At 64.8% G+C, this 56,478-nt stretch carries 53 protein-coding genes, 1 tRNA gene, 2 rRNA genes and 1 pseudogene (2 of these 57 running past the window's edge); 22 read left to right on the forward strand and 35 right to left on the reverse strand.

Annotation, left to right across the window (positions count from 1 at the left end; all coding sequences use genetic code 11):
• The 4 genes from JHW45_RS03590 to JHW45_RS03605 form a co-directional block, all read left to right on the forward strand.
• Positions 1–2,092 (forward strand): 23S ribosomal RNA (locus JHW45_RS03590); it begins 743 nt to the left of the window's first position.
• Between the two features lie 83 nt (positions 2,093–2,175).
• A 5S ribosomal RNA gene (gene rrf / locus JHW45_RS03595) occupies positions 2,176–2,290 on the forward strand.
• 66 nt (positions 2,291–2,356) lie between these two features.
• Positions 2,357–2,433 (forward strand) — tRNA-Met (locus JHW45_RS03600).
• Between the two features lie 223 nt (positions 2,434–2,656).
• Positions 2,657–3,391, forward strand: a complete 735-nt coding sequence (locus tag JHW45_RS03605; RefSeq protein WP_272859589.1) for a BglII/BstYI family type II restriction endonuclease — start codon at positions 2,657–2,659, stop codon at positions 3,389–3,391.
• A 1-nt stretch (position 3,392) separates the two neighbouring features.
• Here JHW45_RS03605 and JHW45_RS03610 read toward each other — a convergent pair whose 3' ends face one another.
• The 12 genes from JHW45_RS03610 to JHW45_RS03670 all read right to left on the reverse strand — a co-directional run bounded on the left by JHW45_RS03610 (position 3,393) and on the right by JHW45_RS03670 (position 16,702).
• Positions 3,393–3,860, reverse strand: a complete 468-nt coding sequence (locus JHW45_RS03610) for a type II toxin-antitoxin system VapC family toxin (RefSeq protein WP_272859590.1) — start codon at positions 3,858–3,860, stop codon at positions 3,393–3,395.
• Positions 3,857–4,948: a hypothetical protein gene (locus JHW45_RS03615; RefSeq protein ID WP_272859591.1), complete on the reverse strand. Its 1,092-nt coding sequence runs from the start codon at positions 4,946–4,948 to the stop codon at positions 3,857–3,859. The genes JHW45_RS03610 and JHW45_RS03615 overlap by 4 nt, the downstream gene beginning before the upstream one ends.
• Positions 4,949–5,028: 80 nt before the next feature.
• Complete coding sequence (locus JHW45_RS03620; RefSeq protein ID WP_272860527.1) at positions 5,029–5,733, reverse strand: MT-A70 family methyltransferase; 705 nt, start codon at positions 5,731–5,733, stop codon at positions 5,029–5,031.
• 448 nt (positions 5,734–6,181) lie between these two features.
• A complete protein-coding gene (locus JHW45_RS03630; protein WP_272859593.1) occupies positions 6,182–6,433 on the reverse strand; it encodes a hypothetical protein in 252 nt (83 codons plus the stop codon).
• The gene (locus JHW45_RS03635; RefSeq protein WP_272859594.1) at positions 6,433–7,107 is read right to left on the reverse strand and encodes a YcbK family protein; all 675 of its coding nucleotides are present in this window, start codon (positions 7,105–7,107) and stop codon (positions 6,433–6,435) included. Before JHW45_RS03635 ends, JHW45_RS03630 begins: the two co-directional genes overlap by 1 nt.
• Positions 7,108–7,204: 97 nt before the next feature.
• Complete coding sequence (locus JHW45_RS03640) at positions 7,205–7,492, reverse strand: DUF6127 family protein (protein ID WP_272859595.1); 288 nt, start codon at positions 7,490–7,492, stop codon at positions 7,205–7,207.
• Entirely contained in the window at positions 7,489–8,565 is a 1,077-nt protein-coding gene (locus JHW45_RS03645; RefSeq protein WP_272859596.1) for a DUF2793 domain-containing protein, read from the reverse strand. Before JHW45_RS03645 ends, JHW45_RS03640 begins: the two co-directional genes overlap by 4 nt.
• Positions 8,566–8,583: 18 nt before the next feature.
• Positions 8,584–12,549: a baseplate multidomain protein megatron gene (locus tag JHW45_RS03650; RefSeq protein WP_272859597.1), complete on the reverse strand. Its 3,966-nt coding sequence runs from the start codon at positions 12,547–12,549 to the stop codon at positions 8,584–8,586.
• Positions 12,550–12,561: 12 nt separating this feature from the next.
• The gene (locus tag JHW45_RS03655; protein WP_272859598.1) at positions 12,562–12,996 is read right to left on the reverse strand and encodes an NlpC/P60 family protein; all 435 of its coding nucleotides are present in this window, start codon (positions 12,994–12,996) and stop codon (positions 12,562–12,564) included.
• Entirely contained in the window at positions 12,993–13,877 is an 885-nt protein-coding gene (locus JHW45_RS03660) for a DUF2163 domain-containing protein (protein ID WP_272859599.1), read from the reverse strand. Before JHW45_RS03660 ends, JHW45_RS03655 begins: the two co-directional genes overlap by 4 nt.
• Positions 13,874–14,500 carry a DUF2460 domain-containing protein gene (locus JHW45_RS03665; protein WP_272859600.1) on the reverse strand — a complete coding sequence of 209 codons (627 nt, stop codon included), beginning with the start codon at positions 14,498–14,500 and terminating at the stop codon, positions 13,874–13,876. The genes JHW45_RS03660 and JHW45_RS03665 overlap by 4 nt, the downstream gene beginning before the upstream one ends.
• 18 nt (positions 14,501–14,518) lie before the next feature.
• Positions 14,519–16,702: a phage tail tape measure C-terminal domain-containing protein gene (locus tag JHW45_RS03670; protein ID WP_272859601.1), complete on the reverse strand. Its 2,184-nt coding sequence runs from the start codon at positions 16,700–16,702 to the stop codon at positions 14,519–14,521.
• Between the two features lie 69 nt (positions 16,703–16,771).
• On the opposite strand from JHW45_RS03670, the gene JHW45_RS03675 reads away from it, so the two are divergent.
• The gene (locus JHW45_RS03675; RefSeq protein ID WP_166331314.1) at positions 16,772–16,984 is read left to right on the forward strand and encodes an AbrB/MazE/SpoVT family DNA-binding domain-containing protein; all 213 of its coding nucleotides are present in this window, start codon (positions 16,772–16,774) and stop codon (positions 16,982–16,984) included.
• Positions 16,985–17,365, forward strand: a complete 381-nt coding sequence (locus JHW45_RS03680; RefSeq protein ID WP_272859602.1) for a type II toxin-antitoxin system VapC family toxin — start codon at positions 16,985–16,987, stop codon at positions 17,363–17,365.
• Here the strand turns inward: JHW45_RS03680 and JHW45_RS03685 are convergent.
• From JHW45_RS03685 to JHW45_RS03695, 3 genes are read right to left on the reverse strand one after another with little or no spacing between them, the layout of a single operon-like run.
• Complete coding sequence (locus JHW45_RS03685) at positions 17,355–17,528, reverse strand: DUF7697 family protein (RefSeq protein ID WP_272859603.1); 174 nt, start codon at positions 17,526–17,528, stop codon at positions 17,355–17,357. The genes JHW45_RS03680 and JHW45_RS03685 overlap by 11 nt on opposite strands.
• A gap of 56 nt (positions 17,529–17,584) precedes the next feature.
• On the reverse strand, positions 17,585–18,034 hold the full coding sequence (locus JHW45_RS03690; RefSeq protein ID WP_272859604.1) for a hypothetical protein: 450 nt from the start codon (positions 18,032–18,034) through the stop codon (positions 17,585–17,587).
• A gap of 4 nt (positions 18,035–18,038) precedes the next feature.
• Entirely contained in the window at positions 18,039–18,977 is a 939-nt protein-coding gene (locus JHW45_RS03695; RefSeq protein ID WP_272859605.1) for a phage tail tube protein, read from the reverse strand.
• A 230-nt stretch (positions 18,978–19,207) separates the two neighbouring features.
• Between JHW45_RS03695 and JHW45_RS03700 the strand changes: the two genes are divergently transcribed.
• On the forward strand, positions 19,208–19,540 hold the full coding sequence (locus JHW45_RS03700) for a thermonuclease family protein (RefSeq protein ID WP_272859606.1): 333 nt from the start codon (positions 19,208–19,210) through the stop codon (positions 19,538–19,540).
• Positions 19,541–19,547: 7 nt separating this feature from the next.
• On the opposite strand, the pseudogene JHW45_RS03705 reads toward JHW45_RS03700, so the two are convergent.
• Positions 19,548–19,652, reverse strand: a pseudogene (locus tag JHW45_RS03705) (acyl-CoA transferase); the annotation flags it as partial.
• 99 nt (positions 19,653–19,751) lie between these two features.
• Here JHW45_RS03705 and JHW45_RS03710 point away from each other — a divergent pair.
• Positions 19,752–20,684, forward strand: coding sequence for an IS5 family transposase (locus JHW45_RS03710; protein ID WP_119136892.1), 933 nt, complete (start codon positions 19,752–19,754; stop codon positions 20,682–20,684).
• Positions 20,685–20,711: 27 nt separating this feature from the next.
• Here JHW45_RS03710 and JHW45_RS03715 read toward each other — a convergent pair whose 3' ends face one another.
• The 14 genes from JHW45_RS03715 to JHW45_RS03780 form a co-directional block, all read right to left on the reverse strand.
• Positions 20,712–21,029, reverse strand: coding sequence for a DUF1801 domain-containing protein (locus JHW45_RS03715; RefSeq protein WP_272859607.1), 318 nt, complete (start codon positions 21,027–21,029; stop codon positions 20,712–20,714).
• Positions 21,030–21,113: 84 nt separating this feature from the next.
• Positions 21,114–21,809 (reverse strand): RraA family protein, encoded by a 696-nt coding sequence (locus tag JHW45_RS03720; RefSeq protein ID WP_272859608.1) that lies wholly within the window; start codon positions 21,807–21,809, stop codon positions 21,114–21,116.
• Positions 21,806–22,501 (reverse strand): alpha/beta fold hydrolase, encoded by a 696-nt coding sequence (locus JHW45_RS03725; protein ID WP_272859609.1) that lies wholly within the window; start codon positions 22,499–22,501, stop codon positions 21,806–21,808. Before JHW45_RS03725 ends, JHW45_RS03720 begins: the two co-directional genes overlap by 4 nt.
• A gap of 1 nt (position 22,502) precedes the next feature.
• Positions 22,503–23,477: a nuclear transport factor 2 family protein gene (locus tag JHW45_RS03730; protein ID WP_272859610.1), complete on the reverse strand. Its 975-nt coding sequence runs from the start codon at positions 23,475–23,477 to the stop codon at positions 22,503–22,505.
• 4 nt (positions 23,478–23,481) lie between these two features.
• Entirely contained in the window at positions 23,482–24,492 is a 1,011-nt protein-coding gene (locus tag JHW45_RS03735) for a LacI family DNA-binding transcriptional regulator (RefSeq protein WP_272859611.1), read from the reverse strand.
• Positions 24,489–25,253 (reverse strand): SDR family NAD(P)-dependent oxidoreductase, encoded by a 765-nt coding sequence (locus JHW45_RS03740; RefSeq protein WP_272859612.1) that lies wholly within the window; start codon positions 25,251–25,253, stop codon positions 24,489–24,491. The genes JHW45_RS03735 and JHW45_RS03740 overlap by 4 nt, the downstream gene beginning before the upstream one ends.
• Positions 25,250–26,314, reverse strand: a complete 1,065-nt coding sequence (locus JHW45_RS03745; RefSeq protein ID WP_272859613.1) for an ester cyclase — start codon at positions 26,312–26,314, stop codon at positions 25,250–25,252. The genes JHW45_RS03740 and JHW45_RS03745 overlap by 4 nt, the downstream gene beginning before the upstream one ends.
• The gene (locus JHW45_RS03750; RefSeq protein WP_272859614.1) at positions 26,311–26,850 is read right to left on the reverse strand and encodes an ester cyclase; all 540 of its coding nucleotides are present in this window, start codon (positions 26,848–26,850) and stop codon (positions 26,311–26,313) included. The genes JHW45_RS03745 and JHW45_RS03750 overlap by 4 nt, the downstream gene beginning before the upstream one ends.
• 127 nt (positions 26,851–26,977) lie before the next feature.
• On the reverse strand, positions 26,978–28,135 hold the full coding sequence (locus JHW45_RS03755; RefSeq protein WP_272859615.1) for a carbohydrate ABC transporter permease: 1,158 nt from the start codon (positions 28,133–28,135) through the stop codon (positions 26,978–26,980).
• Between the two features lies 1 nt (position 28,136).
• A complete protein-coding gene (locus tag JHW45_RS03760; RefSeq protein WP_272859616.1) occupies positions 28,137–29,159 on the reverse strand; it encodes a carbohydrate ABC transporter permease in 1,023 nt (340 codons plus the stop codon).
• Between the two features lie 70 nt (positions 29,160–29,229).
• Entirely contained in the window at positions 29,230–30,447 is a 1,218-nt protein-coding gene (locus JHW45_RS03765) for an ABC transporter substrate-binding protein (RefSeq protein WP_272859617.1), read from the reverse strand.
• A gap of 76 nt (positions 30,448–30,523) precedes the next feature.
• A complete protein-coding gene (locus tag JHW45_RS03770; protein ID WP_272859618.1) occupies positions 30,524–31,570 on the reverse strand; it encodes an ABC transporter ATP-binding protein in 1,047 nt (348 codons plus the stop codon).
• Between the two features lie 221 nt (positions 31,571–31,791).
• A complete protein-coding gene (locus JHW45_RS03775; protein WP_272859619.1) occupies positions 31,792–32,823 on the reverse strand; it encodes a nuclear transport factor 2 family protein in 1,032 nt (343 codons plus the stop codon).
• Between the two features lie 421 nt (positions 32,824–33,244).
• On the reverse strand, positions 33,245–34,114 hold the full coding sequence (locus JHW45_RS03780) for a LysR family transcriptional regulator (RefSeq protein ID WP_272859620.1): 870 nt from the start codon (positions 34,112–34,114) through the stop codon (positions 33,245–33,247).
• A gap of 90 nt (positions 34,115–34,204) precedes the next feature.
• On the opposite strand from JHW45_RS03780, the gene JHW45_RS03785 reads away from it, so the two are divergent.
• The 12 genes from JHW45_RS03785 (at position 34,205) to JHW45_RS03840 (ending at position 46,621) form a co-directional block, all read left to right on the forward strand.
• Positions 34,205–35,656: an aldehyde dehydrogenase family protein gene (locus JHW45_RS03785; protein ID WP_272859621.1), complete on the forward strand. Its 1,452-nt coding sequence runs from the start codon at positions 34,205–34,207 to the stop codon at positions 35,654–35,656.
• On the forward strand, positions 35,653–36,666 hold the full coding sequence (locus JHW45_RS03790) for a membrane dipeptidase (RefSeq protein WP_272859622.1): 1,014 nt from the start codon (positions 35,653–35,655) through the stop codon (positions 36,664–36,666). The genes JHW45_RS03785 and JHW45_RS03790 overlap by 4 nt, the downstream gene beginning before the upstream one ends.
• A 34-nt stretch (positions 36,667–36,700) precedes the next feature.
• Positions 36,701–38,263: a BCCT family transporter gene (locus JHW45_RS03795; RefSeq protein WP_272859623.1), complete on the forward strand. Its 1,563-nt coding sequence runs from the start codon at positions 36,701–36,703 to the stop codon at positions 38,261–38,263.
• A gap of 38 nt (positions 38,264–38,301) precedes the next feature.
• A complete protein-coding gene (locus JHW45_RS03800; RefSeq protein ID WP_272859624.1) occupies positions 38,302–39,978 on the forward strand; it encodes a hypothetical protein in 1,677 nt (558 codons plus the stop codon).
• A complete protein-coding gene (locus tag JHW45_RS03805; protein ID WP_272859625.1) occupies positions 39,975–40,700 on the forward strand; it encodes a DUF3726 domain-containing protein in 726 nt (241 codons plus the stop codon). Before JHW45_RS03800 ends, JHW45_RS03805 begins: the two co-directional genes overlap by 4 nt.
• A 16-nt stretch (positions 40,701–40,716) precedes the next feature.
• Positions 40,717–41,076: a RidA family protein gene (locus tag JHW45_RS03810; RefSeq protein WP_272859626.1), complete on the forward strand. Its 360-nt coding sequence runs from the start codon at positions 40,717–40,719 to the stop codon at positions 41,074–41,076.
• A 100-nt stretch (positions 41,077–41,176) separates the two neighbouring features.
• Positions 41,177–42,082, forward strand: a complete 906-nt coding sequence (locus JHW45_RS03815) for a bestrophin family protein (protein ID WP_272859627.1) — start codon at positions 41,177–41,179, stop codon at positions 42,080–42,082.
• Positions 42,083–42,273: 191 nt separating this feature from the next.
• Positions 42,274–42,528: a hypothetical protein gene (locus JHW45_RS03820; protein ID WP_272859628.1), complete on the forward strand. Its 255-nt coding sequence runs from the start codon at positions 42,274–42,276 to the stop codon at positions 42,526–42,528.
• 136 nt (positions 42,529–42,664) lie between these two features.
• Entirely contained in the window at positions 42,665–43,594 is a 930-nt protein-coding gene (locus JHW45_RS03825) for a LysR family transcriptional regulator (protein WP_272859629.1), read from the forward strand.
• A gap of 523 nt (positions 43,595–44,117) precedes the next feature.
• The gene (locus JHW45_RS03830; RefSeq protein ID WP_272859630.1) at positions 44,118–45,167 is read left to right on the forward strand and encodes a methionine ABC transporter ATP-binding protein; all 1,050 of its coding nucleotides are present in this window, start codon (positions 44,118–44,120) and stop codon (positions 45,165–45,167) included.
• Positions 45,157–45,831 carry a methionine ABC transporter permease gene (locus tag JHW45_RS03835; RefSeq protein WP_272859631.1) on the forward strand — a complete coding sequence of 225 codons (675 nt, stop codon included), beginning with the start codon at positions 45,157–45,159 and terminating at the stop codon, positions 45,829–45,831. Before JHW45_RS03830 ends, JHW45_RS03835 begins: the two co-directional genes overlap by 11 nt.
• Positions 45,832–45,850: 19 nt before the next feature.
• The gene (locus tag JHW45_RS03840; protein ID WP_272859632.1) at positions 45,851–46,621 is read left to right on the forward strand and encodes a MetQ/NlpA family ABC transporter substrate-binding protein; all 771 of its coding nucleotides are present in this window, start codon (positions 45,851–45,853) and stop codon (positions 46,619–46,621) included.
• Between the two features lie 270 nt (positions 46,622–46,891).
• Here JHW45_RS03840 and JHW45_RS03845 read toward each other — a convergent pair whose 3' ends face one another.
• From JHW45_RS03845 to JHW45_RS03860, 4 genes are read right to left on the reverse strand one after another with little or no spacing between them, the layout of a single operon-like run.
• On the reverse strand, positions 46,892–47,503 hold the full coding sequence (locus tag JHW45_RS03845; protein ID WP_272859633.1) for an ABC-type transport auxiliary lipoprotein family protein: 612 nt from the start codon (positions 47,501–47,503) through the stop codon (positions 46,892–46,894).
• A 4-nt stretch (positions 47,504–47,507) separates the two neighbouring features.
• Positions 47,508–49,223 (reverse strand): MlaD family protein, encoded by a 1,716-nt coding sequence (locus JHW45_RS03850; protein ID WP_272859634.1) that lies wholly within the window; start codon positions 49,221–49,223, stop codon positions 47,508–47,510.
• Positions 49,223–50,011, reverse strand: a complete 789-nt coding sequence (locus tag JHW45_RS03855; protein ID WP_272859635.1) for an ABC transporter ATP-binding protein — start codon at positions 50,009–50,011, stop codon at positions 49,223–49,225. The genes JHW45_RS03850 and JHW45_RS03855 overlap by 1 nt, the downstream gene beginning before the upstream one ends.
• Positions 50,011–51,159 carry an ABC transporter permease gene (locus JHW45_RS03860; protein WP_272859636.1) on the reverse strand — a complete coding sequence of 383 codons (1,149 nt, stop codon included), beginning with the start codon at positions 51,157–51,159 and terminating at the stop codon, positions 50,011–50,013. The genes JHW45_RS03855 and JHW45_RS03860 overlap by 1 nt, the downstream gene beginning before the upstream one ends.
• A gap of 274 nt (positions 51,160–51,433) precedes the next feature.
• Between JHW45_RS03860 and JHW45_RS03865 the strand changes: the two genes are divergently transcribed.
• Positions 51,434–52,603: an efflux RND transporter periplasmic adaptor subunit gene (locus tag JHW45_RS03865; RefSeq protein WP_272859637.1), complete on the forward strand. Its 1,170-nt coding sequence runs from the start codon at positions 51,434–51,436 to the stop codon at positions 52,601–52,603.
• 5 nt (positions 52,604–52,608) lie between these two features.
• Positions 52,609–55,695, forward strand: a complete 3,087-nt coding sequence (locus JHW45_RS03870; RefSeq protein ID WP_272860528.1) for an efflux RND transporter permease subunit — start codon at positions 52,609–52,611, stop codon at positions 55,693–55,695.
• A gap of 103 nt (positions 55,696–55,798) precedes the next feature.
• On the opposite strand, the gene JHW45_RS03875 is transcribed toward JHW45_RS03870, so the two are convergent.
• A protein-coding gene (locus JHW45_RS03875; protein WP_272859638.1) for a TRAP transporter large permease crosses the window boundary here: on the reverse strand, positions 55,799–56,478 show its 3' portion. The gene runs 583 nt beyond the window's last position; 680 of the gene's 1,263 nt are visible here — the last part of the coding sequence; its start codon lies beyond the right edge, outside the window; it ends in the stop codon at positions 55,799–55,801.

Here is a 56,478-nt window from a genome sequence, read left to right on the forward strand (position 1 = left end):
CCAACTGGAGGGCCGAACCCACTCCTGTTGAAAAAGGACGGGATGACTTGTGCCTAGGGGTGAAAGGCCAATCAAACTCGGAGATAGCTGGTTCTCCGCGAAAGCTATTTAGGTAGCGCCTCGGACGTATCCTCTCGGGGGTAGAGCACTGCATGGATGATGGGGGCCCACAGCCTTACTGAGTCTAAGCAAACTCCGAATACCGAGAAGGACTATCCGGGAGACACACGGCGGGTGCTAACGTCCGTCGTGGAGAGGGAAACAACCCTGACCAACAGCTAAGGCCCCCAATTCGTGGCTAAGTGGGAAAGCATGTGAGACTTCCAAAACAACCAGGAGGTTGGCTTAGAAGCAGCCATCCTTTAAAGATAGCGTAACAGCTCACTGGTCTAATCAAGAGGTCTTGCGGCGAAGATGTAACGGGGCTCAAGCCACGAGCCGAAGCTTTGGATGCATCCTTCGGGATGCGTGGTAGCGGAGCGTTCTGTGATATAGGACGCTGCCTCTTCTGTCCTTCGGGCCAGCGGAGGCAATGTTCTGACTGTGAAGCCGGGCCGTGAGGCAGCCGGTGGAGTGATCAGAAGTGAGAATGTTGACATGAGTAGCGACAAACAGGGTGAGAGACCCTGTCGCCGAAAGTCCAAGGGTTCCTGCTTAAAGCTAATCTGAGCAGGGTAAGCCGGCCCCTAAGGCGAGGCCGAAAGGCGTAGTCGATGGGAACCAGGTTAATATTCCTGGGCCAGGAGATGGTGACGGATCGCAGGGGTAGTTCTTCCTTATCGGATTGGAAGGGCTGCTGAGCGGTTCCTGGAAATAGCCCTCCACAAGACCGTACCCTAAACCGACACAGGTGGACTGGTAGAGAATACCAAGGCGCTTGAGAGAACCACATTTAAGGAACTCGGCAAAATACCTCCGTAAGTTCGCGAGAAGGAGGCCCCGTTGGCAGGCAACTGTCGGCGGGGGGCACAAACCAGGGGGTGGCGACTGTTTACTAAAAACACAGGGCTCTGCGAAGTCGCAAGACGACGTATAGGGTCTGACGCCTGCCCGGTGCCGGAAGGTTAAAAGGAGAGGTGCAAGCCTTGAATTGAAGCCCCGGTAAACGGCGGCCGTAACTATAACGGTCCTAAGGTAGCGAAATTCCTTGTCGGGTAAGTTCCGACCTGCACGAATGGCGTAACGACTTCCCCGCTGTCTCAAATGTGGACTCAGCGAAATTGAATTGTCTGTGAAGATGCAGACTTCCCGCGGTTAGACGGAAAGACCCCATGCACCTTTACTACAGCTTCGCACTGGCATCAGGATTGCGATGTGCAGGATAGGCGGTAGGCTTTGAAGCGGGGACGCCAGTTCCCGTGGAGCCATCCTTGAGATACCGCCCTTCGCACTCTTGATGTCTAACCGCGGTCCGTCATCCGGATCCGGGACCCTGCGTGGCGGGTAGTTTGACTGGGGCGGTCGCCTCCCAAACAGTAACGGAGGCGCGCGAAGGTTGGCTCAGAGCGGTCGGAAATCGCTCGTTGAGTGCAATGGCAGAAGCCAGCCTGACTGCGAGACTGACAAGTCGAGCAGAGTCGAAAGACGGCCATAGTGATCCGGTGGTCCCGAGTGGAAGGGCCATCGCTCAACGGATAAAAGGTACGCTGGGGATAACAGGCTGATGATGCCCAAGAGTCCATATCGACGGCATCGTTTGGCACCTCGATGTCGGCTCATCTCATCCTGGGGCTGGAGCAGGTCCCAAGGGTACGGCTGTTCGCCGTTTAAAGAGGTACGTGAGCTGGGTTTAGAACGTCGTGAGACAGTTCGGTCCCTATCTGCCGTGGGTGTTGGATACTTGAGAGGAGTTGCCCCTAGTACGAGAGGACCGGGGTGAACGTTCCACTGGTGGACCTGTTGTCGTGCCAACGGCAGTGCAGGGTAGCTATGAACGGACAGGATAACCGCTGAAGGCATCTAAGCGGGAAGCCCCCCTCAAAACAAGGTATCCCTTGAGAGCCGTGGAAGACCACCACGTCGATAGGCCGGAGATGTACGCGCAGCAATGCGTTCAGTTGACCGGTACTAATGGCTCGATTGGCTTGATTTGATCCGGAAGAAGCAGGACTTCTTCCAAAAGCATCCTTGGACAACATCTCCCGAAAGGGAAACGCCGATCCGTCTCTTTCCCGGTCTGGTGGCTTTAGCACGAGCAAAACACCCGATCCCATCCCGAACTCGGCCGTTAAGTGCCGTAGCGCCAATGGTACTGCGTCTCAAGACGTGGGAGAGTAGGTCACCGCCAGACCTGGAAAGACACGGATAAAATCCCTCCGAAACGATGAAAACAAACGCGCAACCAGCGCAACCCTGTCGCGGGGTAGAGCAGCCCGGTAGCTCGTCAGGCTCATAACCTGAAGGTCGTAGGTTCAAATCCTACCCCCGCAACCAAATCCCCCAAACAAATCAAATACTTGGATGCCGACCAAAACAGTCTGGCACCCCCATCCCAACTTTACATCAACGCCACATCAACGTTTGCGAAGACGGGTAGCGCCAAGCGAGTTCTGCCGTTGAGTCAGGCCTCAATGTATGGGCTTCGGGGGCTCCAACAAACCTAGATCTTTGTTTGCTCTCCTGCTACGCACTCCCGCGGGGCTGATTGGAGAGAAAGATGTTAGAGGTGTTGCGGGATCGCGGCTTTGATATAGCTATCCGCAACCATGCTGGCGCCATTCTTTCAGTCGACTTTCCCGAGATTGCAGATGAGCTCGAGCAAGCTTTGCTGTCGGTTAGCATTCCGGCCGAGGAACTGATAAAATCTGGCGGGGGTGAGGCCCAGTCGACGCAGCGTCTGCGTCGCACCCTATACGACGCTGGTTGGCCGAAGCACAATTTCAGCTTCCGGCTGATCGTTGATGGGACCGAGACCGTAGCCAATAGCCATGAAATTGACCATGTGCGGCGGGCAGAGGCGGGAACTATTGCCTGTGAAATAGAATGGAACAACAAAGATCCATTTTATGACAGGGACTTAGAGAATTTTCAGCGCCTGCACAGCCAATCTGCGATATCCGTAGGTGTGCTCATAACCCGAGGCGCCAGCCTACAGGATGCCTTGCCAGGCCTTGTAGAACGTTGCATTCAGAAGCACGGTTTCATTGATGAAGCGGAAATGGTTGCGACCCTCGAAATGAAGGATCGCACAGTTCGTCAGCGCCAACAGGTGCAACGGCTGATGAACCAGCAAATTCCCTTTGCTCATGCCTTTGCCAGACACTTCGTCAGTGATAAATTTGGCCCTGCGACGACACACTGGCGAAAGCTTGAGGACCGCATCAGCCGAGGCGTCGGCAATCCATGCCCATTGCTGTTGATCGGTCTACCCGAATCTGTGATCGTAGAGTAAATTATCCACCGGGCAGGTCGACAAAATCATCGGCTTGGGGCGGTCCTGCAATATTCGCGGGCGGTGGCTGCAATAGCAAAGCATCAGGGAAATATTTGATGATGTCTTTCGGGTTGGCAGTCATCAGCGGTATGCCTTCAGCCACGGCGATGGCACCTACGATGAAATCGGGCACAACCCCCTCTTTAAATTGACCGTGTTTCTGCGCCTTGTACTTAAGATAGGCACGGCCAGCTAAGAAATGCGCTTGGTCAGAAGTCGAGATCCTTTCGATGCCCAGACGCACCAACGCTTCATTTAGCTCGGCCGGGCTAGGAAACGCCATTAGCGCCTCACAATAGATGATATCTGAAATGATTGTAGGCCCCTCTAACCGACGCTCGGCAATCATATTAACCGCCCACTGATGGAAGGCATGTTCGTCTTTTAAGAGGGCGCTTATGACGTTGGTGTCGAGGAGCGTGGTCATTTTTCCCTCGTATCATCGAGCAGTTCCTCGATCGAGATGGTTGGTCGGATACCTCTCTCATTTAGGTCGGCAAGTGCCCAGTCGGTTCGGCTTCTCACGAACTCAGCCTCGTCGAAGTCATCGAGTTCGTCCGGAGTGATAACGTCAAACCCAGCCAGACGCGCCAGTTCTGTGCATGAAGGAGGTATGCTTTTCAGGAGACGGGGATTGGTGAGATGAACAGCGCCTCGCGGTCGTGGATCGTTGGGCCGCGGCACCGCGTGATCAGGCATAAGCTCCAGCATCCGAGAGGCTACCGAGTCATCGGAGAGCCGTGAACGTCCCCCTAGTGCCCGGTATAGCCAGACCAGTCGCTTCATCGCTAGGTCCTTCTCTATTGTCCGTCCTCCGGTCAGCGACCGGAAATCACTTTTCTCAAGGAGGGATTGATATTGTTCAGGGCGACTATCCTCGCGCCGGGTTTGCGCATCTTCAACCAAGCGATCAAGCGCCAGAAACAGACAGTCGACCCACCACCGAGAAACTCTCTTCTCTGAGAAATCGCCGACATGGCCGATGTGAAGTAGGAAATTTAGATTCGTCGCGAGCTTCCGGGATGTTTCAGCTTGATAACGAGAATCGCCTTCAACAAATTTCTGAATATCGTCAGCTGTAATTTTCTGCTCGTCCCATCCAAGTTCTTTTGCGACTCGGTCACGAACATATGCGTTGGCCCACATGGCCGGGCGACGTTGATAAGGCTGTGAGCCTTTCCAGCGTCCTACATAACTAAAGATGAAGGCAAATAGCGCAACTCGGTCAAAGGCTGGATTATGATCCCACGATATCGCTTGGAATACCAGTTCGTCAGCAACGATCATATCCCGTCCACCTACGATCTTGTTGAACAGGAAGAAGTTTATGGGAATGTAGACAGGTCGGCCAGATTGCGCAATTCGGTCGCGGAACTCGTTGCGAGGAACGTCCTCCAGTCTATCCGCAAAGCCTGACCGGATAACAGCATGTAGCTCGGACAGACCAGATCCGCCTCCCCACGAGAAATTCTTCGTGAAACTGCCTGGGCGCCAGATTTCCTCTTGCCCGCTCACGACTAACTCCCGTACTGGCGAAAACAATCGGAAAATCCGACTGTTTCACAATAACCTCAAGATGATCTACGAGATCAAGCCTATTCAGCCGGCGTCGCGATGACGTCTGTGGCTGAGTTGTGTGAATAGGTCTTCCATGTGGGTTTGTAATCGTCGTCCGCCTGATTACCCCAGACCGTCCATCCCTTGCGCTTACCTCGACCAAATAGTTCGAGGTAGGGACCCCATGAGCAGCTTTCGATGATGTTGTACTGCTCGTCTGGCTTCCGGCTGTGTTCTCGCTTCCGGGTTTTAAGAAGATCCCCGTCAGGCTCGATCCGCGGGTCATCAGGGGCCGGTGCTTGGAGCAAGTTGACTTGGCTCCGGCCTGGCGAAAGAGTGCGAACGTCTTTTCCGCGCGTCCCGAACAGCAAGAGTTCAGTGACATTCCGAAAGTAGAACCCCACGCCGCGTCCATCCGGACCGCCGTCCTTCCGGATTTTCTCCCAGACAATGTGCGATTTGTATTCGAACCCCCAAGCCTTCAGGACATGCAGACCTTCAGGCAGCAAGGCATTCGGAACCCAAAGATAGCAGTGCGCGCGTGTGTCCAGATGTTTGGCTACGGGCAGGGCACATATGTCGTTAAGCTCTAGTGTCGGATATCTAGCCAGTCTCTTGTGCTCTGGAGCAACCTTGCCGGTCCGATTCTGGAATCTCCAAGGCGGATCGGCCATTATGCAGCCGAACTTCTGCCCGTTCAAAAAGGCGCTTAACTCGTCCGAAGCGCTCTTTACGTCCGCCATGCCTGTCTCCGAAAATCGCTTGTTGTAGTTGTTTTGGACGAGAGAAGCACAAGATGAGCCGGAAGTCCACGCCATCCGGGCCTGAATAGGCCTTTTCTGCTCTTCGCGCACCGTTGCTTCAAACACCTGCAGCGCAGTCTGACTAGGTGCACAATTGTGCCCATTTCCGGACGGGACAGGTCAGCCGCATCCATGCAACCATCCCCATGCAGCGAATCCCTACTGCTTTTTGACATCGTCAATCCCGTGCCGCGCCGGGTGGAACAGAGCCCACCCGGCCTATACTCTCTATGAAGCGCAGGCCCTTGCCTGCGCCCGCATGACGACATAATCTGCCATCATCCCGACCAGCGCCGCACCTTCGGACAGGGCCTCCAGCTCTGCAGCCGCCCGTTCCCGCACTACCTGATCGTAAGCCACGACCGGCGGACAGACCGCGCCGCCCGGATCAGAACCGCCCGTCGCGCAGGCGGTCAGCAAGCTCGTCGCGACCACGAGGGCGGTTACTGGATGCCTCCAGCATGCGGCGTTGGATGTCATTCTGGCGCTCCATTTGTTGCAGGCGTTCGGCGTGGCGGCCGGCGGTTTCACCGGCCCGCCGCAGGTTGAGGAGGAAGAGGAGGACCGTGCCGATCAGCGCGATCCCGATGGCGAGGCGCCGCGCCCAGCGCGACGCCAGCAGTGCAGCGAGGGCGCCCATCACCGCCGCCCCCGGTTCCAGTCATCCAGCCGGGCCCAGACCGTCAGGCCGACTCCTGCCAGCGCCAGGGCGATGAAGGCCCATCGCAGCGTGTCGAGATAGGGGATCAGCGGCTGGATGGCCGATTGCGCATCGCCGAGCGTGTCCTGGGCGATCTCGATGCCCGCCGCGCCAACGGTCGCCAGCCCTGCCGCACCGCTGCCCTTCATGGTCCGGCTGTCCGCCAGATGTTCCCGCGCCGGTGGCTGATCCTCGGTGAAGGGAATGGCCCGGGCCGGAAAGGGCTCGCCCCAACGCCGGGCGGGGCCGAGATCGATATGGATGAAGCCGGATCGAGGATAGGTGCCAAAGCCCAGAAAGCCTTCGGCTCGCGCGGCCTTCTCGAAAGCCGCCGGATCGTGATTGGCCATGGAGATATCGAAGGCGATGCCCCCGAGGTGCTTCGAGTGTTTGGCACCGCCGACGCGCCGGTTATGATCGGGGCTGCGATAGGCAGAGTTCACGATCAGCGGCTTGCCGAGGCGGCTGCGCAGAGCCTGCAGCCGGTCGAGGGCCGGCTCAACGATCAGGATCGATCCGGTGCCGCGGCAGGCGATTTCGGCGGGCGAGAAATTCGGCCAGCGCCAGCTGTCTTTCGGCACGTCGCGCCAATGGTGGTAGAAACGGGTGGTCATGAGGATCCTCCGGATACGAAAAAAAAGCCCGCCGGATGGGCGGGCCGTGGGGTGAATGGGTCTGCGAGGGGTGCGGCGGCGATTGCCGTCCAGCGGATCAGCCGCCGTCGCCGAAGAGTTTCAGCTTCAGGGCAATCCCGGCCAGCAGGGTCAGAATCAACCCGGCGGTCAGCATGCGAATGACGGTCTGGGCGGCAGTGCGGCGCAGGAGGCGGATGCCTTCCAGGAGCGCTCGCAGGTCACGGATATCGAGCGCGGCTTCTTTGCCATCGAGCCCGGCATCGACCAAAGCCCGACGCGCCCCTTCCTGTGCCGCCCGGGCCAGCAGTTCTTCGAATTCGCTCTCGCTCATCTGCAACATGTCGTCGAGACGTTTGGGTGTCATCCGATCTTCGCTCCCCAGAATGTGGTGTGGTCGGCTGCGAAATACCCATCCGCCGCGCGGAATGTGCCCTGCAGCGCGACGGTGTCGCCTGCGTCGAGACTGGCTATGGTCTGCAACCAGAGGGCGGTGGCTTCGGAGACATGCGCGCTGGAAATCTCGCCGAATGAGCCCCGGATCTCGGTCGATCCGTTCAGGACCAGCCGCCCGCGCATCCGGGCGCTGGTATTGGCGTTGATCTTGTAGAGCTGCGATGCGCCGAAGAGATAGGTGCCCGCGACCGGCGCAACGAAACGGTTGGTCGCGGCATCGAAGCAGCCCTGGTCGTTGTATTCGGCCACATTGATGCCGAGGGTGGTCCAGCTGTCGGTGGCAGCATAGTTGTCGTAATTCGTATAAGCCTTGAAGCGCGGCAGGTTCGGCTGGTCTGCGATGCCGGTGGCCGGATCGACGCCCAGCGCATCGCGGAAACTGCTGCCATCGGGCGAGACCGCAATCCGCAGCTGGTCCGACCCGAACATCCCGATCAAGGCCCGGGTGGAAAACCCGGTCTGCAGGATCAGCCCGGCATCGTCACTGCCCGTTTCCCGGTTCAGAATCTGGGTCAGATCGCCGCTGCCGCCATCGGCCACATAAAGCGCGGTCCAGAGGGCGCTGTTCAGCTTGGCCGAGAAGGGCGCGCTCGCGCTCGCCGCCATGCCGATGCCGATGCGTGTCAGATCCTTGAGGGCTGTCGGGACCATCGGCTTCCAGACGGTACCGTTCCGGACCAGCAACACCGCCTCATCCTCGACCCATGCCCGCCAGCCAGATCGCGGCGGCAGGCGCAGCCAGGCACCGTCGGTCCAGAGGGCCACGTTCAGATCCCACCCGGCCCAGCCGCCCGTCGCGCCGGAAGCGACGATATAACGGTCTCCATCGGCGGGGCTTGCCGGTGGTGCAGTCTGGCCGCGGCTCTTGACCGACAGCTGGACCAGCCCGTCGAGCAGGCGCAGGGCCTCGTTATGGGTGACGTGCTTCTGGGCCTGCGCTGCCATGAGATATGGCAGCAGCAGGTTTGTCGTGTTGTCGGACATCTTTGGGGTTCCCGGTCGTCAGAGATAAAGCGTGCTGGTGATGGAGGTGCCGCGACCGATGCGAGTGGGAAGCTGGCAGATCCGGATCGTCAGGCTGTCGCCCGGCGCCAGTCCGGCGCCCCAGTCGGCAATCTGCTGGGCGGCGGTGTAGGTGACCGAGGGCGCATTGCTGGTCAGGGTGCGTTTGACAGCAGTGCCGTCAAGGATCCGGACCTCATAGCTTTCCTGTTCTTCGGCCATGGGCACTTCCATGCCCTGCCAGCTGTCGGCGGCGAGCGAGCGAGACCGGCGTTTCCAGCGGAGGATCAGATCGCCCGGCGCGTGGGGCTGCCGCCATGGCTGAGTGACATGGACCGGCGAGAACGGCCGCAGCCCCTCGCCCTCAGGGGTGAAACTGAGCGCGGTGAAGGTATCGCTGCTGACCGGGTGGCGGGCAGGGCCGATGCGCCAGTTGAACGGAATGCCCAAATCCGACTCCGTGATTGGCAGCGGGGTCAGTGCCTCGTTCAACAGCACCACGCGCGCCCCGGCCAGGGTTGGATTGCCCATCGCATGTTCCGTGCCGCGTTGGCCGCGCAGGAGCCGGGTCAGCCGGTACCGTCCCGGCGCGATCAGCTCGGCATCTCCCGCTTGGACGATCTCCCAGCGCCTTGGCGCCGTTTCGACGGCCAGCGCATTGGCACCGCCAAACAGGGCCAGATCGCTGACGCTGTCCAGCTGGCCGCTCGCCAGATCGAGGATCAGCACATTGCCCATGTCGAAGCGAGAGGTCGGACCGGGCCAGAGGTCCGAGACCAGACGCCCGAGATTGGCGCGACGCCGGACTGTGGTCACCAGTTCAAACCCATCGGTGCTGGGGCTGCGATACACCGCCAGCGAACCGGGCCATGGTTTTGCCGTGGCGGCGATCAGCGGCTGATGCGCCGGAACACCATCACGAAGCTGGGGCAAATCGAGCAGGATCACCTCTGGCGGTCCGAATGTGATTGTGCGGGGCAGGGTAGCCGGTCGCTCGGCGCCGGGTGGCAGATCATAGGCCTCGCGGTCCTGTCGCACTGCCTCGATACCGCGCGCCTCGGCATCGGCGACGGCCGTAAGGCGGAACTGTTGAATGCGCCCATCGTGATCCAGCGCGATGACATCGGCCGGGGCCAGCGCCAGCCGCGAGGGCGGCAGGCGGAAGACGGCGCTTTCGCGGCCCGCCCAGGCTTCCTGCAGGGCGCGGCGGCAGCGGCGTTCGGCCTCTTCCGGCGGCACCGCCATCGGAAAACTCTCCGAGGCGATGCGGCTGGTGTCGACGGTGATGCGCGATGCCTCGACCTGCGCCGCGTCATAGTCTTCATCGGCCCGCGCCACCTGCCATTTGAGCGCCTGCGGCAGCTCGGTCTCCTGGGCGCGGGTCAGCTCGATCGCCTCGCCGTCGGTGTTGCCCGCGACCAGATCGTCATGGGCGAGGGTGACGACGGGCGTCCGGCCGCGCATTATGAAGCGAATCACGCCTTCGCTTTCGACCACATCGAAGCCGAAATGCCGGGCCAGCGTGGTGATCGAGGCGCGCGGGCTTTCGAGCGCGGTGATGGCATAGCCCTCGACCGCACCCCAGAGTCCTGTGACATCGATGCGGGCGTCCGGCAGCCCGGCGCGGCGGCAAAGGTGACGGACAAGGGCAGCGAGCGAGACCGCGCCCAGCCGCCCGGTCAGCCAATGCCCGAGACGCCAGTTCGCGCCATCGGTCCAGACATCGCTCAGCGCCGGAAAGAAGGGATAGGGCCGGGCATCCCAAGTCCAGGCGGCGCATTCCGAAACCTCGACCATGCCGCCTGCATATTCCGTCGAGATGGGATTGTTCGCGGCTGTGCCCCAGAAGAGATATGACGCCTCGAGATAAGCGCGCTGAATGGCATCGTCGCGCCAGCCGCGCGAAAAATGCGGCACGAAGCTTTCCGATGACTTCGGGTCATAGAAGACATTGGGCTGGTTGGTGCCGCGGTCGATGGCCGGGCAGCCGAGTTCGGTGAAGCGGATCGGTTTGGACTGCGGCACCCATGCGGTCGGCGTTGCGGCCTCGACGCCGCCCAGTCGATCATAGTGCGGGTTCGACCACCAGCCCAGAAGATCCTTGGGCCGGAACACCCACGCCTTGCCTTGCGCACCGTCGGTGATCGGGGTCCGGATCTGCGCCGCGCGGTCGGCCTCCGTGGCATAGAACCAGTCGAACCCCTCGCCGCCCGCGATGTTCGATTGCAGATAGGCGCGGTCATGGATGGCGGGCCAGCCAGCCTTCGCGTCAAGGTGATCGAAGCCGTCCCGCCAGTCCGAGAGCGGCAGGTAATTGTCTATGCCGATGAAGTCGACGTTCTCGTCCGCCCAGAGCGGATCGAGATGGAAATGGACATCGCCGCTGCCATCCTGCGGCTGATGCCCGAAATATTCCGACCAGTCGGCGGCATAGCTGATCTTCGTGCCCGGCCCGAGGATGGCGCGCACATCGGCGGCCAGTGCCCGAAACGCCGCGACGGCCGGATAGCTGTTCCCGCTTGCCCGGATCGTGGTCAGCCCGCGCAGCTCCGATCCGATCAGGAAGGCATCGACCCCGCCTGCCGCCGCGCAGAGATGGGCGTAATGCAGCACCATGCGGCGCAGCCCATGATCGCCGGGATCGCCCGCCCAGCGCACCTCGTCGCCGGTGACAGTGAAATCCGACGGCGAAGCGCTGCCGAAAAACGCCGCGACTTGATCTGCCGCAACCTCCGTCTTGTCGGCGCTCCCGGCCTGCCCAGCTGCGGGCGCACAGGTGATCCGGCCGCGCCAGGGGAAAGCGGGCTGGCCGATCCCGGCCGCATGCTCCGAGTAGGGGTCCGGCAGGACATTGCCCGGCGGCACATCCATGAGGATGAAGGGATAGAAGGTGACCCGCAGCCCGCGCGCCTTCATCTCCCGAATCGCCTGCACCACCGCGAAATCGGCCGGCGTGCCGCCATAGACGGGACGATCTTCCCGATCACGGCTGACCAGATGCGCCTGATCGCGGCTGATGCCGCTGACCGACCAGAGGCGTGGGCTGCTTGCCTTCTCGACCACCTCGACGCCCGGTCGGACGATGCAATTTCCGCAGCGCAGGTCATTGCCGAACCAGGCCACGACCAGACTGACGCTTTCCACCTTCGGGGCCATGGCCTGCAGCCGGTCCAGCGCCACGATCATGTCCGGGCTGCCGGGCATGGCGTTCAAGTTCTCAGCCGCGCTGTCGCCATTGCCGCCCTTGCGGAACGGATCGGTCGCATAGGTGAACTCGCCCGAGGCCGGGATCAGGGTGACGGCGCGGGTCAGCCCCTCTGCGGTATCCGGATCGGCGAGCGGCCGGAATACTTCGAAGGAGAGCTGGGGCAGGCGATTGCCGTAATCACCCAGCGGCAGATCCTCGAAGACGACATAGGCGGTGCCGCGAAAGGCGGGGGTGGACTCCACGCCGATGGTGGCTGCGATGAAGGGATCCGGGGTCTGGGTCTCTGACCCAGGATACCAGCGCCAGGTAGTACCTGACGTATCCAAAGGCTTGCCATCGGCCCAGATGCGCCCGATGCCGGTAATCTCGCCTTCACACAAGGCGACCGCGAAGGACGCATAATAGAGATATTCGGTCGTCTCGACCTTCGGCCCGCCGCCCTTGCCGCCGCCCTGACGGCTGGTGCGGGTCTCCTCGCGGAAATCCGTGGCCCAGACGATGTTCCCCCCCATGCGCATGCGACCGAACACGCGCGGGATCACCGCGCCCTCGGTCGAGGCAGTGATGCGCAGATTGTCGAGCCGCGCGCCTTCGATGCTCTGGGCCGGGGCGAGCGAGGAGACGATCCAGCCGTCCACGGCCGCGCCGATGGTGGAACCGATCATGCCGCCGATGGCGGCGCCGGAAAATCCGAGGATTGCGCCGCCAAAGCCACCGCCAATCGTGGCGCCGACCGAGGCCAGAACTAAGGTTGCCATAGCGAGGGGCTTTCAGATGCTGGGGAAGAGGAAGGCGAAAGCGATGCGGCGGCGCCATGCACAGGTCAGCGGTTCTTCGATCACGCCGAGCCGCTCATAGGCATGGATGAAGCGGTCCGGCGCGGTCAGGATGCCGACATGTTTGGCGATGGCGCCGGTGCGCATACGAAACAGGACCAGCGCGCCGGGTCCGGCATCCGCGACCGACACCTCGATCATCATCCGCCGCGCGCCCTCGGCCAGCACCTCGCGGGTGCCGGTCTCACCCCAGTCGCGGCTATAGGGCTGGATGGGGAAAGGTTCCTCGCCGACCACTTCCCGCCAGACGCCGCGCGCCAGTCCGAGGCAATCGCAGCCGACGCCCCGGAGGCTGGCCTGATCGTGATAGGGGGTGCCCAGCCAGCCGCGCGCGGCGGCGATGATGCGGTCGGGATCGGCAGGCCTCACAACACGCCCCCGTCATGACCGCCATCCTGTGAGGCATAGCGCAGAATAGTGTCCTGGCCGGGGATGTGTGGAAAACCCCGGAAATTGACCACATTCCCGAATTTGCCGCCGCAAGTGGCGATGCGCTTGTCGCAGCCCGCCCGGACGGTGAAGCCGTCGCCCGCGCCGATGGGTCGGATCGGCGCTTCCAGAAGCGTGATGACGGCAATGCCATCGCTGCGGTCATGGGCCAGAACCTCCGCGCGGCGACCGGCATTGGGGCCGGTAGTCCATGTGAGCGTGCCGAAGCGGAACCAGCCGGGCGCAAAGCTGGCGATGCCGGATGCGGTGAACGCCCGGTCGCGCAACCCATCGATCACGATGCCGGTGCCCCGATAGGCTGGATCCTCCAGATCGACGCCGCAGCGCGCATCGCCCAGCGCGGCGTCGCAGCTGGCCTGAAAGGTCCGCCCGACGGTCTGGCCGAGGAGATGCGACATCGAGCGGATCTCGGCTACGAAGGCATATCGCCCGCGCCGGATCTGGCCGATGGCGCCGCGCCGCAACAGCAGCCGCTGCGTAGGGCTGGCCCAGTTCACCCGCCAGAGTTCCACTTCGGCATTGTCCCAGCGTCCATCGAGAATATCGGCCTCGGTGATCCGGTCCGAGCGCAGCGCGCCCGCCGCGTCCTGCGCATCGACAGAGAGATCGGCGCCGGAGCGGATCTCGCTGGCCGTCAAGCCGCTTTCCGGCTCGAACTCCGTGCCGTCGAAAGCCAGCAGCCGGTCATGGTCGGTGAATCCGAAAGATGTGCCATCGGTCCGGGTGATGCGCCAGCACCAGGCCAAAGTGGTTGTGCCGCTGTCGAGATGGGTCTGCAATGCGGGCGGGATCGTCTTCATCGCCGGATCTCCAGGAGCGGAATGGAGGTGATGGAGCCCAGGCGTTCGATATCCAGCGTGACGTCCAGCGCGTCGCTGTCGAAGCGGACTGGCACGTCGAATTCGAACCCGGCCGTGATGGCAACGCCGGTGGTGGGTGCCGTGTCGAAGCTGACGAGGCCGGTCTGGTGATCGACCGACCAGCCGACGGGCTGCGGGACGCCATTCAGGGCGATCTGGACCGTGCCCGCGACCGCCTTGGTGATCGCCCGGGTCCAGGACTGCCCGCCCGAGGCATAGCGTTTGACCAGCTGGAAATTGGTCGTGACACCATCGCCGGTCCCAATCTGCTGATCGGTCGGGGACGGTGTCCGGGAAGGAATAAAGGACCGATGATCGGCCCAGTCCTTGAACCGAAAGCCGTAAAGCCGTCCGTTCCGCGCCTCGAAAAAGGCCACCACCGCCGCCAGATCGTCGGCGCGACGGATGCCGTAGCTTACATCATAGCGCCGCCGACTGTTGGCCCAACTGGCGTTGCGCTCCTCGTCGCCCGAGGCAAGCTCGACGATCTGGGTGCGCCGCTCCGGCCCGCCGCGCGCGCCGCGACTGATATTGTCCGGAAACCGGACCTCGTGAAATGCCATGTTGCAAGAATCCTTGTATCAGAGGCCGCGCCGCCCCAGCGAGACGGCGCGGGCGATATCGGCGGCGATCTGGGTGCGGGACTGCCGAAAACTCTCGGCGTCGCGGGCATGGATGTTCACCGTGACGCCGTCGCCGTAATCCTGCGCCTCGCGGCGCGACAGCACGCGTTCCCCGCGCTGGAGGATCGCGGGCACCTCGTCATGGCGCAAGCCGACCATGCCGCCAGCATGCATGCGTGGTGCCCCGGCAAAGGCCAGCGCCGGGACCATGCGTGAGGGCGAGCCCGCACCAACCACCCCGCCCGTATGCATGATGCTGGCGAAGATTCCGCCTGCGCCGCCCAGCGCGCCGGAGAGCGCATTGGCGATTGGGCCGAGCAGAAATCTCCGGGCGGCGAGCTTCGACAGATCGGCCAGCAGCGAGGTGACCAGATCCCGGAAATCGAGCTTGCCGGTCTTCACGAACTCGCCGACCGCATTCTCGGCGCTCTGGAACGCCCCCACCAGCGCCTGGCCGATATCGGCACCGATGTCTTTCGCCTTCTTCGCATAGTCCGACAGCGCCTCGGTCACGGCCTTCCAGCCGGTCGCGGTGGCTTCAGTGGCGGGTTTTGCTTCTTCGACAGCCGCCTTGCCTGCGGCACCGGCCTCTTTGGCCGCTGCGCCCGCACCGGTTGCGGCCGCTTCCACCCCGCCCAACGCATCCTCGTAGCGCCCGGCGGCTTCGGTTGCGATGTCCAGCGCCGCGCCACCGGCATCATCCTCGCCACCCGACATCGCGGCACGCAGCGCCTCCATCGCCGGTCCGACCCCATCGAAGGCGGAAGCCCGGCTGGAACTGGCCCGGTCGCGATAGCGGCCTGCCATATGGGCGGAATTGCTGGCCGAATGTTCGAGCATCGAGGCACGGCCCAGCGCCTCGAAGACATCGATCCGCGTATCCGATCCGATCTCTTCCGCGACCTTGTTGAAGGTCGGCGCGATCATCCCCAGAAAATCTGCCCATTTCCCGGCCAGAAACGCCATCAGCCGGGTCCAGATCGCCTCCAGCTCCGATTGCATGGCCCGGAAATCGTCGACGAAAGACATGGCCGTGGTCTTGATGCCCTCCCAGACCACCTTCGCCACATCGCCCATCAGCGCCATGGCATTTCCGAAACCGCCCGCGCCTTTGACCAGCCTGGTGAACTGATAGACCAGCTCGCCCGCCCCGACGATCAGGGCGCCGATGCCGGTGCGGATCAGCGCCCCGCGCAGGACCACCAGCGCGGTGGCGAGGCCCCGGACCGACAGTGCAGCCGCCGCAAGCCCCGCCACCCAGCGCCCGGCCATGAAACCGGCGAAGCTGGCCGCATAGACGGACAGACGTCCGATCTGATCGAAGAGGCCGCTGATGGCCATCCCAAGCGGTCCGGTGCGGCTGGCCAGCGCGGCCATGGCATCGGCCACGGCCTCCAAGGCCGGGGCCGCGGCAACCGCCAGCTGGTTCGACAGACCCCGCCAGACGAGGCCCAGCCGAGAGATGGCGTCATTCGTCCGTTCGATCCGGTCGGCATCCTGTTCGGAGACCACCATGCCAAAGGCGCGGACATCCTCGGTGGCCTGCCGCAAGGTCGCGCTGTCGATGCGCGCCATGGCGATGGATCCTTCTTCGCCGAAGAGCTGCCCCGCCACAGCCGCACGCTGGGCGACTGGCACGAAATCGGCAATGGCGGCATTGATCGCCCCGACGCGCTGATCCAGCGGCAGGGCCAGTAGGTCAGCGGCGGTCAGCCCCAGCCGTTCCAGCGCATCCGCCGCCGGACCTCCGCCCGCCGCCGCCTGACTGAGCCGCCGGGTTAAATCCTTGGTCGCCTGTTCGATGCCGGACATGGACACGCCCGCCAGCTCTCCCGCGCGCTCCAGCTTCTGGATCGAGGCGACCGTGGTGCCGAGCGACTGGGCGAGCTTGGCCTGCGCATCGACCGTCTGGAGGCCCGACCGGACCATGGCGATGCCAGCGGCCGTGGCAGCGGCCACAGCTGCGGCAGCGGCCACCCCGACCTTGCGCGTGAAGCCGGCCATGCGCGCATTCGCGGCCTCCATCTCGCGTGAGAGCCGCCCAAAGCCGCGCGATCCCGCCTCGCCGACACCTTCCAACTCGGCACGCACCTGCCGACCGCCCACCGCCGCGAGGCGGACGCTGACGCGTTTTTCTGCCATGAAGGGATTCCTTGATCTTCCGCGATGCGCGTCTTACATTCTGTGCATCGATCAATGATGGGTATGACAATGGCCGAGACCGCGACCCTGTCCACGAAATTCCAGATTTCCATCCCCAAGGCGATCCGTGCCGCCCAGCACTGGGAGGCCGGGCTGACCTTCGCCTTCATCCCGAAAGGAACCGGGGTGCTGCTGGTGCCTGTCCCGAAGCGCGAGGCGTTGCGCGGGCTTGCGAAGGGCGCGAATGCCGAAGGCTACCGTGATCGCAAGGACCGCCACTGAATGATCCTCGTCGATACCTCTGCCTGGATCGAGTGGCTGATCGCCTCACCGACCGGTGACAAGCTGGCGGATCATCTGCCGGAACAGGGCGACTGGCTGGTGCCGACGATGGTGCAGCTGGAACTGGCGAAATGGCTGACCCGAGAGATCGGCGAGGACAAGGCCGATCAGGTCATTGCCTTTACCCAGATCTGTCAGGTCGTACCGCTCGATACCGAAACCGCGTTGGCAGCGGCCGAAGCCTGCCGCGCCTACAAGCTGGCCACGGCCGACGCGATCATCTTGGTCACCGCGCAGGCGCATGGCGCGCAACTTCTGACGTGTGACGCGCATTTCGAAGGACTGCCGGGAGTGATACTGGTTCCCAACGTCAAAAGCTGATCGCCCGTGACCCACTCGCGGCCATCTGTTCGTTCATCTTCCGGACCATCACCGCTTCGATAACCGGCAGAAGCTCAGCCGCCGCAGGGGCCGGGATGCCCAGCGCCGCCGCCAGTCCGAATGCGGCGTTCAGATCCCAGCCGATCACCGCGCCCGGCAGCACTCGCAGCTGACTGCCAAGGCGCCCGACAAGATCCCAGACCTGCCAACCCTCGAATGTCAGCGGCTGGTTTGCGCGACCCGGGCAGTCTTCGCAGCTTTGCATGCAGGCCGCGCAGTAGCTGTCGCCCCCACCGAAGGACCATTCGGCGAGGGCGCGGAGACTTTTTTTTCCTGTTCCAGCAGCAGGCCCTTGGAGACATAGACCAGCTGAAACGCCTCGAAGATCGGCCAGATGTCCAGGAGCGCATCGATGGCCTCAGGGCTCGGATCGATGGCATTCCCATCAGAATCGCCGACGCCATCCCAGTCCAGCACCGCGCGCCGCGCCAGCGCCTTGGCGAAGACTAGCGCCCGTTCTTCGTCGCTCGTCCCGTCCGGCACGGCTTCGACCTCCGGGTCGTTGCGGGTGGCGACCATCAGCGCGGTGGTCAGCGGGCGCAGCCGCACCCGGACGCCGGGCGCCAGATCGTGCCAGCGCGGTTCATTGCTCAGGTCCAAGGTCAGCATGGGTTCAATATTCCTCGCGGTCGTTGATCAGGGTGGCGGTGCACATGCGGCCAAGCGTGCTGGCCCTTGCCGCCTGCCAGTCGAATGTGGCCTGCACACCCTGCGGCCCGGAAATCTCGATCCGGGGGCGTGGCAGATAGACGGCATGGACGGTGAAGGCGAAACTCTCGCCCGAAGGCTGGGCATAGGAAAATTCCAGCGCGCAGGGATCACCATCAAGGGCCTGTGTGACCAGCGTGCTGTCCGAGAACCGCACCTCGATGGATCCGGTCAGCGCGGCGATGGACGGGTCGGCCCCATCGATGCGGCCATCGGCGCGGATGGTCTCGATCCGGTCGAGATTGTTGGCATAGCTGATCTGGGCCGAGACGACATTGCCCAGCGCCGCGCCGTTGCGGGTGATGGCACCGTTGAAATGGCCGAAACGCTTCAGATCGACGGGCGCGGGCGTGCCAGCGCTGCTTACGGTCCCGACCGTCTCGCCCTGCGCGACAAGCCGGGCGGTGGCGGTCAGGAGCCCCGAGCGCTGCATCTGCCAGCTGAGCTGATCCATCACGCAGCCGGAATACACGGCATATCGCGGCACCTCGGGCATGCCGGTCTCGATGGAGAGGCTGGGCAGCGTCCAGGCCCCCGAGCGGAACTCATGCGTCCATGGGCCGGTGCCGGTGGTAACCGGTTCCCCGAACGCCGCCTTCAGCCAGAACCCGAATGCTTCGGCATCGATCGGCACGACCACATCGCCATCGGCCGTCACCGCATCCTTGATCGGCGCCAGCGGATCGCGGCCATAACCCAAGAGTTCGGAGTTCAGAAGCGGCTGCTCCGCGCCAAGCGTCGTGCTGGCGAAAGGCATCTTCGTGAAGCCGCCCACCGGCGGCGTGCCATAGACGGTCTCGAAAGCAAGCGCCATTTGCGCCCGCGCCCCCTGGGCTCGTGCCATGAAAAGTCCTTTCGGTCGATGTCAGGTTAAGAAGGTTTGCGGCGCGCGGTTGCGGGTTCGGGCCACGTTCCGCAGAATGGACAGGTGTTGGGATGCTGGTCGTGAGGGGTGCGAACGTGGGTTTGGGATTGGGGCGAGCCGCCGGTTGGCTGCTTGGAGGGCGGGTCGCCGCCTCGGTTATCACTGTGGTGGTTCTGACTGGATGCGTGCCAACCGAGGTTGCGGCACCCGTGACGCCATCACGGTTCGATTTTGCTGGGCAGGTTACACGGGTCGTCGATGGCGATACCTTCTGGATCAGCGGCGAGCGCACGCGCATCCGGGTCTGGGGGCTCGACGCGCCGGAGATCGGACGGACGGGAGGATCGGCAGCGACGGCGCAACTGGCTGGGCTGGTCTCCGGGCGATCTGTCCAATGTCGGATGCGCGATGTCGACCGCTATGGGCGCATCGTCGGGCAGTGCTGGCTGCCGGACGGTCGCGACATTGCAGCAGCCATGATCGCCAGCGGCACCGCGCGTGAATATTGCCGCTTCTCGGGCAATTACTACGGCACCTGCTGATCGGCCGTCACGCCAGTGGGTCTGCGGTCGTGTAGTGCAGAACCACCGGAATCACCGCCGCCTTCAGGCTGGCCGCTCCCTCAACGGGCAGATCGACGGGGCGCGGCTTCGCAGTTTCAAAGCAAAAGCAAAAGAAGCAGTGCAGGGTGGCTCTGTTGCACAAATCGCGTGAGGGATTCATCTCGTGAATCCAGCGTGGTAGCTTGACTGCATGAGCAGACCGACACCCCCGATCTACAAGACCAGGAACTGGCCCGCCTATAACCAAGCGCTCAAGCGCCGCGGCTCTCTGACGATCTGGTTCGACCCCGCCATGACGTGGAAGGCCGCGCCGACTGGCAAGCGCGGGCGACAAGCGGACTACAGCGACGCAGCCATCCAGACCTGCCTCACGATGAAAGTGCTGTTCGGGATGGCGCTCAGGCAGACGACGGGCTTCGTCGAGAGCCTGCTGCGGTTGATCGGCCTGGACTGGGCGGTGCCCGACTTCAGCACGCTGTCGCGGCGCCAGAAGACCCTGAAGGTCAACATCCCCTACCGCGGATCGGCCGGTCCGCTGCACCTGCTGGTCGACAGCACCGGGATCAAGGTCGAGGGTGAAGGCGAGTGGAACGCCCGCAAACATGGCGGCACGAAGCGCAGGGTCTGGCGCAAGATCCACATCGGGATCGACGAGAAATCACTGGAAATCCGGGCGGCCGAGTTCACCACCAGCGACGTCGGTGACGCGCCCATGCTGCCCGAACTTCTGGACCAGATACCACCCGACCAGGAGATCGCCAGCGTCACGGCAGATGGTGCTTTCGACACCCGCAAGTGCCACGACGCCATCGCCGCGCGCGGTGCCGCGGCGATCATCCCGCCTCGCAAGAACGCCAAGCCCTGGAAGCCCGACACAGCCGGGGCTGTCGCCCGCAACGAGATCCTGCGCACATCGAAGCGCGTCGGGCGGACAATCTGGCGACGATGGAGCGGCTATCACCGCCGAAGCCGCGCAGAAACCAAGATGCACTGCGTCAAGCTGCTGGGTCAGCGCCTATCCGCACGCGAGTTCGACCGTCAGGTCGCGGAGTTCCAGGTGCGCGTCGCCGTGCTCAACGGCTTCACCGCGCTCGGCACGCCCATCACAGAGGTCGCAGGATAAATCTGTCCGGGGAAAGGGGAAGTCCGATCAGCAGCCGATTTGTGCAACAGAGCCCATCGGGTCGAGTTTTGCGCCTTCCAGGAAAGCGACTTTCACGTATTTCGTGAAACAGTGAAAGTTGAGGAACCAGACGTCTTTCTGCATGCCGTAGAATGGCGAGTTCCACTTGACCGCTTTCTGCACATCGGGAACGGTTTCCTGGATCAGCGCATCCAGCTTGCGGCCGATCGTCTGTTTCCAGCCGGGCATCGCCTTGATATACGCCCGAACCGGCTGATCGCCGTAACCTTTCGGTATCTGCGGATTGCCGCCCGAAAGCAGCTTCGGCTTTTCCTCATCGCTCATGTCGCATCTCCTAAACGGGGTTTCGGCGCCGCTTCGGAGAATAGGGCCCAAAGGTCCTTCTTCGTCAACGGCGCCAGCCGCCGATCAGGTTCGCGCCCTCTCGAACGCCGTCCATGCGGCCTCGAACTGCGCGAAGTCGAAGCCGGGTGCCCGGGCGGCGTCCAGCACGATGCGTTCGGTCGCCAGCAGCCTGTCGATGGCACCGTCCAGCCCGTCGATGACATCGGGCGGGATTACCACCGCGCCGTGACGGTCGGCATGGACCAGATCGCCCGGCTTGACCGTCAGGCCGAAAACCGTCACCGGCTGGTCGATATCGCGCACATGCACGAAGCCGTGGCTGGGGCCGACCGATCCGGCGATGACCGGAAAACCCTTGGGCAGATCGCCCAGATCGCGCATCACCCCGTTGGTCAGCGCGCCGGCCATGCCGAAACCTTTGTGAACGCTTGTGTTGATCTCGCCCCAATAGGCGCCGATGGCGTCCGGGCCGTCCACATCCTCGATGACCGCGACCGAGGGGCGGGGGGCGTTGGCCATATAGCGGTAATAGTCCATCCGGCGGCTGCGGATGATGTCGCCCCCCTCGTCCGAGGGAAGTCGCGCGGCGATGCGTGCGGTGCGGGCGAAGCCCACGACGGCGCCGCCCTGCGGGTCGGAACACAGCACCGTGCCGCGGGTGAAAGCGTCGAAACCCCGCCGGCCATGGGCGACCTCGATGGCGTTGCAGACGGTGGGCGTATCGACGGATTGCAGCCGTTTCAGCAGATCCGGGGTCATGTCTCCTCCAGCCAGCGCGCCAGCGCCGCGTTCGTTTCGTCGGGTTTCTCCAGCACCGGCAGATGGCCGGCATCCTCGAGAACCACCAGCCGCGATCCGGGGATCAGCTCGTGCATCAGCTGGTGCCGTTCGACCGGACACAGCCGGTCCTGCTGCCCGCAGAGGATCAGGGTCGGCACCCGCACCCCGCGCAGGACATCCTGCCTGTCGGGGCGGTCGCGCAGGGCGCGCGACTGGCGCAGAAACACATCCGGGCCAAGATCCATCGCCATCTGCAGGCAAAGATCGCGGATCGCGGCATCTTCGACGCCTTCGGGCAGGTAGTTCGGGATCATCTGCCCGGCCATCACCTCGCGCAGCCGGCCGGCCTGCACAAGGTCCATCTGGGGGCCGCGCCCTGCCTTCACCTGCGCCAGTTCGGCGCGTGGGTTCGTATCCAGCAGCGCCAGTGCCGCGATGCGGTCGGGGGCCTGCGCCAGCACCTCCATCGCGACGATCCCGCCCATCGACAGCCCCGCCAGCGCGAAACGCGGCGGCGCATGGGCCAGCACCTCGGCCGCAAGCGCAAGGGTCGTGTCGTGGTTGGTGATCGGCGCCAGATGGACCGCGCGCGCGCCGCCGAACGCCGCGATCTGCGGCGCAAACAGCCGCGCGTCGCACATCATGCCCGGCAGCAGGACCAGGGGGGTCATGTCACACCTCGCCGGTCTGCATCAGGATCTGTTTCCAGATGGCGACCTCATCGTAAAGCACGTATTCCCGGCGCAGGCCCCACGGTCCGAATTCCGCGTGTGCCATCCCCATGATGTGCACGCGCTTGCCCGTGGGTACGCCGAAGGCGCCCCATCCGTCATGGGTGCCGTCCAGCGACCAGCGGATGGCCGCGCGCGGCGGCATCAGCGGATCGTCGCGGCCGATGGTGTGATGGATCGTGAAATCGGCATGGGGAAAGCTGGCGCGCAGGCCCAGCCAGAATTCGTCCACGCCGCCATGGCTGTGCATGGTCGCGCCGCCCGGATACTCGCCGATCACGGCGCGGTCGTATTCGGCCGGGATGACGGTGAAATCGGCGCGCATGATCCGCGACAGGATGTCGGCGTAACGCGCGCCCCATTCGTTGTCGTTGCCCGTGCCGGTATAGGGGCCGGCCACGTCGTTTTCCGGCAGATAGGGCTGGACGCAGTTTTCCGGCCCGCCCTCTCGCGCGATCAGGTCGCGGGCGAAATCCTTCGGCTGCCAGCCAAGCTGGCGGACGATGGCGCCCTGGTCGCGGATCAGCCATTCATCGGTGATCCGGTTGGCCTGGGCGAAACAGTCGGCGATGATGCGATAGATCAGCCTTTTTCCGGTCGGCTGGCCATAGACGCCCGGGCGAGCATGGGTCGCGGTCGAGCGCAGGCGGTGCGAGGACAGCAGCCCGTCATCGTTGCCCTCGCACCAGATCACGTCCTCGGCCAGAAGGGTGCGGTCGGGAAACTCGGCCAAGGTCGCCATGGTGGCCGCCACGACATTGCGGTTGCCCACCACGATCGAGGCGGGCGAGCGGACGGGCATGTTTTCGCCGTAATAATGGTCCAGCGTGGCGATGCCGCGATCTTCCCAGATCTCTTTCGTGATCCCGATGATGTAGCCCGGAAAATCCTTCCATTTCGGATCGAAGTCCTTCATGTCCTTATACCTTCGGCGTTCGTGCCGAGCCGCGGATCATCAGCGAGCCGGCGATGTGAAACTTGCGGGGCTGGGTGTCGCCCTCGATCCGCGACATCAGCGCGTCGATCGTGGCATCGACCATGCGGTTGACCGGCTGGCGGATCGTGGTCAGGGCGTATGACGGCCAGGCCGCGATGGGCACGTCGTCATAGCCCACCACCGACACGTCGCCCGGCACCGACAGGCCAAGTTCGTGGCGCAGCACGTCCATCACCGCGAAGGCCATGTGATCGTTGCCCACGAACACGGCGTCGGGCCGGTCGGGGCGTCCGAACAGGTCGCGCGTCAGGCTGGCGGCGGTGTCGCGGTCATACATGCCGTCCACCACCGCCACCGGCTCGCGCCCGTGATCCTTCAGCCCCGCGATCAGCCCCGCCGTCCGGTCCCGTCCGGTCGAGGATTCCTGCCAGCCGGCGATATGGGCGATGCGGTCATGGCCGCCGGCGACCAGGAAATTGGCCACCGCCCGCCCGCCGCCGATGTTGTCGGACGTCACGGTCGTCAGGCGCGGATCGTCCTGCCCGCGATTGAACAGCACGATGGGGATGCCGGCCGAGACGCACAGCCCCGTCAGTTCGTTGGACATAGAGACCGAGGCGGTCACGATCCCCTCGACCTGGTAATCCATCAGTTCCTGCACGATGGTGCCGATCTCGCGGCTGCGCTGCGGCACCATGAAAAGCAGGATGTGATAGCCCCGCGCCTGCAGCGCGTAGGACAGTTTTTCCAGGGCCAGCGGATAGAACTGGTTGTCCAGATAGGCGACCATCAGGCCGACGATGCGGCTTTTGCCGGTGATCATGGCCCGCGCGATGGGGTTGGGGCGATAGCCCAGCTCGGCCGCGGCCTTCAGCACCTTGGCCCTGACGGACGCCGAGGCCGAGGCGCCGGGCGTGAACACCCGGCTGACGGCGGACTGGCTGACCCCCGCATGCCGCGCCACATCGACCGAGGTGACTTTTTCCCTGCTCATTCCGCCGTCCAGCCTCCATCCACCATCAGCGCCGTGCCGGTGACAAGGGAAGCTGCGTCGGATGCCAGAAAGACCACCGCGCCCATCAGATCCTCGACCTCGCCCACGCGACCCAGCTTGATCTTGTCCTCGATCCAGGCGCGGCGTTCGGGATTGGCGAAGGTGCTTTTGGTCAGGGCGGTGCGGATGAAGGTCGGGCAGATCGTGTTGACGCGGATGCCCTGCCGGCCCCATTCGACGGCCATCGCCTTGGTGAAACCGTCCACGGCATGTTTCGTGGCGCAATAGACCGCGCGGTCGATGCCGCCGACATGTGCCATCTGGGACGAGATGTTGATCAGGCTGCCGGGGCGTTTCGCCGCGATCAGCCCGGCCGCGACGGCGCGGGTCAGGAAATACGCGCCCTTCAGGTTCAGATCGCTGACAGCGTCGAAATCGGCTTCGGTCGTGTCCAGCGCCGGGCCGTGGCGGGCCAGCCCGGCCGAGTTCACCAGGATGTCGAACGGGCCTTCGCGGGCGATGGCGGATTCGGTCGCGGCGATGTCGGCCACGTTCAAGGGCAGCACAGCGGCCGTCATCCCCTCGGCCGCCATCTGCCGGGCGAGGTCGTCAAGCTTGTCCTTGCTGCGCGCGGCCAGCGTGACCTGCGCCCCGGCGCCCGCCAGGGCAACCGCGCAGGCCAGCCCGATTCCCGAGGACGCCCCGGTGACCAGCGCGTGCCGGCCATCCAGCCGAAAGGAGGGTGTGCGGGGTAAACTCATGCATTGGCCTTTCCGGTCAAGGTGTCGAAACCGGGCCGCGCCTTGTTGAATTCGCGCATCCGGCCCAGCACATCGACACCGATCTGGTCATACATGTCCAGCAGGTCGACCAGCACCCAGTTTTCCCGGATCAGGCCGTTTTCCAGACGCCAGAAATCGAGACTGCGCAGGGTGACGCGCCTGTTCGCCGGCGGAATCCCCAGCCAGCCGCCATGGCTGATGGTCTGGATCATGTTCGGCCAGCCGGTGACGGCGGCATAGTTGCGGTCGCCGAAAAAGTGGTGACTGATGCCCTGCCGATGCTGCCCCCGATCCGGCATGGCGGCCAGGAACGGAATCTGGTGCCAGTTGCGGAAGCCGTCGATCCCGCGCGCCGTGCCGATGCCGGCCGGGCCATACCAGGTCATCCGGGGATGCCAGAAGCGGCCCATCTGCATCACCTCGGGACCGCCCTGCGCGGGGTGGCGGCCAAGGGCTGCCAGCATGTCGATGATGTGCCGGCAGGTGGCGGTTCCCTGCGCCTTGTCCCACGGTCCCGGCACGATGCCGTCCTGCGTCGCCGGGCCGGGTATATGAAATTCACGCCCCAGCGAGGGCGTCATCGGCCATGCGCCCGCCTGCATCATCACCTCGGGAATATCCCACAATCCCTGAAACTCGACCACGCGCCTGTCTTCGACGCGGAAGAATTCGTGGAACCGCATATGGACCAGATGGCCGGTCGGCGGGATGTCCAGCCACGGTGCGGCGAAAATGCCGTAATAATGGCCGCAGCAGCCGACCCAGTCCGCCCCTTCCGGCGTCGGCCCGGCCATTACGATGACGTCGCGGCGTTCCAGATCGGGAATGGCCGCGAACAGAGGCGCATAGGCGCGGTCATAGAACGCGCCCGGCCCGGCCATGTCGCCGAAAGGGAAAGCCAGCCGGATCACGGCGTCGGGGGTGAACAGGTCGTCCAGCGCGGCGCGGACCCCCGCCTCGTCGAAATCATGCATCGCCGCGCGCAGTGGTGCTATGCGCGCCTTGTGGGCGCTGTGGCGGTCCTGTTCCATGTCCTTCATGCCCCGGCCCCGTCGGGCCGCGGGGGCGTGCGTTCGCCGCGGTCGAACGCCTCCCACCCATAGCCGTCGAACACGTCGATGCCAAGCTGGGCCAGCACAAGCGGGAAATCGACCATTACCCAATTGTCCACGATCTTGCCGTCCGCGACCTTCCAGAAATCCATGTAGCGGATCTGCACCCGCTTGCCGGTGGGCGCGACACCCATGAATTCGCCCGAATGCGTGGCCTCTTGCCGGCCGAACGCGGCGGCCCATTCGCCCATGTAAAGCCGCGCCTCGTCGATGCAGATCTTGTCTGAGAAGGCGGCCTGGAAGGGGCGCTGCCAGTTGTCTTGGAACTGCTGCAACCCGATCTTGGTGCCGCAGCCCTGATTGCCGATCCAGCGAAAGCCCTGGGCGAAGAACTGGCCGATATCGTCGATGCGATGGTCGTTCAGCCCGTCCACCATCGATTCGATCATGGCGCGGGTGTCGTCGGTCTTGCCAAGGTCGGTATCGCGGCTGCGCGCCGCCTGTTCGGGTCTGGACCCTTTCATGATGTGTCGTCCTTGTGGAGTGTCGGGATAGCGGCGGCGGGGATGACCCCCGCCCGCAGGAAATCCCGAGGCATCCGGTTCAGGGCCGGGTGGCGCCGGCGCGCCCCGCGTCGCATCCTTCGTCCCATCAGCCCTTCACCGCCCCCGCCGTCAGGCCCGACACGATCTGGCGCTGGAACACCATGACCAGCAGGAACAGGGGCGCCGTGATCGACACGGCGGCCGCCACCGCCTCGACCTGGTCGGTGGTGGTCGTTTCGCGGTTGAAATAGCTGGCGATGGCCGGGACCATGGTCTGGTTCTGCGCGTCCAGCAGCAGCGAGGCCACGAGAAAGTCGTTATAGGCCAGAAGAAAGCTGAACAGGCCGGTGGTGATGACGCCCGGCCACATCACCGGCATGATGACGCGCCGGAACGCCTGGAAATGCGAACAGCCATCGACGCGCGCGGCCTCGTCCAACTCGGTCGGGATGTTCTGGAAGAACGAGCGCAGCATCCAGATCGTGAAGGGCTGGTTGATGGCGACCAGCACCGCGATCACCGCATAGGGCTGGCCGTAAAGGGTGGGCGCGGCGTCGCCCAGGATCGGGCGCAGGATCTCGGACGAGTTGATGAAGACCGGCAGATAGCCTGCGACCAGCACCGAATGCGGCAGCGCGCGAAAGATCAGCGCGACGATCAGCAGCCAGAAGGCCAGACCCGTGCCGGCCCGCGCCAGCGCGTAGCCGGCCAGCGTGCCGACGGTCAGGGACACCGTCACGACGCCGCCGGTGACGATCATCGAGTTGATGAAGTTGCGATAGAACTGGTTGTCCACCCAGACCGACTTGTAATGCTGGGTGGTCAGCCCGATGATCGGATCGCCCAGCGGGCCGGCAATGGCGTTCAGCCCCGACAGCAGCACCGGCAGCAGCACGAAGAACACCAGGATGAACGTCACCGCATAGCCAAGCGCGGCGACGATCCAGCCCATCACCACGGTGCCCGGCTGGGTGAAGCGGTTGACCATCTGCGGCAGGCCGTTGAAGGCGAAGCGGATCGACAGCCACAGGACCAGCAGCCCCAGAACGATGTCGATCACCGACAGCCCGTGCCCCTCGGCCCGCGTCTGCGGTCCGAAGATCACGTGCATCGGGTTCGAGGCGAAGGCATCGACGGGGGACTTGAAGCTCATCACCGCGATCCAGAAGATCGGGAAGGCCGCAAGGATGCACCACAGCGTCAGAAACCCGGCCGAGGTCAGCCGCAGGCTGGCCGGCTGTCGAAGTGCCTTGGCATTGGCCATGTCAGTGGCTCCCCTTGTGTTCGCGCCAGGTGCGGCGCAGCGGCCAGATCAGCAGGATCACGATCCCCACCATCGTCAGCATCGCCGAGGCCGAGGCGCGGCTGATCGCGCGGTTGCCGGCCTGATCGGGCGACAGCAGGTCATAGGTCAGCCATTGCAGCGAGATGACGTAGCTTTGCGACGAAAAGGCGATGATCTCCTCGAACACGCGATAGCAGTCCATCAGATGGATCAGCGCGATGAAGATGATCAGCGGCATCAGATGCGGCACGATGACATAGCGCAGCCGTTCCCACCGGTTCGCGCCGTCGATGATGGCCGATTCCAGCGTGTCCTGGTTCACCGTCTGAAGGCCGGCGTAGAAGATGACGAAGGCGAAGGGCGCGACGTGCCAGACGCGATAGATGATCATCATCAGTTCCAGCGTCCATGCCTGCGAGAACATCGAGATGTTCCGGGCCAGCAGCCATTCCAGACCCGAGGTCAGGATGCCGTCGCCGATGAACAGCCATCTGATGGACAGCCCGCCGATGATGGGCGTGATGATGAAGGGCAGCAGCGAGATGAAGATCACCGGCCCGCGCAACGAATGCACGGCGTTGTTCACCGCCAGCGCGATGGACAGGCCCAGCACGATCACCATGGGCAGCGTGATCAGCGTGAAGAACAGCGTGAAGCGCAGCGCCCGCCAGAAGTCGATGGTCATCAGCTGGTCCCAGCTTCCGGCGGCCAGCGCGGCCCGGACCCGGTCGGGCTGGATCAGGTTGCGATAGCTTTGCAGACCGACGAACTGCGTCTGGGTGACGACGTCGCCGCCTTCGTCCAGCATCGGGCGGCTGCTTGTGCGGGTGGTGCAGACGGGCTGGGGAAAGCCGGGTGTGCAGCTTTCGACCTCGATCCGTTCATAGACTGGCTGGGTGACATAGAAGCTCTGGATGAGGACGCTGACCAGCGGCACCGCGATGAACAGGATCATCATGAATAGCGACGGCGCGACGAAGGCTGCGAAGGTCCGGAATTTCATGCGGGGCCCCTTTTCGGTGGCGGGCGGGTGATGGCGCCGGGACGGCCTGATGCCGCCCGGCGGCGCATTCCTATTGAATCAGCCCGGCTTCCCTGGCCGAGGTGACATAGGCGTCCTCGATATCGGCCAGCGTGGTTTCAGCATCCTTGGCGCCGGTCAGATAATCGCTGGTCCCGTTGCCAAGCGCCGTGTGCATCAGCCCCATCGCCACGGTCGAGGGATAGGCGCGGGCGGGCGGCTGCGCGTTCAGCGTCTCGATCGCGCCCTTGGCCAGCCGCGTCGGCTCGTATCCCGGCACCAGCCAGATCGCCGCGTCGTTGTTGGCCTGGACCATGTCGGTGTCCAGCCCCTCGACGATCAGCTGGAAGGCGGCCTCGGCCTCTTCGTCGCTGATGTTTTTGGCGATCACCAGCCCGTCCCACCAGATCGTGGTGGCGGGCGGTCCGTCGGGGACCGCGCGCGGTGCGGCGGCGGTTTCGACCAGACCCACGACCTGGCTTTCGCCCTCGGCACCCGACGCGCCGGCGCGGCTGGCCCAGAAATTCGCCATGGCGATCTTGCCCTGCTGGAACTGCTGCTGGACATAGGTCGAATCCGACACCGTGTATTCTGGATCGAGATAGGCCGTGATCGCCTTCATCGTTTCCAGCGCCTTGACGCCCGCCTCGTTGTTGATCGTGGGCTGGTTGGCCTCGTCCACGATCTCGCCGCCATGACCGTAGAACAGGTTGATGAAATCCAGCCCCTGATCCCAGCCGGATTTCATCGTCGCGCCCAGGGGATAGTCGACGGCACCGGCCTGCTTGATGGCGTCGGCCGCCGCCAGAACCTCGTCCCAGGTTCCGGGCACGGCGATGTCCAGATCCGTCAGCACGTCGCCGCGATATTGCAGATGCTGGGTGTTCACCATCATCGCGATCGCCATGATCTTGCCGTCGATGCGGATCAGCTGGTTGGGCGACAGGTCCTGTCCGTATTTGGCGACCAGATCGTCCAGCGGCCGGATGGTCGCGTCGTTGATCAGCGGGGTGATCGTGCCGTTCGACACGCCGCCCAGCTGATACAGCGGCGGCTTGGCCGCGAAGGCGGCCGGTTGCTTGGTGCGGAATTCCTGGTCCAGTTCTGCCTTGAAGTTGCCGCATTCGGCCATGGCGTCGGCCACGGCCTTCCACGCCTCGAACGCGGCGGCCAGCAGGCTGATCTGGGTCTTGTTGTCATAGGCGCACGCCGCCGAGGCAGCCGTGCCCGTCAGCGCGACCGCGCCGGCAAGTGCCAGTGTCTTCAACATCGTCGTCTTCTCCCTGTGTTGCGATGATGCGGTCCGTGTCGCCGCATCTTTTCCGTTCACCCAGAGGCCGGGGACCCTACGCAATGCGCTCTCCGGTCCCGGCGTCGAACAGATGGCAGATGTTTGTCGGGACCGAGAACGACACCCTGTCGCCGATCTCGGCGCGGAATTCCTTGCCCGCCTTCACCGAGACCATCTCGCGGCCGGCACGAACCGCCAGCATCGTGGCGTCGCCCAGCAGCTCGATCGTGTAGAGCCGGCCGTTGATCTGGGCCGGCACATCGGACAGCGCCGCATCCTCGGCCCGGAAACCCAGCACCACCTCGCCGTCGGGCGCGTCCAGTCCGCCGATCTCGACATTGTGGCCGGCGAAGGTGCCGTGCGTGATCCGCCCCGTGATCAGGTTCATCGCCGGCGATCCGATGAAGCTGGCCACGAAGGTGTTGGCGGGCCGGTCATAGATCTCGGTGGGCGAGCCGACCTGCTGGACGACCCCCTTCTTCATCACCACCACCCGGTCTGCCAGCGTCATCGCCTCGACCTGGTCATGGGTCACGTAGACGGTCGTCACCTGCAATTCGTGGCTGAGATTCTTGATCTGCGCGCGGGTCGAGACGCGCAGCTTGGCATCCAGATTCGACAGCGGCTCGTCCATCAGGAACACGTTCGGCTCGCGCACGATGGCGCGGGCCAAAGCGACCCGCTGGCGCTGGCCGCCCGACAGTTCGGCCGGCTTGCGGTGCAGGAAATCCTCGAGCTCGACCATGCGCGCGGCCCGCATCACCCGTTCGTCATGCGTGGCCGGATCGACCTTCCGCACCTTCAGCGGAAAGCGGATATTCTCGTAGACGTCGATATGCGGATAGAGACCGTAGGACTGGAACACCATCGCCACGTCGCGGTCCTTGGGGTCCAGATTGTTGACCCGCTTGCCGTCGATGATGATGTCGCCCTCGGTCGCATCCTCCAGCCCGGCGATCATGCGCATGGTGGTGGTCTTGCCGCAGCCCGAAGGCCCCAGCAGGACCAGGAATTCGCGGTCGGCGATGGTCAGGTCGAAATTGGCGACCCCCACGAAACTGCCCCACCGTTTCGAGATGTTGCGAAGCTGGATTTCCGCCATGGATTCCCCTTGATGCGCCACGTCACGTTTGCATTCGTATTCAACAGATGTGACGCAGTCGGCGATTCGGATCAATAGAAAACGCACTCTCGTTGCGGTGAGAAAGTGGCGGCCAAGGGTCGGGAACCGGGAATCCGTGTGCGATCAGCGCCCGTTCCCGCCTCTGGTGACGCGCAGGCTGGATCGCTTTGCCGCGCGGGGATCGTCACTTTTCCGGGGGCTTATCGCCCGCTCAGCGACTGCATCCTGTCCAGCACATCCAGCCCCTGTTGCTTCCAGAAATGCAGCAGGTCGATGAAGATCCAGTTCTCGCTCAGCTTGTCGCCGTCGCGCCGATACATGTCGATGACGCGCATGTCGCCCGGCCGGTCGCTGCCCGGCATGCCCATGAAGCCGCCGGTCGGGGTCAGGGTCAGGTTCGGCCAGCCGAAGAACCCGCCGAACCTGCCCTCTGCCATGCGACACAGATGGCCATTGAACCTTCGGTCGCGAAAGGCGGCGCGGAACGGACCGCTGTGCTGTTCCGCATACCGTTCCAGGGTATATGTGGCGCCGATCCCTTCGGGACCCCACCAGATCATGTCCTCGTTCCACGAGCGGCGCAATTCGTCGACCAGCGCGATCTCATCCGGATTCTTCCACGTCGCCACGTCGTTCAGCATGAAGTCGATGGCGGCCAGTGTGCGCCGCCCCTCATCCGGCGGCTGTTCGTCGAACAGCAGCCCGTCATGGGTCATCGGGCCCGGCTGGACCAGATGCGCCGCCGTCTGCGGAGGAAAAGGGTGCAGCCCGGCCTGCACCATCAGATGCGGGATGTCGAAGAACATCGCGGTCTCGACGATCCGGTCCCCCTCGATCTTGTGAAACGCGGCATAGCGCAGCATGGCGATCCGGCGCGTGGGCGGAATGCCAAGCCAGGGCCGGTCGAACAGCCCCATCAGATGCCCCATCGAGGCAACCCAGACCGACTGGAACCCGTCGATTTCATTCCGCCCGGCGAAGAACAGGTCCATCCGCCGCTGCATGTGCCGCAGCGCGGATTTCAGCGGTGTCCAGAACTGATCGGCGACAGCGCGCGGCCCGGTCAGTTCGTTGAAGGGATGAAAGCCGCGCCACACAAGATCCTCGGCGCAGAACCGCACCATGGCATCGGCCAGTTGGGGGCCGTCAGCCTTGTCCAGAGCCGCGTAGTAGTGGCGGATCAGACGCTTTGCCCGCGCAATTGCGTCCGCTGCCGACTCGGAATTATCCACGCTCTTCTCTCCAATGACGCTTTTATCCGTGTGCATACGTTTTCAGGAAATAGCGCGAGAGCGCGTAGTCAGCAAGGGACGATGAGTTCGCGTTGAACTGACTCGGGATTTTTCGTAAGGCTCGGAATGTCCGGGCCAGCATCCGCGCGCGTTCCTGTCGGGGGCGCGCCGGGGAGCACCGAACGAGGTATTGCGGCGCTGTAACCGGGCATCCGCCGTCAGCAGCGATGCCCGCGTTTCGCCTTCTTGCGCCCCCGTCGCATGTGCACCGCCAGCCCTTCCTCCCGGTAGAGCCTTCGTCCTCTTGCGGTTCACGACAGGACCTTTCCGCCGCAGCAGAACATGTAGCCGCCGCCGAGCCGTTGCGCCGCGCCAAGCATCCGCGGAATCATTCACATCGACCCGCATCGCCACCTGCCCGCTATCCGCTCAGAAGCGACCAGAAATCCATGATCAGCGGGCCTGTGCGGTCCTTGTCCTGCCTGATCTTGCGCAATTCGCGCTGGCTGAGGCGCGTGGACGGCACGAAGAACTCGACGCCCGCGGGTTGGCTTCTGACCGCGTCGAAGGGAAGGATGCTGGCGCCCAGCCCGCGCCGGACAAATGACAGGATCGCCGTCGTGTTGCGCGCCTCAAGCCTGCTGCCGTCCAGCAGCGTCCGCACCAGCGGATCGTCCACCAGATTGCACAGCGGATTGGCGATCAGGGGCTCATGGGTCAGCAGGTTCCAGTCGGAACGACCTTCGGCGGCAAGATGCGCGCGGTGGACCGGCCCGCCTTCGACGCAGACGATGCCCAGATCGTCGCGAAGAATTCCCTCTCCTTCGGGCGGATCGCCCGGTCTGGCTGAGAGGATGCCGATATCGGCCTCGTCGCGCTGAACCCGGCGCCGCACCGCGGCGGTGTCGACATCGCTGATCTCGATCCGGACATCGGGATGCGTCGTGCGATACCGGTCGATGACCTTGGGCAACAGCGCGACCGTGGCCGAGGGCACCGCGGCAATGCGCACGATCCCGACCGACGAGATCGCGTGGCGGCGGATAGCGTCGATGCTTTTGTCGAACACATCGGTCGCCCGCTGACTTTCCTCAAGGATAAGCTGTCCCAACGGGGTCAGCCGGCTTTTGCGGTCGGTCTCGAACAACGGCGCGCCGACATGGTCCTCAAGCTGCGTCAGCACCATCGAGACGGCCGACGGCGTGCGGCCCAGCACCCGGGCCGCCCCCGACAGCGTCCCCTTCTGCGCCACGATGCTGAAGGTCCGCAGCATCTCGAGCTTGATTGACATTCAGATAACCTGAAAGAAGCTTCATTTCTTTTAGAGTGACTGAATGCACGCGCATCGTCTAGTCATTTCCTCAGCAAAGAGGAGACACCCATGACCGATCGCACGCAACTTTATATCGACGGAACCTGGAGCGACGGTGCCTCGCAGATCGAGAACCGCAACCCCTCGGACACGTCCGATCTGATCGGCATGTATGCGCAGGCCGACGCATCGCAGCTTGACGCCGCACTTGACGCCGCGCGCCGGGCGCAGCCGCTGTGGTGGGCCGCCGGCATCCAGAAGCGACATGACGTGCTGATGGCGATCGGGACCGAACTGATGGCGCGCGCGGAAGAGATCGGGCGCCTGCTGTCGCGCGAAGAGGGCAAGCCGCTGGCCGAAGGCAAGGGCGAGGTCTATCGCGCCGGACAGTTCTTCACCTATTTCGCCGGCGAAGTCCTGCGCCAGCAGGGCGATCTGGCCGAAAGCGTGCGCCCCGGCATCGAGATCGACGTGCGCCGCGAGCCTGTGGGCGTCGTCGCCATCATCAGCCCGTGGAACTTTCCCGTGGCCACGCCGTCGTGGAAGATCGCGCCGGCGCTGGCATTCGGCAACGCGGTCGTGTGGAAACCCGCTAATGTCACCCCCGCCAGCGCCGTCGCGCTGACCGAGATCATCGCGCGTCAGGACATCCCCAAGGGGCTGTTCAACCTGGTCCCGGGGCCGGGACGGGATGTGGGTCAGCGTCTGGTCGAAAGCCCGCAGGTCGATGCGATCAGCTTTACCGGCTCGGTGCCGGTCGGGCGCGGGATCGCGGCGTCGGCCATTCAGAACATGACCAAGCTGCAGATGGAGATGGGGTCCAAGAACCCGCTGATCGTCATGGATGACGCGGATCTTGATCTGGCTGTGACCCATGCCGCCAATTCGGCCTTTGGCGGAACCGGGCAGAAATGCACCGCCGCCAGCCGCCTGATCGTGCACGCCTCGGTGCATGACGCCTTCGTGGAAAAACTGGTCGCGGCGGCCAACGCGCTGAAGGTCGGTCACGCGCTGCAGGACGGCACCCAGATCGGCCCGGTGGTCAGCGAAGGGCAGTTGTCGCAAAACCTCGACTATATCGACATCGGCAAATCCGAGGGCGCCGAGTTGCTGTGCGGCGGCGACCGACCCGACATGGCGACCGAGGGCTTCTACATGGCCCCCGCCGTGTTCGCCGATACCCGCAACGACATGCGGATCAACCGCGAAGAGATGTTCGCGCCGATCACGGCCGTGCAGCGCGCCGACAGCTATGACGAAGCCCTGTCGCTGGCCAATGACACGCAGTTCGGGCTGACGGCCGGCATCATGACCCGTTCGCTGGCCCGCGCCAGCCATTTCCGCGCCAACATGCGGGCGGGTTGCGTCATGGTGAACCTGCCGACGGCGGGCACGGATTATCACGTGCCGTTCGGGGGGCGCGGCGCGTCAAGCTATGGCCCGCGCGAACAGGGCGCCTATGCCGCCGAATTCTACACCACGGTCAAGACCGCCTATGTCGCCGCAGGAGAGCCGCAATGAACTTTCTGATCGACGGGCTGCAATACGCCAACTGGTCCGAAAAGATCTTTCGCCAGATGCGCGCGGGCGGGGTGGATGCAGTCCACGTCACCATCGCCTATCACGAGACGTTCCGCGAGACGGTCCTGAACATCGAGCAATGGAACCGCTGGTTCGAGACCTATCCGGACCTGATCTTTCACGGCCGGACCGCCGCCGATGTGCGAGTTGCGCGCGAGACCGGGCGCACCGCGATCTTCTTCGGCTCGCAGAACCCGTCCTGCATCGAGGACGATATCGGGCTGGTCGAGGTGATGCACACGCTTGGCCTGCGCTTCATGCAGCTGACCTATAACAACCAGTCGCTGCTGGCGTCGGGCTGTTACGAGGACGAGGACACCGGTCTGACCCGCATGGGCCGCGCCGTCATGGCCGAGATGAACCGCGTGGGCCTTGTGGTCGACATGAGCCATTCCGGCGAGCGGTCCACCTTCGAGGCGATCGCGCATTCGACGCGGCCCATCGCCATCACCCACGCCAATCCGGCAAGCTGGCACCCCGCCTTGCGCAACAAGTCCGACGCGCTTCTGCGCGCCCTGGGGGAAAGCGGCGGATTTCTGGGCCTGTCGGCCTATCCGCACCACCTGAAGGACGGCAGCGCCTGCACGCTGCAATCGTGGTGCGACATGGCCGCCTTTGCGGTCGAACTGGTCGGCCCGACCGGCGTCGGCATCGGGACCGATCTGTGCCAGGATCAGCCCGACAGCATCGTCGAATGGATGCGCGTCGGCCGCTGGACCAAGACCATCGATTACGGCGAAGGCAGCGCCGACGCGCCCGGCTTTCCGCCCATGCCCGACTGGTTCCGCGACAATCGCGATCTGGCGGCGATCCGCGACGGGCTGCGCGCGGCCGGGCTGGACCAGACCACGGCCGACGGCGTGATGGGCAACAACTGGCTGACCTTTTTCGAGCAGAGCTTCGGCGCGGACACCGCGCAATCGGAAGAGGCCAGACGCGCGGCCGAGTGACGCACGACATTCAGATGTTCTGGGAGGAACAGAAGTGACCGATATCACGACACCACAGACCGGCCCCGCATCGGCGCGGATCGACAAGACGCTGTTTGCGATCACCGGCGGGTTCATCGCCCTTTTCTGCGCCTATGCGTTTGTCGACATCGACGGGCTTTCCGCCCTTGTCGATGCGGGGTTCAACTTTTCGGCGCGGTATTTTGGCCTGTACTGGCAAGTCCTGCTGCTGGCGACCTTCCTGATCGGTCTGCTGCTGTGCGTTCTGCCCGGCTCCAGAACGGTCATGGGCGGTCTGAGCGTGCCGGAATTCAACATCTTCAGCTGGGGGGCGATGATCATGTGCACCCTGCTGGCCGGGGGCGGCGTGTTCTGGGCGGCGGGCGAGCCGATTGCGCATTTCCTGTCCACGCCGCCGGTCTTCGGCGATCTGGGCGAGGATTCGCGCGCCATCGCCAACGCCGCGCTCGCACAAAGCTTCATGCATTGGGGATTTCTGGCCTGGGCCATCCTGGGGTCGCTGACGACCGTCATGCTGATGCATTATCACTATGACAAGGGTCTGCCGCTTGCGCCGCGAACGCTGCTTTACCCGGTCTTCGGGGATCGCGCGCTGCATGGGCCGATCGGCCTGATCGCCGATGCCGCCTGCGTCATCGCGGTGGTTGCGGGCACTGTCGGTCCGATCGGGTTTCTGGGCTTGCAGATGTCCTATGGGCTGAACGCGCTGACCGGCATCCCCGACAACTTCACCACCCAGGCCATTGCCGTTCTGGCGCTTGTGGGGGTCTATACGGTCTCTGCGGTCACCGGGCTTGCCAAGGGCATCAAGGTGCTGTCCCAGATCAACGTGATCCTTGCCGTCATCCTTCTGGTCTTCATGCTGATCGCCGGCCCCACGACCGAGATCTTCGCGGGCTTTTTCGGCGGGATGCAGGTCTATCTGACGCACTTCTTCGATCTGACCCTGTATCGCGGCGAGGCGGGCGTGTTCGGCGATCCGGGCTGGCTGGGCTGGTGGACGGTGTTCTTCTGGGGCTGGTTCATGGGCTATGGGCCGCTGATGGCCATCTTCATCGCCCGCGTCAGCCGCGGACGGTCGATCCGCCAGATCATCGTCATGCTGTCGATCATCGCCCCGATCATCACCAATTTCTGGTTCACGATCATCGGCGGCTCGGGCATCTTCTTCGAGATTGCCGAACCGGGCGTCATCTCGGGTCCGTTCGAGGGCTTCAACCTGCCCGCCGGTCTGTTGGCGATCACCCAGGCCATGCCGCTGGGCCTGATCCTGTCGATCCTGTTTCTGGCGCTGACGATGTTCTTCGTCGCCACCACCAGCGACTCGATGAGCTATGTGATCTCGGCGACCATGTCCGACAGCGAACCTTCGGCCGGGCTGCGCGCCTTCTGGGGGATGGCGATGGGCGTCATGGCGCTGATCCTGATCTCGACCGGCGCGGGCGGCATCGGCAAGTTGCAAAGCTTCATCGTGATCACGGCGGTGCCGGTGCCGCTGATCCTGCTGCCCTCGCTGTGGGATGCGCTGCGGATCACCTGGATGCTGGGCCGCACGCCGGAACCCGCGCGCCGCTGAGACCCGCTCCGTCACCCGACCCATCAGGAGGAAATGCGATGTCCCTGCACGATCAGACCACGCTGGCCGATACCGCCCGCTTTCGCCGCCCCGCGTCCGAGGTCATGCGCCTGGCCCGGATGGGAAGCAGCCACCCCACGCGGCTGTCCTTTCTTCGCGTGCTGCTGCGCCGGCTGGCCAGCGGGGAATGGCGGGTCGATCGTCCGGTCTGGGCCGTCGATGCGAAGGGGGTCGGTCATGCCGTCTATCGCGTGCGCGGCGCCGACCGGACCTACAGCCTTGTCGCCTTCGCCCACGATCTGCCGCCCGAGATGCGTTCGGACCGGGTGATCGCCACCGCCTGGGACGCGACATTCACCCTGTTCGACGGCGATCCGACGCCGGCCGATATCGCCCGTCTGGCACGCAACGTCCCCTATCAGGAGGCCGGCCGGATCAGCACACGCGAACTGACGCTGGCGCGCGCGAACCGTTCGGTGCGGCTGTTTGACCATGTCGTAGGTGCGCTGTCGCAGGGCAACCAGCCTGACCCTGCGGAAATCGCCGCGGTCGGCTATCTGATGCGGACGACGGCGGTTTACGGATCGGGCAAGTTCGGCGCGGCGGATCGCGACGACATCGCCGCGCGCCCTGAACTTGCCGCGCCGTTTCAGGTCGAGATGCTGACCGTCTGGCTGATCCGGGCCTTCACCGTCGACATCGTCGAACATATGGCGGCGGTGAAAGGCGGCGATCGGGCGGTCCGGCTGACGCCCCTGATCCGGCGCACGCTTGGCGTCGGCAACTCGACCGGGCTGGGCATGGCCCCGTTCATCGTCCGCCACCCGGTGCTTTTGAACAACTGGATCGAGGCGCGGGAAGAGGCGCTGGCGCGGGTCCGGGCGCAATCCGGTTCGACGGCCAAGGCGGTGGCGGAATTCCGGCAGGTGCTGGACGCCGCGATCCGCAACGCCGACGCATGGCATTCGGAACATCCCGCTCAGGTGCTAAAGCTGCGCGATCTGCGCCGCGACCTCGCCGCGATCTCGGACAGGCTGTCGGACTGGGACACGCATCAGCCGCATCCCTGGGACGCGCTGTGGCGATGGGGCGCCGACGCGCTGAGCCTTGAAGGGCAAGAGGCGCTGCTGTCCCTGATGCTTGAGCCGCATGGAGATCTGGTGGACGATCTTGCCGACCGCATGGGCGCCGACGAGGCGGCAAGCTTTCGGCTGAACGGTGCGATGCCGGTCGGGGAACTGCGCGCCATTCTGGAAACGGAATACGACTGGGCGCTGGCCATCGACTTCACGACGCCCGAAAACGTCGCGCGGTTCTGGTATGTGTCCGAGGAAAAGCTGGAACCGCGACTGGGCGACCGGGCATCCGAGGACGGCGCGAGCCTGGAACAGCCGCTGTGCATCGCCCGCCTGATCGCCGAACTGTATGCGACGTTGCAGGAATATGACGACGCAACGCCGGTGGCGGCGCTGCTTCTGGCCCATCCGCAGCACCGCTTCGCGGTGCGCCGGGCCCAGATCGCGCAGCATCACCCCTTCGCGGAGGTTCGCGACAACCTGATTGCGGCCGACATTCTGCCCATTGACCTGCTGCGCTGCAAGCTGGCCTTCTTCGGCGCCACCCAGTTCGACCCGCGGTCGGATCGGTGGGTGCGTATCAACCTGTTTCCGGGCGCACCCTATCCCGACGAGATCCCATCGGAGGAGACCCCATGAACACCGAACCCCACGACCAGACACGCGGCGATTCCACCCCTTTCTTCAGCGAGGACGGACCCGCCCCCCTGTCGCGCAACGAGGTCGCGGCGCTGTGCCTGAAAGCTGCCCGCGGCGCGGGGATGAGCTGGGGCATGGCCGAAGAGGCCGCCTTTGCCGCAGCCTGGCTGGTCCGGCACGGCATCGACGGATGCGGCCATCTGTGCGCCCATCTGGAACAGGCGCAGGGCCGGGAATGGGCGGAACTGTGCCCCGACGTCTCGGCCGGCGACTGGCGCGCCAAGGATGGCCACGCGCTGTGCCCGATCATTCTGGGCGCGACCTTGTGCGATCATGCCGCGTTGACGGAAGGTCCCGTCGCGGACTGTTCGATAACGCTTGGCCAGGTGGATCATCCGATCCTTCTGCTGCCGTTTCTGGACAGCATCGCCCGGAAGAACGGCGTGCTGATCACCGTGTCGTGGGACGGCGGATCGGTCTGCATCGGGCAGGGTGCTGACTGGCTGCAGGCCGCGACCGGCGCGCTTGGCAGATCGTCGGCGGACCTTGTCCTGACCGCGCGCCAGGGTGTCGCGACAGATCTGTCCGCGGACCGGCTGCCCAACGCCGACACAAGCGCCGAGGTCATCCACACGCTGAACGGCTTTGCCATGCGCACGACGGTTCCCGCCTCGGAACGATCGCGCGCGGGCGCCGGATCGGCCCTTGGCGACAACGATTGAAACGGAAGGAAAACGAATGACACTGGAACGTCTCTCACCCGGCCCGCGCATGAGCCAGGCGGTCTGCATCGGGCAGATCGCCTTTCTTGCCGGGCAGGTCCCGGATGATCTGGGCGCCGACATCACCGAACAGACCCGTCAGGTCCTAAGCAAGATCGACCGGGTCGTCGAACAGCTTGGGGCGACCCGGGCCGATATCGCCTCGGTGCAGGTATGGCTGTCCGACATGGCGGATTTTCAGGGCATGAACGCGGTCTGGGACGATTGGGTCAGCCGCGATGCCCCGCCCGCCCGCGCCACCGGCGGCGTCGCCCTGGCCCGTCCGGGCATGCGGGTCGAAATGATCGCCGTGGTGGCGCTGCCCGAACGCGGCTGATCCGGCCGGCCTGACAGCGAGGTGCCCGCAGGCCGGTTGCGCCCGCGCCGCAAGCCGGGGCGGGACCGCAACCTGCGCCGGCGGGGGGAGGGGGTGAGCAGTGATCGTCAAGGAACAACCCTCGGCACTGAAGCTTTTTCTGGTGATGCAGGGATCGGTGGTGCCGCAGATCCTTGGCAAGATCCTTGTCTTCACCGTGCTGGCAATCGTCGTCATGGCGCTGGATCGCCACGTCGTCGCGCTTCCTCATGTGTCGCTGACGGCGCTCAGCGTGTTCGGCATCGCGCTGTCGCTGTTTCTGGGATTTCGCAACAACGCGGCCTATGACCGGTGGTGGGAGGGGCGCAGGATCTGGGGCGGCATCGTGTCCGACACACGCAACCTTGCCCGCAACTGCGAGATCTTCATCGCCGAAAAGGAAGACCGGCAGGACATTCTGGGAAGCGCGGTGGCGTTCGCGCATGCCGTCCGCGGCGACCTGCACGACACCGATGTCACGGGGGACATCGCCATCTGGATCGGTGACGACGAGGCAGCCCGGCTTGGCGCGCAAAAAGGCGGCGCCGAGGCCGCGTTGCGCATCATCGCGGGCAAGGTCCGCGCGCTGCACGAAAGCGATCGTCTCAGCGGTTTCGGGCAGCTGGCGTTTTCCGAGACCGTTTCGGCATTGGGACGGCATCAGACGGGGTGCGAGCGTCTTGCGACGACGCCCTTGCCCTTCGTCTATTCGCTGCTGGTCCGACGCACGACCTATCTGTATTGCGTCTTGCTGCCCTTCGCGCTGGTCGAAACGACCGGTCCGTTCGTGCCGATCTTCGTGGCCGTGGTCGCCTATGTGTTCTTCGGGCTGCAAGCCGTGACCAACGAGTTGGAGCATCCGTTCCGTCAGGGGCAGAACGGTCTTCCCCTCAGGGCGCTGTGCCGGACGATCGAAATCTCGGTCGCGCAGGCACTGGACCGGCCGGCCCCGCCTCCGTTGTCCCCGCGGAACGGTATTCTGGGGTAGGGTGTCGGGCGTGCCGCCGCGTCACCGATTGGCGTCAGCCCGCGCGTGGCGGCCCCCGGATCTTCTGCATTGTTCAATCTCATCGAACAATCCAGACGATCAAACCGATCTAATCATTCAGTCGACCGCCTTCTATCTTCCCGTCATCACCGCGCAACAGCGCGCCAAGTCAAAGATAAAGGAAGACGACCATGAAAACCTTCGCTATTGCCCTGTCCGCCCTGAGCCTTGTCGCCGGTGTTGCGCAAGCCGACACCTTCCGCCAGGAGATCGACAACCAGCGCCAGCACGGTCATGCTGTCTCTGTCCATGCCGAACAGACCGTCAGGGTTCCGGCGAGTTCGATCCTCAGCAACAACGATCTGACGAACGCGCCTTTTCCCGCCGATGATCTGGTGACGGTGACCGTCTTCCGGTCGACCGGCGTCATCGATACCGGGAAGTGACCCGCTCAAGGCAGGGGTGCCCGGAACCCGCGGCACCCTGCGCCCTGCCTGGTCGCCCAGGCGGGGCGCAGTGCATTTGACAGACAAGGACGTCCTGTAGCCTAACTGGCCGTGCCCGGAACGAATGGAGCAACCGGTGATCCGTGACCTGATGGCCCTGCGCACCCTGATCGCCATCGCGAAGGACGGCAGCTTTGCGGCGGCTGCGGCGGGCCTGCGGATGTCGCGGGCCATGGCCAGCAAGCATGTCTCGGACCTGGAGGCCGAGCTGGGCGTCAAGCTGATCAACCGCACGACCCGCCGGCTCAGCCTGACCGAGGCGGGGCGCAGGCTGACGGCGGCCTCCCGCGATATGCTGGAGATGCTGGACCAGACCGAACAGGACATTGTCTCGTCCAAGGGCGTGCCGCGCGGAACGCTGAGGATCAACGCGCCGACCTCGTTCGGGATTCGCCACCTGGGGCCGATCATCAGCGATTTCCTGGGCAGGTATACCGAAGTCACTGTCGACCTGACGCTGGAAGATCGCGTCGTCGATATCGTCGAGCAGGGCTATGATCTGGCAATCCGTATCCGGCGGCTTGAGGATTCGTCGCTGACGGCGCGGCTGTTGACCCCTGCGCACATGGTCCTGTGCGCCTCGGGGGCCTATCTGCAGCGCCACGGCGCGCCCTCGGGGCCGCGCGATCTGGAACGGCATTCCTGCCTCGTATACGACTATCTGGCCCGTCACGGCACCTGGAGCCTTGAGAAGGACGGCCTTCGCGAGGACGTGCGGATCAGCGGGCGGATGCACAGCAACAACGGCGAGGTGCTGATGCAGGCGGCGCTCGATGGCCACGGGATCACGCTGGCGCCGACCTTCATGGCCCATGAGGCGATCCGCGAGGGCCGCCTCGTGCCCGTGCTGCGGGACTGGTCGGTTGTCGAGCCGGGCCTTTATGCCGTCATGCCTCCGGGACGGGTCGAGGCGGCAAAGGTGCGCGCATTCCTGGACCATCTTTCGGCGTCGCTTGGCAAGATCCCCATCTGGGACCGGGACCTGTCGAGCCAAGCCGGCCCGTGAAGGTGTTGCGGCACGGGTCGTCTGTCGATCTTCACCGCTGATGATCGGGGCCAGCCGCGATGTCATGTCGCAGTATTTGAGGTGCCGGACTGGATATCACGCGCCGTCAGGGCCTGAGGGTGACTGTCGCCGGCTTGCGGGCGAGCCGTTCCGGCGCAAGGTTTCTTGCGGCACCCGGCAGCAGCGCGAAACTGATCCTGCCTGACACAGGCGGTGGTCCGGTTCCGTCCGCGGCTGAAGCGGGATAACCGGCCGGCCAGCGGCACGGGCATGCTCGGCTTCTGGATGGCCCTGCGCCCTGCGCGCGCTGTTGGCCGCGACGCAGCAGCGGTGCCGGCACCACGTGGGGGTATCGCAGAACCGGTTTCTCGATGTCGCGTTGGGGCCGGAACTGCGGTCTGCCGCGCGGCAGTTTCCCGCATGGCTGTCTGCCGCAGCCTGCAGGCCCTGAAAACCTGTCCTTTTTCGTCGGTTGCACCGCCCCGGCATTGATGCCGCCCGCGCGCCCGGTTAGGTCAGCCGGATGACCAGCGACTCTGCCATTCCGCCCGCAATCGCGTTCCGGGACGTCGTCAAGACGTGGCCGCAGCGTGGCGGCGACGTGACGGCGCTGGACCACATCGATCTGGATGTGCCGAGCGGCGGGATCACCGGCGTGATCGGTCGATCCGGGGCGGGCAAGTCGACGCTGCTGCGGTTGGTCAACGGGTTGGAGCGTGTCTCCAGCGGTCGGGTGGAACTGCTGGGGCGGGACGTGAGCGCTGCGCGCGGGCGGGCCTTGCGCGCCCTGCGCCGCGACGTGGGCATGATCTTCCAGCACTTCAACCTGCTGGCAAACCGGACGGTGCGCGGCAATGTGGCGTTGCCGCTGGAAATCGCCGGCATGCCCCGCACCGGCATCCACGCGCGGGTGGACCGGCTGATCGAGCTGGTCGGGCTGGGGGCGTTCGCCGACCGCTATCCGGCGCAGCTGTCGGGCGGGCAGAAGCAGCGCGTGGGCATTGCGCGGGCGCTGGCCACCGAACCCAGGGTGCTGCTGTCGGACGAGGCGACCAGCGCGCTGGACCCCGAAACGACGCAGGCTGTGCTGGCCCTGCTGCGCGACATCAATCGCGAACTGGGGCTGACGATCCTGCTGATCACGCACGAGATGGCCGTGGTGCGCGACATCTGCCAGCACGTGGCGGTGATGGAGGCGGGACGCATCGTCGAAACCGGCGCGACCTATGACATCTTTGCCGATCCGCAGCATCCCGTCACCCGGTCGTTCCTGTCGGGCGTGACCGGAACCGTGCTGCCGGGGTTTCTGGCGCGGCAGATCGTGGCGCACGGCGCAGGACCCGCGATCCTGCGCATCACCTTTTCGGGCGACAGCGCGACGCATCCGGTGCTGTCGCGGCTTGGCGCCAAGCTGGGCATCGACGTCAACATCCTTGGCGGTGCCATCGAGGAGATCGACGGTCGCCCGTTCGGGAACCTGACCGTGCAGATGCCGGCCGAGGCGCTGCCTGCGGCGCAAGCCTATCTGCACGCGCATCAGCTGCGAAGCGAGGTCATCGGACATGTCGGCTAACCTGGTCGCATTGTTGTGGGACGCGACGTTGCAGACGATCTACATGGTCGTCGTGTCCGGCGTCATCGGCACCGCCCTGGGCCTGCCCCTGGGGATATTCCTTGCCGCATCCAGGCGCGGTGAACTGCTGTCGTCGCCCGCGCTGAACCGGGGGCTGGGCCTGATCGTGAACGCGCTGCGATCCGTTCCCTTCATCATCCTGGTGGTGGCGATCATCCCGTTCACCCGGCTGGTCGCCGGCACCTCGATCGGCACCACCGCGGCCATCGTGCCGCTGACGCTGGCCGCCGCCCCGTTCATCGCCCGCATCGTGGAAACCGCAATCCGCGAGGTGGATGGCGGTCTGATCGAGGCCGCGCGCGCGATGGGGGCCTCGCCCGGCCAGATCATCGCCAAGGTGCTGCTGCCCGAGGCGCTGCCGGGGATCGTTCTGGGCCTGACGCTCGCCGTGGTCAGCCTGATCGGGTATTCCGCCATGGTCGGCGCGGTCGGCGGCGAGGGGCTGGGCGATCTGGGCATCCGCTATGGCTATCAGCGCTTCATGCCCGACGTGATGCTGGCCGTCGTTGTCATCCTGGTCGTGCTGGTGCAGGCCGTGCAGTCCTGCGGCGAATGGATCGCGCGCCGGCTGGACCACCGCGCCGCCAAGGACCGCGGACTTTAACCAATCGAAAGGAACCCACATGCTTCGACTGATCGCTGCCGCATTGACGCTGACCGCCGGAATGGCATCTGCCCAGGACATCAAGATCGGCGTCACCCCCGGCGAACACGCCGAGATCATGGAACAGATCGTGCCGCTGGCAAGCGCCAGGGGGCTGGACATCGACGTGATCGAGTTTTCCGACTATGTCGTGCCGAACACCGCGCTGGCGGATGGCGATCTGGACGCGAACAGCTTTCAGCACGTTCCGTATCTGGACAACCAGATCAAGGATCGCGGCTTCGATATCGTGGCCGTCGCCAAGACCATCACCACGCCAATGGGCGTCTATTCCGACAAGCTGACCTCGCTGGACGCGCTGGCAGAGGGCGCGACCGTGTCGATCCCGAACGATCCGACCAATGGCGGCCGCGCGCTGCTGGTGCTGGCCGATGCGGGCGTCATCCAGGTCGATCCGGATGCGGGGCTGGTGCCCACGCCCCTGAACATCACCGACAACGCGAAGAAGCTGAAGTTCCGCGAACTGGACGCCGCGCAACTGCCCCGCTCGCTGGCCGATGTGGACGCTGCCATCATCAACACCAACTATGCCCTCGCCGCCGGACTGAACCCGCGCGAGGACGCGATCGCGATGGAAAAGCCCGACAGCCCCTATGCCAACGTGATCGCGGTGCGAAAGGGCGATGAAGACGCGCCGTGGCTGAAGACCCTGGTCGAGGTCTATCACTCGGCCGAGATCAAGGAGTTCATCGAGACCAAATACGAAGGCGCGGTCATTCCGGCCTGGTAGGCATGGGTGCGGCCGGCGCTGAGGGCGGGCGGTTCCGCCGCAGACTGACAGCACGTGGTCGGGGCGGCAGCCGCTTCACATCGCGGGATGAGGCGGCCGCCGGCTGCGGTGCGGCGTGGCTCGGAAACTTCGGCCGGCACTTGGGGCCGAGATGCTTGCAAAGCTGGGCCAGATAGGACGGTTCTCACCGCGCTGCGACATCGAACCGCGGCGCGGACTCGCGGGCCGAAGCCGGCGGCGCGCAATTAACAGCTTGCAAGGGCTTTGCCCTTATCCGGCCGCCGCCCAGTTGGCGATTTCGGGCAAAAGTGCGTCCATGATGGTCTGAAATGCGCGGACGATGCTGATCGGGGTGTCGTCGACGGCGGCGGCCTCGTTGCGGAAGGTGGCGGTTCTGATCACGCTCTGGTCCCGGTCGCGCAGCAGGGTCAGGCTGAGGTCGACCTTTGCGATCACCGCCCCGCCGGTGATTTCGACGTGGAACGCGTCGATGCGGGACAGAAGGGCCAGATCGGGCACCGGTCCCCCCTCGTTCGGGCCGACATATCCCATCCTGCCCGTTCCCGCGATCGAGCGGATCAGCAGCGATTGCACCAGCGACGGCAATTCATCCGACCAGCGCGCATCGGGAAGATAGGTGACTGCCGCGGCGCCCGGTTTCACCATGATCCGGTCGCTGTTGATCGAGGCGGGCGCGTTGGGTACCGCCACCAGCAAGGTGCGCCCCGACCCGCGGCCGGCACCCGACCCTGCGGCGGGCGCCAGATCGTAGGTGTCCAGCGGCGTCGCCGCCGCGTTGATCGACGACAGCGCGCTGCAGCCGCCAAGGCTGGCGGCGGCGCCCAGGATCGCGGCGCGGCGGGTAAGGGTCAACATCTGCATCTGTTCATCTCCGGTATTCGGGCACACGCTCATCCAGCAGGAAACGTGCAGGGTCTCGTTCGATGCGGCGCACCAGTCTGTCCAGCGACTGGACCAGCCCGCGCGCCTCGCTGCCAAGGCGGCCCAACTCGTTCAGGCCGTTGCCGGTAAAGTTGCGGATGCCCGGTCCGGCGTCGCGCACCGTGGCCTGAATCTGGGCGACGACCTCATCGGCGCGGCCGATCAGGGCGCGCAGATCGGCGCCGATCTGCGGCAGGTCGGTCGAAATCTGCGCGGCCGCGCCGCCGATCTGGTCGGTTGCCGCGCGGATATCGGACAGGACCGGGCCCAGATCGGACGTGATCGCCGCATCCGCGCTGTCGAACGCGCTTTCCGCCGAACTCAGCGCACGGTTCGCCGAGACCAGCGACCCCTCGATGCTGGCCAGCGTGACATTGGCGCGCTGGAACAGATCGGTGGCCCCGTTCACCGCCGTGCGCGTATCCTCGGCCAAAGGCGACAGGCCCGCGGTGAAATCGGTCAGATCGCGCGCGGCATTGTCCACCGCGGCCGACGCCGACGACACCGCCCCGCGAATATCCGCGACCACGGCGGGAACGTCCTGATCCATCACCGTCTCGAGCCGGGCGATTGCGTTTTGGGCGCGGGCCAGAACCTCTCGCGCATCGGCCACCATCAAGGTGCCATCGCCCGCCACCAGCGTGTTCACGCTGTTCGAGGCCTCGGTCACGGCGCCGAAGGTGGTGCTGGCATCCGACAATGTCTGCTCAAGCTGCTGCAACCGCGCGTTCAGCAGCGCAGCCGTCTGTTCGAACCCGTCCAGCGTGCTGCCCGACCGCTGCGAGATATCCGCGATGGCCCGATCCAGCGTCTCGACCGTCTGCGCGATCTGCGTGGCGATCTGCGGAATCCGGTCGCGCATCAGGGTCTCGGCCTGGGCGAACGCGGCGCCGGCGCTGTCGATGGCGGTGCCGGTCGTGTCGATGGCCGTCCGCGCGGAATCGAACGCGCCCGTCGCCGAGGCCAGCGTCTGGTCCACGTTGCCCAGTGTCGTTTCGGCCGCCGCGCCAAGCGTGTCGAGGCGGTCGCTGAAGCCCGAGATCTTGTCCGTCGCGTCGGCCACGGTCCGGGTGATGTCCGAAAAATCGCTCAGCGCCTGATCCAGCCCGCCGGACGCATCGCTGAGATTGTTGAGGATGTTCTGCACATAGGCCTGATTTTCCGGCCCCGCGATCTGCTGAAACTGCCGCAGCAGGCTGGTCGCCTCGGTAATCAGGTCGGGTGCATCCTCGACCAGCTGCTGCACCGATGAACGGCGCGAGGGGATGATGGGCGGGGTCCCGTCATCCGAAGTCAGCGGCGGCGCATCCGCGCTTTTGTTGGTCAGCGAGATATAGGCGACCCCGGTCACGCCCGACGAGCTGAGCTGCGCCACCGTATCCTCGTGCACCGGGGTCGTGGCATCGATCTCGATCTCGACATAGACCTTGGACGGATCGGGATCGTAGATGTGCATGTCGATCAGCCGGCCCACGTCGATGCCGTTGAAGACCACGTCCCCCGAGGAATCCAGCCCCGACACGTCGTCGAAGAGAATCGCGTAATAGGCATATTGCCGGTCCAGCTGCACGCTGGACAGCCACACGGCAAAGATCAGGCTGCCGACGATGCCAAGCAGCGTGAAGGCGCCGATCAGGATGTAGTTTGCACGGGTTTCCATCACTGCACCGTTTCGTCCTGTCCGGTCGCCAAGGCTGCCCGGGCGCGGGGGCCGTGAAAATATTCATGGACCCAAGGGTGATCGACCTTCATCAACTCGGCCATGGTGCCGACCGCCAGAACCTTCTTTTCGGCCAGCACGGCGATACGGTCGCAGATTGCATGCAGCGAATCCAGATCATGCGTCACCAGAAACACCGTCAGCCCCAATGTCGCCTGCAACTTGCGGATCAGCGTATCGAAGGCCGCGGCGCCGATCGGGTCAAGCCCGGCCGTCGGTTCGTCCAGAAACACGATTTCGGGGTCCAGCGCGATGGCGCGTGCGAATCCGGCCCGCTTGCGCATTCCGCCCGACAGCTCGGACGGGAACTTGTTCTGCGCGACCTCTTCCAGCCCGACCATCCGCACCTTGATCCCGGCCAGCGTCTCGCGCAGCGCGTCGGGCAGATCAAGCTGCTCCCGCATCGGGGCCTCGACGTTCTGGCGCACGGTCAGGGAGGAAAACAGCGCGCCATCCTGGAACATCACGCCCCATCGGCGACGCAACTGCCGGTAATGTTCGGGCGAGGTGGAGTTGACGCTTTGGCCGAACACCTCGATCGTGCCGCCATCGGGCTTCAGCAAGCCGACGATCTGCTGCAACAGCACGGATTTGCCGGTGCCCGAGCCGCCGACGATGCCGATGATCTCGCCCCGGCGCACATCCAGGTCCAGCCCGTCATGCACGACGTGGCTGCCAAAGCTTTTGGTCAGGCCCCGCACCTTTATGATCGGCTCAGCGTCGCGCATCAGATTCCTATCAGGGCGAAAAAGACCGAGAAAATGGCATCCGCCACGATCACCATGAAGATCGACAGCACCACCGAGGTCGATGTCAGCCGTCCCAGAGATTCGGCGTTGCCGCCCACTTTCAGCCCCTCATAGCAGCCAATGATGCCGATGATCAGGGCAAAGAAGGGCGCCTTGACCATGCCGACCAGAAAGTGCCAGACATCGGTGTTGCTGACCAGCCGGGCCTGGAACACGGCGGGCGACACGCCCAGTTCGATCCACGACATCATCGCGCCGCCGATCAGCCCCGACAGATCGGCGAAAAGCCCAAGGACCGGCAGCATCAGGACCAGCGCCAGCACGCGCGGCACCACGAGGATGTCGACCGGATCGAGGCCAAGCGTGCGCATCGCATCGACCTCTTCGCGCATCTTCATGGACCCGATGGCGGCGGTATAGGCCGAGCCCGACCGCCCCGCGACGATGATCGCCGTCAGCAGGATCCCCAATTCGCGCAGCACCGAGATGGCGATCAGGTCCACCACGAACACCTCGGCACCGAACTGGCGAAGCTGGACCGACCCCTGGAATGCCAGCACGACGCCGATGAGAAACGACATCAGCGCCACGATGGGAATGGCGTTCCACCCCACCTCCTGCATGTGATGCACCAGCGATGTCAGGCGCAGCCGGCGCGGACGGATCGCCAGACTGCCAATCGCCGCGATGACCTGCCCCAGGGCGGCGATCAATTCGACGGCGATCTTCGCGGTGGCGGCCGTTCTGCGGCCAAGCGCCTCGATGCTGTCGGTCAGCGAGACGCGCTTAGCGGCCCCGGTGTCCTCGGGCGGCATGTTGGCGCGGACCACCTCGATCAGCTGTTTCTGCTTTTCGCTTTCGCCGCGGATCGGGGGTTCGGCCGCGCCGCCGGCCATCCGCCTTTGCAGATCCACGATATACCATGCGCCGGCCGTATCCATGTGGCTTACCTGCGCCATATCGATGGCCTCGGCGCCGGAATCCACTGGCGGCAGCGTTGCGATGGTGTCGATCAGCAGCCTGCCGGACAGGACGATGCGGCCGTCTTCCAGCGTCACCGAGGGTGGGGCATCTGCCGCCCCGTCACCGGATGGGACGCGCGGCGTATCGTCACCCTGATCAACCATCGCCTGCCGCCACCCTGTTTCACACTCCACGCCGGCGTCCGCGAACGTGCGGGCGGGCGTTCCGTCTCAAGCCCCCGGAGCCTCGATGCCGTCCCGACATCCATGCCGCCGATTGCCTTGCACGAGACGTCACCGATACCGCAAACCCTCGCAGGCGTAAATCGCACCGGATTGTTAACGCATCAATGTCCCCGTTCCGTCGCAGAACGGATGCATGTCGCGGCCGCGCGTGCTAAACAGCGTTCTTGACGAATTTGCGACGGAAGACTTGCGGATGAAAGCGCTTCGCCAGATTGTCCTTTCGGTCCTTGTTCTGGCCGCCGGCTTGTATGTCTGGATCGCATATGTTCCCGCGGCGCAACCGATCCTTGACCGGGTCGGGCTGCTGGACCTGCTGGGCATCGAACGCGCCGAACCGCAGGAAGATGGGCCGCAGCAGGGCGGACCTGGCGAGGCCGCCACCCGTGTCAGGACGGCCATCGTCGGCGAACGGGCGCAGGCCGATCGCATCGCGGCCATCGGCGACGGGCGGGCGCGCCGGTCGGTCGATGTGCGCTCGAACGCGGTGGGCACGATCACCGACATGGCGCTGTCCGCGGGCAGTTTTGTCGAGAAAGGCACCGAAATCGTCCGGCTGGAGGACGAGGCCGAGCGTATCGCCCTGGAACAGGCGCAGATCCAGCTGGAAAACGCCCGCACCGAGGCCGAGCGTGTGCGCCGGCTTGAATCATCCGGCGCGGTGACGGGCGTGCGCCTGCGCGAGGTCGAACTGGCCTTGCGCAGTGCCGAACTGGCGCTTCGGCAGGCCGAGTTCGACCTGGCGCAACGCCATATCGAGGCGCCCATTTCTGGCTGGGTCGGCATCTTGACGCTGGAACGCGGCGACCGCGTCAGTGCGCAGGATCTTCTGGTGACGATCACGGATCGGTCGGAAATTCTGGTCGATTTCCGGGTGCCCGAACGCATCGTCAGCAAGATCGCCGTGGGCCAGCCCATCGAGGTGCGGCCGATCGGGGCGCGCGACACCGCCCTGACCGGAGAGATCAGCGCCATCGACGCGGTCGTGGATCGTGCCAGCCGTACCCTGCTGGTTCAGGGGCGCGTGCCGAACACGGACGATCTGCTGCGGGCGGGAATGGCGTTTTCGGTCAGCATGAGCTTTCCCGGCGACACGTTGCTGTCGATCCCGCCGCTGGCGGTGCAATGGTCCGGCGACGGGCCGTTCGTCTGGGCCGTGCGCGATGGCAAGGCCGAACAGGTGGCCGTGACCATCGTGCAGCGCGAAAGCGATGCGGTGCTGGTCACATCGGCGGATCTGGCGGCCGGCGATACCGTCGTCACCGAAGGCGTGCAGACCCTGCGCCCCGGCGCCGAGGTCGGCGCCGTGTCCAGCGAGGCGGGGCTGTCGGGCATTGCGCACCCCGATGGCCGGGTGACGCTGTGAGCGCGATGACCTCATCGGGAACCGCGCTGTTCGTGCGGCGGCCGATCCTGGCATTCGTGCTGAACGCGCTGGTCGTCATGGCGGGGCTGGCGGCCCTGCTTGGCGCCGAGATCCGCGAATTGCCGAACGTGGACCGGCCCGTCGTGACCGTCACCACCAGTTTCGCGGGCGCATCGCCCGAATCCGTCGATCAGGAACTGATCGCCCCGATCGAGGGCGCGGTCGGCCGGGTCTCGGGCGTGCGCAGCATTTCGTCGGCGTCGCGTTTCGGGCGCGGCCGGGTGACGGTGGAATTCGACGACAATGTCGATATCGACGTGGCCGCCACCGATGTCCGCGACGCGGTGGCGCGGATCACCAACGACCTGCCCGAGGATGCGGACCGTCCCGAAATCGTCAAGGCGGACGCCGATGCACAGCCGGTGATGCGCATCGCGGTGACGTCGGACGCGCGTTCGCCCCAGGACCTGACCGCCATCGTGCAGGACCGGATCGAGGATCTGATCATTTCGGTCGACGGGGTCGCCGATCTTCAGATCTACGGCGACCGCGAGCCGATTTTCCGCGTGGATATCGACCAGCTGGCGCTTGCAAGCCGGGGGCTGACGCTTGGCGATGTGCAACGCACGCTGGCCGATGTGGCGCTGGACACGCCCGCGGGCGATCTGGCCGGCAGCACCCAGTCGATCAACGTGCGCACGACCGCAAGCGTGGCAACGCCCGAGGCGTTCGAGGCGCTGGAAATCATCCCGAATGTCAGGATCGGCGACATCGCGCGCGTCACCCTGGGCCCTGCGCCCGGCGACACGGTCCTGCGGGCGGACGGACGGCAGGGCGTGGGGATGGGGGTGATCCGTCAGGCGACGTCGAACACGCTGTCGATCTCGTCGGATGTGCATGACGTCGTGGCACAACTGAACCGGACCCTGCCCGGCGATGTCAGCGTCTTCGTCACCTCGGACGATGCGACGTTCATCTCGGGCTCGATCGAAGAGGTGGTCAAGACCCTGGGCTTTGCGATTGCCATCGTGGTGGCGGTCATCTTCCTGTTCCTGCGCGATTTCCGCGCCACGATCATCCCCGCCCTGACCCTGCCGGTCGCGCTGGTGGGCACGCTGGCCGGGATCTACCTGGTCGGGTTCTCGATCAATATCCTGACGCTGCTGGCGCTGGTGCTGGCGACCGGCATGGTGGTGGACGACGCCATCGTGGTGCTGGAAAACATCGTGCGTCAGCGCGGGCTGGGCATGGGGCCGCGCGCGGCCGCCGTTCACGGCACGTCGCAGGTGTTCTTTGCGGTGGTGACGACCACGGCGACGCTGGCCGCGGTCTTTGTGCCGCTGTCGTTCCTGCCCGGACAGGCCGGCGGGCTGTTTCGCGAATTCGGGTTCACGCTGGCGATGGCGGTGGCGCTGTCGTCGGTCGTGGCGCTCAGCCTGTGCCCGGTGCTGGCCAGCCGGCTTCTGACCAAACCGCCGAAAAAGGACGCGCGCGGGCCGATGATCTGGCTGGGCGCCCGGCTGATGCGGCTTTACGAGACGACGCTGCGCGGCGCTCTGGCGATGCCCTATGTCATCGTGCTGATCGCCGTGCTGGTCGCGGCGACGGCGGTGATGGTGGCCGGCAGCATCCGGCAGGAACTGACGCCGCCCGAAGATCGCGCCGTGGCCCTGCTGCGCGTCACGGCGCCGCCCGGCGTGTCGCTGGATTACACGCAGTCGAAGATGCGGCAGATCGAGGATGCGGTCGCCCCCTTGCTGGACAGCGGCGAGATCATCCACATGTTCGCCTTCAGCGGCTTCAGCGCCAATAATCGCGGCTTCATGGTGTTCACCCTGGCCGACTGGGCCGACCGCGCGCGCAGCCAGCAGGAGATCGTGGCCGACATCAACCGGCGGCTTGCCGATGTGATCGGTGTGCGCGCCTTTGCGATCCAGCCCAACTCGCTTGGCATCAGGGGCGCGGGCCGGGGTCTGGCCTTTGCCATCACCGGCAACAATTACGATCAGCTGTCGCAGGTGGCCGATGCCATGATCGACCGGTTGCGCCAGATCCCCGGCATGGGTCAGGTGCGGCTGGAATACGAACGCACGCAGCCGCAGCTTTTCGTGCAGATAGATCGCGAACTGGCCGCCGATCTGGGGGTCGAGATCACCGGGCTGGGGCCGGCCCTGCAGGCGGTTCTGGACGGGCGCGACGTGGCCTCGGTCTTTATCGACGACAAAAGCTATGACGTGCAGATGCTGTCCACCGCCGATCCCATCGACGATCCCGGCGATCTGGAAAGCGTCTTCGTGCGGGCCGGCAACGGCATGATGGTGCCGATGTCCAGCTTCGTCACGCTTGAGGAACGCGCCGTCGCCCCGGAACTGAGCCGCGAGGAACAGAACCGGTCGGTGGAACTGACCGCCGGGCTGACGCCCGAGATGTCACTGGGCGACGCGCTGGCGCAGGTGATCGAGATCGGGGATGAGGTGCTGGCCCCCGAAAACCGCATCGTGCCGCTGGCCGAGGCGGCAACGCTGGACCAGACCAGTTCCGGCATCGTCGTCACCTTCGGCTTTGCCATCCTGATCGTGTTTCTGGTGCTGTCCGCGCAGTTCGAAAGCTTCATCTCTGCCATCGTGGTGATGGCGACCGTGCCGCTTGGGCTGGCCTGCGCGGTGTTCGCGCTGCTGCTGACCGGGCAAAGCCTGAATGTCTACAGCCAGATCGGGCTGGTCATGCTGATCGGGATCATGGCCAAGAACGGCATCCTGATCGTCGAGTTCGCCAACCAGCTGCGCGACAAGGGCGACGATGTGCACGACGCCATTCTGGGCGCCTCGACCATCCGTCTGCGCCCGGTGATGATGACCATGACCTCGACCGTGCTGGGCGGGGTGCCGCTGGTGCTGTCCTCGGGCGCGGGCGCCGAGGCGCGCGAGGCCCTGGGATGGGTGATCGTCGGCGGGCTGGGGCTGGCCACGCTGTCGACGCTGTACCTGACGCCGGTGGCCTATCTGCTGCTGGCGCGGTTCTCGACCCCCAAGGCCCGGGAAGAGGCGCGGCTTCGCGATGAACTTGACGCCGCGCAAAGCCAGAGCGCCTGAAGCGGCGCTGCCTGCGCGGATGCAACCGCCCGCTCCGGCACGAAGATGCCGCCCCCGATGACGACCGGGGGTGGCATGGCGATGTCGGTTTCCGCGCGCGGCGTCAGAACGGTCTTATCGTCCACGGCACGAAGATGACCAGCAGGATCACGGCAATCGAGGCGACGATATAAGGCACGACCAGCCGCGACAGCCGCATGATCGGGATCTCGCTCAGCGCGGCCGCGATATAAAGCCCGGTGCCCACCGGCGGCGTCAGCAGGCCCAGAACCAGCGTCATCGACATCACGACCCCGAACTGGATCGGGTCGATGCCGTAATCCGCGGTCGCCACCGGCAGCAGGATTGGCGTCAGGATGATCAGCGCGGCGATGCCGTCAAGGAACATTCCCACCACCATCAGCGTGCCCATGATCAGCAGCATGAAGATCAGCGGATCGCCGGTCAGCGAGACGATGAAGGCCGCGACCGCCTGCGGGATCTGGTTGAAGGTCAGCACCCATCCGAAGACCTTCGCGGCCATGATCAGGAACAGCACGATGGCCGTGTTGGTCACCGTCCGGTCAATGATCACCGGCAAACGGTGCAGCGGCAGTTCGCGGAACACGACCGCGCCGAACAGCAGGGCCACGACGATGGCGACCGCGGCGCTTTCGGTCGGGGTGAAGATGCCCCAGCTGATGCCGCCGATGATGGTCAGCGGGATCAGCATCGTCGCCAGACCCGGAATCGTGGCCTTCAGGCGCGACCCCTGCGGCAGCGGCGCGCCCGCATGTCCCTTCT

Source organism: Paracoccus stylophorae (genome assembly GCF_028553765.1).
Classification (GTDB): Bacteria; Pseudomonadota; Alphaproteobacteria; order Rhodobacterales; family Rhodobacteraceae; genus Paracoccus; species Paracoccus stylophorae.

Excerpts from the sequence above, each read along its gene's own strand:
- JHW45_RS03605 (WP_272859589.1), top strand. The coding sequence starts at position 2,657 with ATGTTAGAGGTGTTGCGGGATCGCGGCTTTGATATAGCTATCCGCAAC.
- JHW45_RS03610 (WP_272859590.1), bottom strand. The coding sequence starts at position 3,860 with ATGACCACGCTCCTCGACACCAACGTCATAAGCGCCCTCTTAAAAGAC.
- JHW45_RS03620 (WP_272860527.1), bottom strand. The coding sequence starts at position 5,733 with ATGGCGGACGTAAAGAGCGCTTCGGACGAGTTAAGCGCCTTTTTGAAC.
- JHW45_RS03630 (WP_272859593.1), bottom strand. The coding sequence starts at position 6,433 with ATGGGCGCCCTCGCTGCACTGCTGGCGTCGCGCTGGGCGCGGCGCCTC.
- JHW45_RS03635 (WP_272859594.1), bottom strand. The coding sequence starts at position 7,107 with ATGACCACCCGTTTCTACCACCATTGGCGCGACGTGCCGAAAGACAGC.
- JHW45_RS03640 (WP_272859595.1), bottom strand. The coding sequence starts at position 7,492 with ATGACACCCAAACGTCTCGACGACATGTTGCAGATGAGCGAGAGCGAA.
- JHW45_RS03645 (WP_272859596.1), bottom strand. The coding sequence starts at position 8,565 with ATGTCCGACAACACGACAAACCTGCTGCTGCCATATCTCATGGCAGCG.
- JHW45_RS03650 (WP_272859597.1), bottom strand. The coding sequence starts at position 12,549 with ATGGCAACCTTAGTTCTGGCCTCGGTCGGCGCCACGATTGGCGGTGGC.
- JHW45_RS03660 (WP_272859599.1), bottom strand. The coding sequence starts at position 13,877 with ATGAAGACGATCCCGCCCGCATTGCAGACCCATCTCGACAGCGGCACA.
- JHW45_RS03665 (WP_272859600.1), bottom strand. The coding sequence starts at position 14,500 with ATGGCATTTCACGAGGTCCGGTTTCCGGACAATATCAGTCGCGGCGCG.
- JHW45_RS03670 (WP_272859601.1), bottom strand. The coding sequence starts at position 16,702 with ATGGCAGAAAAACGCGTCAGCGTCCGCCTCGCGGCGGTGGGCGGTCGG.
- JHW45_RS03675 (WP_166331314.1), top strand. The coding sequence starts at position 16,772 with ATGGCCGAGACCGCGACCCTGTCCACGAAATTCCAGATTTCCATCCCC.
- JHW45_RS03680 (WP_272859602.1), top strand. The coding sequence starts at position 16,985 with ATGATCCTCGTCGATACCTCTGCCTGGATCGAGTGGCTGATCGCCTCA.
- JHW45_RS03690 (WP_272859604.1), bottom strand. The coding sequence starts at position 18,034 with ATGCTGACCTTGGACCTGAGCAATGAACCGCGCTGGCACGATCTGGCG.
- JHW45_RS03695 (WP_272859605.1), bottom strand. The coding sequence starts at position 18,977 with ATGGCACGAGCCCAGGGGGCGCGGGCGCAAATGGCGCTTGCTTTCGAG.
- JHW45_RS03710 (WP_119136892.1), top strand. The coding sequence starts at position 19,752 with ATGAGCAGACCGACACCCCCGATCTACAAGACCAGGAACTGGCCCGCC.
- JHW45_RS03715 (WP_272859607.1), bottom strand. The coding sequence starts at position 21,029 with ATGAGCGATGAGGAAAAGCCGAAGCTGCTTTCGGGCGGCAATCCGCAG.
- JHW45_RS03720 (WP_272859608.1), bottom strand. The coding sequence starts at position 21,809 with ATGACCCCGGATCTGCTGAAACGGCTGCAATCCGTCGATACGCCCACC.
- JHW45_RS03725 (WP_272859609.1), bottom strand. The coding sequence starts at position 22,501 with ATGACCCCCCTGGTCCTGCTGCCGGGCATGATGTGCGACGCGCGGCTG.
- JHW45_RS03730 (WP_272859610.1), bottom strand. The coding sequence starts at position 23,477 with ATGAAGGACTTCGATCCGAAATGGAAGGATTTTCCGGGCTACATCATC.
- JHW45_RS03735 (WP_272859611.1), bottom strand. The coding sequence starts at position 24,492 with ATGAGCAGGGAAAAAGTCACCTCGGTCGATGTGGCGCGGCATGCGGGG.
- JHW45_RS03740 (WP_272859612.1), bottom strand. The coding sequence starts at position 25,253 with ATGAGTTTACCCCGCACACCCTCCTTTCGGCTGGATGGCCGGCACGCG.
- JHW45_RS03745 (WP_272859613.1), bottom strand. The coding sequence starts at position 26,314 with ATGAAGGACATGGAACAGGACCGCCACAGCGCCCACAAGGCGCGCATA.
- JHW45_RS03750 (WP_272859614.1), bottom strand. The coding sequence starts at position 26,850 with ATGAAAGGGTCCAGACCCGAACAGGCGGCGCGCAGCCGCGATACCGAC.
- JHW45_RS03755 (WP_272859615.1), bottom strand. The coding sequence starts at position 28,135 with ATGGCCAATGCCAAGGCACTTCGACAGCCGGCCAGCCTGCGGCTGACC.
- JHW45_RS03760 (WP_272859616.1), bottom strand. The coding sequence starts at position 29,159 with ATGAAATTCCGGACCTTCGCAGCCTTCGTCGCGCCGTCGCTATTCATG.
- JHW45_RS03765 (WP_272859617.1), bottom strand. The coding sequence starts at position 30,447 with ATGTTGAAGACACTGGCACTTGCCGGCGCGGTCGCGCTGACGGGCACG.
- JHW45_RS03770 (WP_272859618.1), bottom strand. The coding sequence starts at position 31,570 with ATGGCGGAAATCCAGCTTCGCAACATCTCGAAACGGTGGGGCAGTTTC.
- JHW45_RS03780 (WP_272859620.1), bottom strand. The coding sequence starts at position 34,114 with ATGTCAATCAAGCTCGAGATGCTGCGGACCTTCAGCATCGTGGCGCAG.
- JHW45_RS03785 (WP_272859621.1), top strand. The coding sequence starts at position 34,205 with ATGACCGATCGCACGCAACTTTATATCGACGGAACCTGGAGCGACGGT.
- JHW45_RS03790 (WP_272859622.1), top strand. The coding sequence starts at position 35,653 with ATGAACTTTCTGATCGACGGGCTGCAATACGCCAACTGGTCCGAAAAG.
- JHW45_RS03800 (WP_272859624.1), top strand. The coding sequence starts at position 38,302 with ATGTCCCTGCACGATCAGACCACGCTGGCCGATACCGCCCGCTTTCGC.
- JHW45_RS03805 (WP_272859625.1), top strand. The coding sequence starts at position 39,975 with ATGAACACCGAACCCCACGACCAGACACGCGGCGATTCCACCCCTTTC.
- JHW45_RS03810 (WP_272859626.1), top strand. The coding sequence starts at position 40,717 with ATGACACTGGAACGTCTCTCACCCGGCCCGCGCATGAGCCAGGCGGTC.
- JHW45_RS03820 (WP_272859628.1), top strand. The coding sequence starts at position 42,274 with ATGAAAACCTTCGCTATTGCCCTGTCCGCCCTGAGCCTTGTCGCCGGT.
- JHW45_RS03830 (WP_272859630.1), top strand. The coding sequence starts at position 44,118 with ATGACCAGCGACTCTGCCATTCCGCCCGCAATCGCGTTCCGGGACGTC.
- JHW45_RS03835 (WP_272859631.1), top strand. The coding sequence starts at position 45,157 with ATGTCGGCTAACCTGGTCGCATTGTTGTGGGACGCGACGTTGCAGACG.
- JHW45_RS03840 (WP_272859632.1), top strand. The coding sequence starts at position 45,851 with ATGCTTCGACTGATCGCTGCCGCATTGACGCTGACCGCCGGAATGGCA.
- JHW45_RS03845 (WP_272859633.1), bottom strand. The coding sequence starts at position 47,503 with ATGCAGATGTTGACCCTTACCCGCCGCGCCGCGATCCTGGGCGCCGCC.
- JHW45_RS03850 (WP_272859634.1), bottom strand. The coding sequence starts at position 49,223 with ATGGAAACCCGTGCAAACTACATCCTGATCGGCGCCTTCACGCTGCTT.
- JHW45_RS03855 (WP_272859635.1), bottom strand. The coding sequence starts at position 50,011 with ATGCGCGACGCTGAGCCGATCATAAAGGTGCGGGGCCTGACCAAAAGC.
- JHW45_RS03860 (WP_272859636.1), bottom strand. The coding sequence starts at position 51,159 with ATGGTTGATCAGGGTGACGATACGCCGCGCGTCCCATCCGGTGACGGG.
- JHW45_RS03865 (WP_272859637.1), top strand. The coding sequence starts at position 51,434 with ATGAAAGCGCTTCGCCAGATTGTCCTTTCGGTCCTTGTTCTGGCCGCC.
- JHW45_RS03870 (WP_272860528.1), top strand. The coding sequence starts at position 52,609 with ATGACCTCATCGGGAACCGCGCTGTTCGTGCGGCGGCCGATCCTGGCA.